Source organism: Neotamlana sedimentorum (assembly GCF_000943565.1).
Taxonomy (GTDB): domain Bacteria; phylum Bacteroidota; class Bacteroidia; order Flavobacteriales; family Flavobacteriaceae; genus Neotamlana; species Neotamlana sedimentorum.
Genome location: NZ_JTDW01000004.1, coordinates 173,015 through 230,685 on the forward strand (window position 1 = coordinate 173,015; position 57,671 = coordinate 230,685).

General features: G+C 30.6%; 55 protein-coding genes and 2 pseudogenes (2 of these 57 running past the window's edge). 40 read left to right on the forward strand and 17 right to left on the reverse strand.

Annotated elements, in window-relative coordinates; translation table 11 throughout:
- From PW52_RS05675 to PW52_RS05705, 7 genes are all read left to right on the forward strand, one after another.
- Positions 1 to 734 carry the 3' portion of an AraC family transcriptional regulator gene (locus tag PW52_RS05675; RefSeq protein ID WP_044631965.1) on the forward strand. It extends 127 nt beyond the left edge of the window, so the window shows 734 of its 861 coding nt (coding positions 128-861); its start codon lies beyond the left edge, outside the window; its stop codon occupies positions 732 to 734.
- Positions 735 to 860: 126 nt separating this feature from the next.
- Positions 861 to 1,823 carry a hypothetical protein gene (locus tag PW52_RS05680; protein WP_044631966.1) on the forward strand — a complete coding sequence of 321 codons (963 nt, stop codon included), beginning with the start codon at positions 861 to 863 and terminating at the stop codon, positions 1,821 to 1,823.
- Between the two features lie 248 nt (positions 1,824 to 2,071).
- A complete protein-coding gene (locus PW52_RS05685) occupies positions 2,072 to 2,863 on the forward strand; it encodes an SDR family NAD(P)-dependent oxidoreductase (RefSeq protein ID WP_044631967.1) in 792 nt (263 codons plus the stop codon).
- A gap of 80 nt (positions 2,864 to 2,943) precedes the next feature.
- The gene (locus PW52_RS05690) at positions 2,944 to 3,564 is read left to right on the forward strand and encodes a MarC family protein (RefSeq protein ID WP_044632241.1); all 621 of its coding nucleotides are present in this window, start codon (positions 2,944 to 2,946) and stop codon (positions 3,562 to 3,564) included.
- Positions 3,565 to 3,638: 74 nt separating this feature from the next.
- Entirely contained in the window at positions 3,639 to 4,232 is a 594-nt protein-coding gene (locus tag PW52_RS05695) for an NAD(P)H-dependent oxidoreductase (protein ID WP_044631968.1), read from the forward strand.
- A gap of 3 nt (positions 4,233 to 4,235) precedes the next feature.
- The gene (locus PW52_RS05700; protein ID WP_044631969.1) at positions 4,236 to 6,125 is read left to right on the forward strand and encodes a monovalent cation:proton antiporter-2 (CPA2) family protein; all 1,890 of its coding nucleotides are present in this window, start codon (positions 4,236 to 4,238) and stop codon (positions 6,123 to 6,125) included.
- Entirely contained in the window at positions 6,115 to 7,260 is a 1,146-nt protein-coding gene (locus PW52_RS05705; protein ID WP_205618120.1) for an MBL fold metallo-hydrolase, read from the forward strand. Before PW52_RS05700 ends, PW52_RS05705 begins: the two co-directional genes overlap by 11 nt.
- A gap of 6 nt (positions 7,261 to 7,266) precedes the next feature.
- On the opposite strand, the gene PW52_RS05710 is transcribed toward PW52_RS05705, so the two are convergent.
- Together PW52_RS05710 and PW52_RS05715 are read right to left on the reverse strand one after the other, a co-directional pair.
- The gene (locus PW52_RS05710) at positions 7,267 to 7,662 is read right to left on the reverse strand and encodes a hypothetical protein (protein WP_131453978.1); all 396 of its coding nucleotides are present in this window, start codon (positions 7,660 to 7,662) and stop codon (positions 7,267 to 7,269) included.
- A gap of 428 nt (positions 7,663 to 8,090) precedes the next feature.
- Positions 8,091 to 8,989, reverse strand: a pseudogene (locus PW52_RS05715) (EamA family transporter).
- A gap of 137 nt (positions 8,990 to 9,126) precedes the next feature.
- Between PW52_RS05715 and PW52_RS05720 the strand changes: the two are divergent.
- The 3 genes from PW52_RS05720 (at position 9,127) to PW52_RS05730 (ending at position 13,865) form a co-directional block, all read left to right on the forward strand.
- Positions 9,127 to 10,608 (forward strand): phage tail sheath family protein, encoded by a 1,482-nt coding sequence (locus PW52_RS05720; protein WP_044631971.1) that lies wholly within the window; start codon positions 9,127 to 9,129, stop codon positions 10,606 to 10,608.
- Positions 10,609 to 10,821: 213 nt separating this feature from the next.
- On the forward strand, positions 10,822 to 11,478 hold the full coding sequence (locus PW52_RS05725; RefSeq protein ID WP_044631972.1) for a hypothetical protein: 657 nt from the start codon (positions 10,822 to 10,824) through the stop codon (positions 11,476 to 11,478).
- 32 nt (positions 11,479 to 11,510) lie between these two features.
- Positions 11,511 to 13,865 carry an APC family permease gene (locus tag PW52_RS05730; protein ID WP_044631973.1) on the forward strand — a complete coding sequence of 785 codons (2,355 nt, stop codon included), beginning with the start codon at positions 11,511 to 11,513 and terminating at the stop codon, positions 13,863 to 13,865.
- A gap of 66 nt (positions 13,866 to 13,931) precedes the next feature.
- Here the strand turns inward: PW52_RS05730 and PW52_RS05735 are convergent, their stop codons facing one another.
- The 3 genes from PW52_RS05735 to PW52_RS05745 form a co-directional block, all read right to left on the reverse strand.
- Positions 13,932 to 15,977, reverse strand: a complete 2,046-nt coding sequence (locus tag PW52_RS05735; protein ID WP_044631974.1) for a tetratricopeptide repeat-containing sensor histidine kinase — start codon at positions 15,975 to 15,977, stop codon at positions 13,932 to 13,934.
- 153 nt (positions 15,978 to 16,130) lie between these two features.
- Entirely contained in the window at positions 16,131 to 16,802 is a 672-nt protein-coding gene (locus PW52_RS05740) for a LytR/AlgR family response regulator transcription factor (protein WP_044631975.1), read from the reverse strand.
- Positions 16,799 to 17,614 carry a sensor histidine kinase gene (locus PW52_RS05745; RefSeq protein ID WP_240475151.1) on the reverse strand — a complete coding sequence of 272 codons (816 nt, stop codon included), beginning with the start codon at positions 17,612 to 17,614 and terminating at the stop codon, positions 16,799 to 16,801. Before PW52_RS05745 ends, PW52_RS05740 begins: the two co-directional genes overlap by 4 nt.
- Before the next feature lie 413 nt (positions 17,615 to 18,027).
- Between PW52_RS05745 and PW52_RS05750 the strand changes: the two genes are divergently transcribed.
- Both PW52_RS05750 and PW52_RS05755 read left to right on the forward strand, forming a co-directional pair.
- Complete coding sequence (locus PW52_RS05750; protein ID WP_082050848.1) at positions 18,028 to 18,351, forward strand: EF-hand domain-containing protein; 324 nt, start codon at positions 18,028 to 18,030, stop codon at positions 18,349 to 18,351.
- Between the two features lie 49 nt (positions 18,352 to 18,400).
- A complete protein-coding gene (locus tag PW52_RS05755) occupies positions 18,401 to 19,660 on the forward strand; it encodes an aryl-sulfate sulfotransferase (protein WP_117584365.1) in 1,260 nt (419 codons plus the stop codon).
- 456 nt (positions 19,661 to 20,116) lie between these two features.
- On the opposite strand, the gene PW52_RS05760 is transcribed toward PW52_RS05755, so the two are convergent.
- The 5 genes from PW52_RS05760 to PW52_RS05780 all read right to left on the reverse strand — a co-directional run bounded on the left by PW52_RS05760 (position 20,117) and on the right by PW52_RS05780 (position 26,994).
- The gene (locus PW52_RS05760) at positions 20,117 to 21,583 is read right to left on the reverse strand and encodes a vanadium-dependent haloperoxidase (RefSeq protein WP_131453979.1); all 1,467 of its coding nucleotides are present in this window, start codon (positions 21,581 to 21,583) and stop codon (positions 20,117 to 20,119) included.
- A 213-nt stretch (positions 21,584 to 21,796) separates the two neighbouring features.
- Positions 21,797 to 24,253, reverse strand: coding sequence for a TonB-dependent receptor plug domain-containing protein (locus PW52_RS05765; protein WP_044631978.1), 2,457 nt, complete (start codon positions 24,251 to 24,253; stop codon positions 21,797 to 21,799).
- A 5-nt stretch (positions 24,254 to 24,258) separates the two neighbouring features.
- Positions 24,259 to 25,179, reverse strand: coding sequence for a FecR family protein (locus PW52_RS05770; protein WP_052823397.1), 921 nt, complete (start codon positions 25,177 to 25,179; stop codon positions 24,259 to 24,261).
- 52 nt (positions 25,180 to 25,231) lie between these two features.
- A complete protein-coding gene (locus tag PW52_RS05775; RefSeq protein ID WP_044631979.1) occupies positions 25,232 to 25,753 on the reverse strand; it encodes an RNA polymerase sigma factor in 522 nt (173 codons plus the stop codon).
- A gap of 77 nt (positions 25,754 to 25,830) precedes the next feature.
- Positions 25,831 to 26,994 carry a cytochrome-c peroxidase gene (locus PW52_RS05780; protein ID WP_044631980.1) on the reverse strand — a complete coding sequence of 388 codons (1,164 nt, stop codon included), beginning with the start codon at positions 26,992 to 26,994 and terminating at the stop codon, positions 25,831 to 25,833.
- Between the two features lie 380 nt (positions 26,995 to 27,374).
- Here PW52_RS05780 and PW52_RS05785 point away from each other — a divergent pair, with 380 nt between their 5' ends.
- The 4 genes from PW52_RS05785 to PW52_RS05800 all read left to right on the forward strand — a co-directional run bounded on the left by PW52_RS05785 (position 27,375) and on the right by PW52_RS05800 (position 33,209).
- Positions 27,375 to 28,625: a putative phage abortive infection protein gene (locus tag PW52_RS05785; RefSeq protein ID WP_044631981.1), complete on the forward strand. Its 1,251-nt coding sequence runs from the start codon at positions 27,375 to 27,377 to the stop codon at positions 28,623 to 28,625.
- Positions 28,626 to 28,631: 6 nt separating this feature from the next.
- Positions 28,632 to 30,989 (forward strand): DUF262 domain-containing protein, encoded by a 2,358-nt coding sequence (locus PW52_RS05790; protein WP_052823398.1) that lies wholly within the window; start codon positions 28,632 to 28,634, stop codon positions 30,987 to 30,989.
- Positions 30,990 to 31,674: 685 nt separating this feature from the next.
- On the forward strand, positions 31,675 to 31,968 hold the full coding sequence (locus tag PW52_RS05795; protein ID WP_044631982.1) for a DUF3817 domain-containing protein: 294 nt from the start codon (positions 31,675 to 31,677) through the stop codon (positions 31,966 to 31,968).
- On the forward strand, positions 31,968 to 33,209 hold the full coding sequence (locus PW52_RS05800; RefSeq protein ID WP_044631983.1) for a mechanosensitive ion channel family protein: 1,242 nt from the start codon (positions 31,968 to 31,970) through the stop codon (positions 33,207 to 33,209). Before PW52_RS05795 ends, PW52_RS05800 begins: the two co-directional genes overlap by 1 nt.
- A 77-nt stretch (positions 33,210 to 33,286) precedes the next feature.
- Here PW52_RS05800 and PW52_RS05805 read toward each other — a convergent pair whose 3' ends face one another.
- A complete protein-coding gene (locus tag PW52_RS05805) occupies positions 33,287 to 34,135 on the reverse strand; it encodes a DUF2911 domain-containing protein (RefSeq protein WP_044631984.1) in 849 nt (282 codons plus the stop codon).
- 187 nt (positions 34,136 to 34,322) lie between these two features.
- Between PW52_RS05805 and PW52_RS05810 the strand changes: the two genes are divergently transcribed.
- The 18 genes and pseudogenes from PW52_RS05810 (at position 34,323) to PW52_RS05890 (ending at position 47,589) form a co-directional block, all read left to right on the forward strand.
- Positions 34,323 to 34,982, forward strand: coding sequence for a TetR family transcriptional regulator C-terminal domain-containing protein (locus PW52_RS05810; protein WP_044631985.1), 660 nt, complete (start codon positions 34,323 to 34,325; stop codon positions 34,980 to 34,982).
- Between the two features lie 6 nt (positions 34,983 to 34,988).
- A complete protein-coding gene (locus PW52_RS05815) occupies positions 34,989 to 36,299 on the forward strand; it encodes an ABC1 kinase family protein (protein ID WP_044631986.1) in 1,311 nt (436 codons plus the stop codon).
- Positions 36,299 to 36,916, forward strand: a complete 618-nt coding sequence (locus PW52_RS05820; RefSeq protein WP_044631987.1) for a flavin reductase family protein — start codon at positions 36,299 to 36,301, stop codon at positions 36,914 to 36,916. The genes PW52_RS05815 and PW52_RS05820 overlap by 1 nt, the downstream gene beginning before the upstream one ends.
- Before the next feature lie 5 nt (positions 36,917 to 36,921).
- On the forward strand, positions 36,922 to 38,346 hold the full coding sequence (locus tag PW52_RS05825; RefSeq protein WP_044631988.1) for an SDR family oxidoreductase: 1,425 nt from the start codon (positions 36,922 to 36,924) through the stop codon (positions 38,344 to 38,346).
- A 4-nt stretch (positions 38,347 to 38,350) separates the two neighbouring features.
- Positions 38,351 to 38,488, forward strand: a complete 138-nt coding sequence (locus PW52_RS17350; protein ID WP_205618126.1) for a DUF2256 domain-containing protein — start codon at positions 38,351 to 38,353, stop codon at positions 38,486 to 38,488.
- A pseudogene (locus PW52_RS05830) lies at positions 38,461 to 39,473 on the forward strand (deoxyribodipyrimidine photo-lyase). Before PW52_RS17350 ends, PW52_RS05830 begins: the two are co-directional and overlap by 28 nt.
- A gap of 48 nt (positions 39,474 to 39,521) precedes the next feature.
- A complete protein-coding gene (locus PW52_RS05835; protein ID WP_044631989.1) occupies positions 39,522 to 41,054 on the forward strand; it encodes a cryptochrome/photolyase family protein in 1,533 nt (510 codons plus the stop codon).
- A complete protein-coding gene (locus tag PW52_RS05840) occupies positions 41,054 to 42,538 on the forward strand; it encodes a cryptochrome/deoxyribodipyrimidine photo-lyase family protein (protein WP_044631990.1) in 1,485 nt (494 codons plus the stop codon). The genes PW52_RS05835 and PW52_RS05840 overlap by 1 nt, the downstream gene beginning before the upstream one ends.
- Before the next feature lie 99 nt (positions 42,539 to 42,637).
- On the forward strand, positions 42,638 to 43,066 hold the full coding sequence (locus tag PW52_RS05845) for a hypothetical protein (RefSeq protein ID WP_044631991.1): 429 nt from the start codon (positions 42,638 to 42,640) through the stop codon (positions 43,064 to 43,066).
- Entirely contained in the window at positions 43,063 to 43,335 is a 273-nt protein-coding gene (locus PW52_RS05850) for a TIGR03643 family protein (RefSeq protein WP_044631992.1), read from the forward strand. The genes PW52_RS05845 and PW52_RS05850 overlap by 4 nt, the downstream gene beginning before the upstream one ends.
- An 18-nt stretch (positions 43,336 to 43,353) precedes the next feature.
- Positions 43,354 to 43,578, forward strand: a complete 225-nt coding sequence (locus PW52_RS05855) for a hypothetical protein (RefSeq protein ID WP_044631993.1) — start codon at positions 43,354 to 43,356, stop codon at positions 43,576 to 43,578.
- 158 nt (positions 43,579 to 43,736) lie between these two features.
- The gene (locus tag PW52_RS05860; protein ID WP_044631994.1) at positions 43,737 to 43,952 is read left to right on the forward strand and encodes a hypothetical protein; all 216 of its coding nucleotides are present in this window, start codon (positions 43,737 to 43,739) and stop codon (positions 43,950 to 43,952) included.
- Positions 43,953 to 43,974: 22 nt separating this feature from the next.
- Positions 43,975 to 44,658 (forward strand): SDR family NAD(P)-dependent oxidoreductase, encoded by a 684-nt coding sequence (locus tag PW52_RS05865; RefSeq protein WP_044631995.1) that lies wholly within the window; start codon positions 43,975 to 43,977, stop codon positions 44,656 to 44,658.
- Positions 44,655 to 45,182, forward strand: coding sequence for a glutathione peroxidase (locus tag PW52_RS05870; RefSeq protein WP_044631996.1), 528 nt, complete (start codon positions 44,655 to 44,657; stop codon positions 45,180 to 45,182). The genes PW52_RS05865 and PW52_RS05870 overlap by 4 nt, the downstream gene beginning before the upstream one ends.
- A gap of 2 nt (positions 45,183 to 45,184) precedes the next feature.
- Positions 45,185 to 45,355: a Lacal_2735 family protein gene (locus PW52_RS17430; RefSeq protein WP_044631997.1), complete on the forward strand. Its 171-nt coding sequence runs from the start codon at positions 45,185 to 45,187 to the stop codon at positions 45,353 to 45,355.
- Between the two features lie 8 nt (positions 45,356 to 45,363).
- Positions 45,364 to 45,819 carry a TspO/MBR family protein gene (locus tag PW52_RS05880; RefSeq protein ID WP_117584366.1) on the forward strand — a complete coding sequence of 152 codons (456 nt, stop codon included), beginning with the start codon at positions 45,364 to 45,366 and terminating at the stop codon, positions 45,817 to 45,819.
- A 3-nt stretch (positions 45,820 to 45,822) separates the two neighbouring features.
- Positions 45,823 to 46,284 (forward strand): SRPBCC family protein, encoded by a 462-nt coding sequence (locus PW52_RS05885; RefSeq protein ID WP_044631999.1) that lies wholly within the window; start codon positions 45,823 to 45,825, stop codon positions 46,282 to 46,284.
- Positions 46,285 to 47,589: a cryptochrome/photolyase family protein gene (locus tag PW52_RS05890; protein WP_044632000.1), complete on the forward strand. Its 1,305-nt coding sequence runs from the start codon at positions 46,285 to 46,287 to the stop codon at positions 47,587 to 47,589. It begins immediately after the preceding gene.
- A gap of 16 nt (positions 47,590 to 47,605) precedes the next feature.
- On the opposite strand, the gene PW52_RS05895 is transcribed toward PW52_RS05890, so the two are convergent.
- Genes PW52_RS05895 through PW52_RS05905 form a run of 4 tightly spaced genes read right to left on the reverse strand, consistent with a single transcriptional unit; the run spans position 47,606 to position 50,060 of the window.
- A complete protein-coding gene (locus tag PW52_RS05895) occupies positions 47,606 to 47,926 on the reverse strand; it encodes a Dabb family protein (protein ID WP_052823401.1) in 321 nt (106 codons plus the stop codon).
- Positions 47,927 to 47,964: 38 nt separating this feature from the next.
- Positions 47,965 to 48,915 (reverse strand): phosphoribosylaminoimidazolesuccinocarboxamide synthase, encoded by a 951-nt coding sequence (locus tag PW52_RS05900; protein WP_044632002.1) that lies wholly within the window; start codon positions 48,913 to 48,915, stop codon positions 47,965 to 47,967.
- On the reverse strand, positions 48,908 to 49,057 hold the full coding sequence (locus PW52_RS17520; RefSeq protein ID WP_165586762.1) for a hypothetical protein: 150 nt from the start codon (positions 49,055 to 49,057) through the stop codon (positions 48,908 to 48,910). Before PW52_RS17520 ends, PW52_RS05900 begins: the two co-directional genes overlap by 8 nt.
- A 49-nt stretch (positions 49,058 to 49,106) precedes the next feature.
- Positions 49,107 to 50,060 carry a PhoH family protein gene (locus tag PW52_RS05905; protein ID WP_044632003.1) on the reverse strand — a complete coding sequence of 318 codons (954 nt, stop codon included), beginning with the start codon at positions 50,058 to 50,060 and terminating at the stop codon, positions 49,107 to 49,109.
- A 156-nt stretch (positions 50,061 to 50,216) separates the two neighbouring features.
- On the opposite strand from PW52_RS05905, the gene PW52_RS05910 reads away from it, so the two are divergent.
- From PW52_RS05910 to dnaN, 6 genes are all read left to right on the forward strand, one after another.
- The gene (locus PW52_RS05910) at positions 50,217 to 51,110 is read left to right on the forward strand and encodes an SAM hydrolase/SAM-dependent halogenase family protein (protein WP_044632004.1); all 894 of its coding nucleotides are present in this window, start codon (positions 50,217 to 50,219) and stop codon (positions 51,108 to 51,110) included.
- 15 nt (positions 51,111 to 51,125) lie between these two features.
- Positions 51,126 to 51,422, forward strand: coding sequence for a putative quinol monooxygenase (locus PW52_RS05915; RefSeq protein ID WP_044632005.1), 297 nt, complete (start codon positions 51,126 to 51,128; stop codon positions 51,420 to 51,422).
- A 53-nt stretch (positions 51,423 to 51,475) separates the two neighbouring features.
- Positions 51,476 to 52,195 (forward strand): gliding motility-associated ABC transporter permease subunit GldF, encoded by a 720-nt coding sequence (gene gldF / locus PW52_RS05920; RefSeq protein ID WP_044632006.1) that lies wholly within the window; start codon positions 51,476 to 51,478, stop codon positions 52,193 to 52,195.
- Positions 52,192 to 52,677, forward strand: a complete 486-nt coding sequence (locus tag PW52_RS05925) for a hypothetical protein (protein ID WP_044632007.1) — start codon at positions 52,192 to 52,194, stop codon at positions 52,675 to 52,677. The genes gldF and PW52_RS05925 overlap by 4 nt, the downstream gene beginning before the upstream one ends.
- A complete protein-coding gene (gene gldG / locus PW52_RS05930; protein WP_044632008.1) occupies positions 52,670 to 54,337 on the forward strand; it encodes a gliding motility-associated ABC transporter substrate-binding protein GldG in 1,668 nt (555 codons plus the stop codon). The genes PW52_RS05925 and gldG overlap by 8 nt, the downstream gene beginning before the upstream one ends.
- Positions 54,338 to 54,421: 84 nt before the next feature.
- Positions 54,422 to 55,540: a DNA polymerase III subunit beta gene (dnaN, locus tag PW52_RS05935; RefSeq protein ID WP_044632009.1), complete on the forward strand. Its 1,119-nt coding sequence runs from the start codon at positions 54,422 to 54,424 to the stop codon at positions 55,538 to 55,540.
- Between the two features lie 74 nt (positions 55,541 to 55,614).
- Here dnaN and PW52_RS05940 read toward each other — a convergent pair whose 3' ends face one another.
- Positions 55,615 to 56,157 carry a hypothetical protein gene (locus PW52_RS05940; protein WP_044632010.1) on the reverse strand — a complete coding sequence of 181 codons (543 nt, stop codon included), beginning with the start codon at positions 56,155 to 56,157 and terminating at the stop codon, positions 55,615 to 55,617.
- Positions 56,158 to 56,234: 77 nt separating this feature from the next.
- A protein-coding gene (locus PW52_RS05945) for a T9SS type A sorting domain-containing protein (RefSeq protein WP_044632011.1) crosses the window boundary here: on the reverse strand, positions 56,235 to 57,671 show its 3' portion. 1,101 nt of this gene lie beyond the right edge of the window; the window shows 1,437 of its 2,538 coding nt (coding positions 1,102-2,538); its start codon lies off the right edge, out of view; its stop codon occupies positions 56,235 to 56,237.

Here is a 57,671-nt window from a genome sequence, read left to right on the forward strand (position 1 = left end):
TTAAAATTAATGGAAAAACAGTTAACTATACATCAAATAGTGTTTTTGTATTCATTCCTGATGATATTTATATTGTTGAAACAGAAACTGCTACAAGTACCATTGCCATTAAATTTTTAAAGAGTTTTTTCAGAAACACCAATTCGAAAAACCAAGAATTACCAGTAAACGATTGGTTTCGTAAAATTGAAGAAATTTTGAATAGCAAAAGTCACGAATTACGAGAAATGCAGTTTGAAACAATATCAGACAGGTCGCATTTAGTGTCTTTAGTAAATATGGTAGCTTCAGAATATCTAAATACTCAAACTCACGATATTTTCATTATTCAAAATTCGTTATCTGTAATACTACATTTAATTGCGCGTAATATTCAATATTTGAATACTTTAGAAGTAAAAGAAACTAAATCTTCTAAAATTCAGCAAATCATCAATTATATTCATTCCAATATTTATAATACTGAATTATTGACGACCAAAAGTTTAGCAAATGAGTTTCATATGGCAGATAATTACATTAGTGAATATTTTAAAAAACATACCGATATTCCTCTTAAAAAATACATCATCAACTACAAATTAAAATTGGTAGAAACACGCTTAAAGTACACAGATGCGCATGATTCTGAAATTGCTTTAGAACTTGGTTTTACCGATTCTAGTCATTTAAATAAAACTTTTAAAGCTTATAAAGGCGTTAGTTTAAGTGCTTTTAAAGCTGGTTTAGTCTAGGTTTTTACTACAAACCTTATTTTTTACTAAAACAACCATTTTTACTACCAAAAACGAAGAGGTGTTTGCTTGTAATTTTGTCTTAAATAACAAGTACAGCAACAGTTGTATTATAAAACATAAATCATGAAAACAATAACAAATACAAATGCACTTGCCGAAGCTCGTGCTCTAGAAGTGCCATCAAGAGAACTATCATTAAGACGCGATCCATCGGTTTCAAAATTTTGGAACGATAACCGTAAATTATTAGAGGCTGCTTGGGCAGAATGGGAATTAGAAAATAAAGACAATCTGTTATTGCCAGACGAATCTTTATTAGATCCAAAATTAAGAAAAGCCATTAATGAGGCTTGGGAAAACCCAAAAAAAGAAAAAGCTGTGGCCGATTTATGGGAAGAAATAATTCCTGGAGTTTACGAAACACAGTTTTTCGATTTAGAACGTTTAGCAGATTTTAGAAAGTATTTAGAAGATGCCGTAAATTCCGGAATACCAAAACGTGCACCTTACGGTATACAGTTAAATCGTTATGGAATGATGCTAGATCCAAGATCTGAAGGACATTTGGCTGCACCAAGCTTTCAAGCATTTTATAATGCTATTATGGACCGTTATATGCGTCCGATTTCTCGACTTTTATTAGGAACTTACGGTTATGATAATCAGACTTTCGGGTTTTCAATACAGTACAATCCAGATAAAGACAAAGATTTACATGCGCATACCGATGCTTCATCAGCAACCTTAAATATCAATACCAATTTACCTGATGAAGCATTTACAGGATCAGTTGTCGATTTCTATGATAAAGCTTCAGGAAAAACCGTGCAAACTAAATTTGAGCCCGGTAAAGCCATTATTCACAGAGGAAATGTGCCACACGCAACACATCCAATAACAAGTGGTCAACGCAGTAACTTAGTGGTTTGGTTATATGGTGATCAGATGCAAATTCCTCGTGGCAGTAGCAGTAGTTACGGAAATATCAGTAGCAATTCTATAAAAGATATGGCATTAGAAAGTGTTACAGCACGCCAACGTTGGAGTTTGCCTGATGGACCAAAAGATACTTTTGCTCCGTTTTAAACTTGTCGATACAAATTTCACTCATTTCAATCGTGAAATTTACTCGAATTGACGATTCATTAAAATTATAAGAAATTAAAAGAAACGTCGGTTCGAGTGATTTTTATTCAGAAGACATTTTGAAGAAAAATAGTATCGAGAACTAATTAAAAATAAAACGAAATGTCACCTTGAGCGCAGTCGAAAGGTCTCAATAATTCTCGACTGTGCTCGAACTGACATATTTCAACTAAAAAACACATAAATAAATGAAAAACATATTAATAACAGGAAGTACGGACGGAATCGGTAAATTAACCGCATTAAAACTGGCTAAAGATGGACATCAAATTTATCTTCACGGTAGAAGTGAAGCCAAACTAAAAGCGGTAATTAACGAGATAAAAGCAGCATCAAACAATAAAAATATCACGGGTTTTGTTGCCGATTTTTCAGATATAAATGCCGTTAAAAAGTTGGCAGAGCAAATTAAAAAAGAAGTTTCTACATTAGATATTCTTATAAATAACGCTGGCGTTTTTAAAAGTCCAACGGATAAAACTATTGACGGATTAGATTTGAGAATGGCAGTAAATTATTTAGCACCTTTCGTTTTAACAGAAAGTTTAGTGCCTATTTTAAATACAGGTTTAGAAACAAGAATCATCAATTTAAGTTCTGCGGCACAAGCTACGGTACAAAAAGGAGTGTTAACCGGTGATGCTACGGTAAATGCTAGCGAAAGCTATGCACAGAGTAAGTTGGCGTTAACTATGTGGTCGTTCAACTTTGCTAAAAATCATCCAAATATAGTAACGATAGCTGTAAATCCTGGTTCTTTATTAAATACTAAAATGGCCAAAGAGGCATATGGACAGCATTGGTCACCAGCCGAAAAAGGTGTTAATATTTTATATTCATTAGCTGTAGATGCTATGCATATAAGTCATTCTGGTCACTATTTCGATAATGATAAAGGCAGCTATAATAAAGCTCATCCCGATGTTTATAACATGGCTAAAATTAAACAACTGTTGTCAGATACGAATGCACTAATTTGATAATCTAATAATCATAAAAAAACAAAATTACTTGCACATGATGAAGTTATTCAATTTCTTGCATGATTAATTTTATTAAAATGGATAATCTAATAACTTTTTCAATAGCAGTATTTACAGCTTTTTTTGCTATAACGAATCCTATATCAAATATGACAGTATTCTTGTCGTTAACTCAAGGTGCAAACAAAGCAACCAAGCATGATATAAATAAACGATCAAATCTGATTGCTTTTATTATTGTAGCGACTTTCGTGTTACTCGGTAAATACATTTTTGAACTGTTTAATATTAGTATTCCTGCGTTTAAAATAACAGGGGGAATACTAATTTTTTATATCGGTTTTGAAATGTTACAGTCGAAGAAATCTAATGTGAAAAATATAAAGGATGTACATATTGACGAAAATATAGCCATATCACCTTTAGCCATTCCTATTTTAGCTGGACCTGGAACTATTGTAACGGCTATGAATTTTGTTGCCAGTGCTGAAACCGCTCATATAATTTTAGTCATACTTATTTTTGGCTCTATGAGTTTGTTAACTTTTATTACTTTTAGATTAAGTGATTTAATTGTTAAGGTGGTAGGTAATAATGTGATTTCTGTAATTGGTAAAATAATGGGATTAATTATTGCCATTATAGGTACAGGAATGATTATTCAAGGCATAAAAATTTCATTTAATTTAATGACCTAATCTGTAATAATTGTAGACAACAGAAGGGAATTGTTGACAGTATAATCTGTTAAATGTTTATATTCAAATATATTATGAAAAAAGTACTTATTCTTTTTGCACATCCAAAATTTGAAAAATCTAGAGTAAATGCTGCATTAATAGAGCGCTTAAAAGATAAGGCACATGTAACATTTCACGATTTATACGAGCAATATCCCAACTTTCATATTAATGTACAACATGAACAAGAATTACTACTTCAACATGATGTTGTTATTTGGCATCATCCGTTGTATTGGTATAGTAGTCCTGCAATTTTAAAACAGTGGAAAGACCTAGTTTTAGAGTTTAATTGGGCATACGGACCAAACGGAAAAGTACTGCATAATAAAACGGTTTTTAATGTGATAACCACTGGTGGCTCGCGAGAAGTATATTGCAATGAAGGCTATAACACGTATACCATTAATGAATTTTTAAGACCATTTGAGCAAACTGCTAAGTTATGTGGAATGAATTATTTGCCACCTTTTGCTGTTATGGGAACACATCATTTGTCTGATGATGGTTTATTGAATTATGCTAACCAGTACGAGCAATTAATCGATTTACTTCAAGGCGATTTTAATGCAATGCAGTTATCAAATTGCTTTTTTCTTAACGATTTAAAAATTTTAACCGTTTAATTTATGTCTGGAAGTTTATTGTTTGAAGCCATTGTTTTTTTAGCAGGAGCCATTATTTGTGTGTCTTTAGCAAAACGCCTGGGCTTAAGTTCGGTTATTGGTTATTTATTAGCAGGTGTTTTAATTGGGCCTTATGTATTCGGGTTTATAGGAAAAGAAGGAGAAGATATTCTACATTTTGCAGAGTTTGGTGTGGTCGTGATGCTGTTTTTAATTGGACTTGAAATAGAACCCAAAAACTTCTGGAATATGCGAAAATCTATCCTTGGAATGGGTGGGATTCAAGTTGCATTAACCGTTGGTTTAACGTATATATTTTTCACGTTTTTAGGTTATGATTGGCAAGTTGCCTTAGCAATTGGTATGGCTGTAGCCTTATCATCAACAGCAATTGCGTTACAAACGATTAAAGAAAAAGGCTTAATGAACACAACGTTTGGTTCCAGTTCGTTTTCTATATTATTATTTCAAGATATCATCGTGATATTTATGATTGGCTTTTTGCCTTTACTGAGTAATTCATCTGAAGAAACTACAAGTACTGAAGCGCATTCAACTGAAACTTTAATTGAGAGTTTACCCATTGGCTTACAAACTTTAGCTATTATTTTATCAGTTGTAGCCATTGTATTAGCTGGTCGTTATGTGGTTGTACCTATGCTTCGAAAAGTAGCAAAAACAGGTGTTAGAGAATTATTGATTGCAGCTGCGTTTTTAATCGTATTCGGTATTTCATACTTAATGGAATTTGTGGGGTTAAGTCCCGCTTTAGGTGCCTTTTTAGGCGGGGTTGTTTTATCTACTAGTGAGTTTAAACACGAACTGGAAAGCACGCTTGAACCTTTTAAAAATTTATTACTCGGACTCTTTTTTATGGCTGTAGGCGCATCCATCAACTTTGTGGTTATTGCCAACAGTCCGTTAACTATTGGTGGTATTTTACTCGCTATTATTGTTATTAAAGCGGTTGTGCTGTTCATTACAGGGCGTATATTCAAACTAAAATTAGACCAAAATGTCTTGTTAACTTTTAGTTTAGCTCAAGTTGGTGAATTTGCTTTCGTATTGTTATCGTTCGCCTTTCAAATAAATATTTTAGAGCAAGAACAAATGGATATGATGCTGGTTGTAACCGCAGTTTCTATGTCGTTTACTCCAATTTTGGCTGTTATAAATGAGCGCATCATTCTTCCAAAAACTGGAACTAAAGAGTCTATTAAACGTCCTATGGATCATATTGCAAAATCGCAAAAAGTAATTTTGGTTGGTTTTGGTCATTTTGGGAGTACTGTTGGTCGTTTTTTACGATCTCATGGTGTTGAAGCTACCATTTTAGATTTCGATTCTAACCGTGTTGATTTTCTTCGAAGAATGGGGTTCGAAGTGTATTATGGCGATGCTACACGCGAAGATTTATTAGAATCTGCAGGAATTGCAGACACAAAATTGTTAATATGTGCCACCAATAAAGTTTCTGTAGCAAAAGCCATTAGTAAAATTGTGAAGGAAAAATATCCACACGTTGAGATGTTGGTTCGTACTAAAAACCGTTACGATGCTTATGAGTTATTGAATCTTGATGTCACTAATATTTACCGTGAAACTTTAGATACGTCTTTAGCATTAGCGAGTGATGCACTTAATAAATTAGGCTTTAGAAAGTATACTTTAAACCGTCAAGTACAGAATTTTATAAAGTACGATGAAGCCAGTTTAAGACGATTGGCTGCTGAACCTAAACGCGACGAAGACTATGTGTTTATGGCAAGAAAAGAAATAGAACAGCAAGAAAAATTACTAGAAAATGATTTTAAACGAGGCATTGTAGCTTACGATATTCATTGGGATAGTGAACATATTAGAAAGCAATTAGAAAAATCTAATGAAGCATAAACTTTTAAAAATATTAAAACGAATGGTTTTAAGCATTGTCATAATTATTGTCGTAATCGCGGTGATTGCCGTGTTATTTATTCAATTTAGTCCGCAATTTGGAGGTAAAGCCTCAGAAGAAGCCATTGCAACTTATAAAACATCGAAAAATTATAAAGACGGATTATTTAAAAATACCAACGATGTTAAACTCGATATGAGTTTAAAAGATATGGGAAAAGCCTTAAGCGGATTTTTTAAGAGTTCGCCAAACACAAAACCAGAGCATGATTTACCAACCTCTACTTTAGATTCCTTAAGCATTATAAATTATACAGGCGAAACACGACTGGTTTGGTTTGGGCATTCTACATTTTTATTACAAACCGAGGGAAAAATAATTTTAATCGACCCAATGCTTGGAAGTGTACCTGCACCGCATCCTGCTTTAGGAAGTAAGCGTTTTAGTGAAACATTACCAATTACTATTGAAAAGTTACCTAAAATTGATGCTGTTATTATTTCGCACGATCATTACGATCATTTAGATTACGAATCGATTAAAGCTTTAAAAGATAAAGTTGAACATTTTTTCACACCACTAGGGGTTGGTGCACATTTACAAAAATGGAAGGTATCTAAAACTAAAATTACCGAATTAGACTGGTGGCAAGAAACCACATTTAAAAATTTAAAATTGGCTTGTACACCAGCGCAACATTTTTCGGGACGTGGTTTAATCGATCGCGCTAAAACCTTGTGGTCTTCTTGGGTAATACAAACAGAATCGGATAATATTTTCTTTAGTGGAGATAGTGGTTATGCCAACCATTTTAAAACCATAGGTGAGAAGTACGGCCCGTTTGACTTCGCCATGATAGAATGTGGGCAATACAACAAAATGTGGCCAGAAATACATATGTTTCCAGAAGAAACAGTACAAGCCGGAATAGATTTAAATGCTAAAAACATTATGCCAATTCATTGGGGTGCATTTAAACTCGCAATGCATACTTGGACAGACCCTTTGGAGCGTTTTATTACAGAATCAGAAAAACTAAAGGTTAATTATACCATACCTATAATAGGTGAGTTTGTTCACTTAAAAATTAAGAAACAAAATAACGAAACAGGCTTTTGGTTTCGGAAATATTAAAAAATGTTAGTTTTCTATAATTTTATGGTCAATTATTGTGGCTTCTAATAAAAACTTCATCAATAAATAAATAGAGCCAATATGACAAACAATAATTAGAGCAGTGAGAATTCTTTCAAAATATATAAACTCATTTATAATACTAAAAATGAGTTGAAAGAAATAAGCAATTACAGAAATAAGTAATACCACAGCGTTATTATACATACTTTTTAAATAAATAATACCCGCCGAAATAAAATAAATTATAAAACCGATAGTAGCTAAACTTGTTAATATTAAAGGAGCATTAGTTAATTCTAAAGATAAAACTTTTAATAGAGAAAAAATTAAATAGACAACTAATCCTAAACTTAAAATAACAGATACAGACAAGAGTGATCTTAATTTGTTTTTATGCAAATAATTACGAATAGTTAAAATGTAACAAATTATGCATAAGTTAGTTAATATAGATATATAAATATAGTACGCTTGAAAATCTTTAAATATTAACACATCTGAAACTAGAGTTAGAACAATTGCCAGTATAAAAAACAAGTTTATTTTTTTCTTAGATATCAAGATATATTTTAGGGTAATACTAAAAATTACAACTGGGACACTATAAATTAGATAAGATTTCTTTGAAAAAAAGCAGAAAAGAATTGAAATTAAAAAAAAGAGAACTATTAAAACATCCAAAAATTTAATTTTAGACACCTTAAAAAATTTAATTAATTTTCCTTTCGAAATCAATATAAAACAAAGTTTTTTCTTTCATTAAAGATATAGAATTTCTTGTTTATATTAAATTCATTAAAGCTTAAATATTATAAAGTGAAAATCCTTTAAGAATATAAAATAAGAAAAACGCCAAGCATAATACCAAAAAGAGGAATCAGTTTTTTACGTTTGTTTTGTTCTTTAAAAATAATACCACCAGCAACTACCGCTATAATTATTTGACTTCGTTTTATTGCAGAGAGCAGCATAATTAACGCATCAGGATCTTGTAGGGCTTTAAAGTAAAAATAATCGGCTGTTTGCAATAAAACACCAACAGCAATAATAGACCATCTGAATTTAAAAGCGCTACGTTTTTCTGGATAAGGAAACCAAGTTATACATAAAATAATTATTAAAATTACAATGGTGTATAAGCAAAACCAAAATTGCAATGTTTGCGGATTTAAACTTAAATTCTGAATTAAAAATTTATCGTATAAACCACTGCTTGCTCCTAAAAATGTAGCACCAATAATGGCAAATATCCACTTATTTCGTTTAAAAATAATGCCCTCTTTTTTCCCAATTCTAGAGTATAAAATCACAGAAAAAATAATTAAGAAAAAACCAAACCACTGGAAAGCATTTGGAGCTTCTTTATAAATTACTATAGCTCCAATAAATGTAAAAAAAGGGCCAGCAGAACGTATTGGAGTTACTATAGTTATTGGCAAATGTTTTAGCGCCTGATAAGCCAGTAGCCATGAACCGGCCATTATTATTGATTTTATAAAAATAAAACCATGATCTTTCCAGCTTATACTCTGGAAATTATATCCATTACTAATAGCATAGTTTGGATACAAAAGAGACAACAAATAAAATGCAGCAATAAATATAAAACCGCTACTAACTGTACGTAATAATATAGGAAAGGCTTCGTTGCCTTGTACAGCATGCTTTTTGCACAAGTTATGCACACCTAAAAAATAGCCGCTAAAAGACCTAAGTACATCCACATAATGGGCGCGAATATACTTTTAAATTATATTTATACTAGCACCTATTTTATAAAGTTTTAATTAATAATTAAAATAAAATACTTAACAATATTAACTAACTAATTTAAAATGTGTATTTTAAACATATTTATATAGTATGGCAGCAAAATATAAAACTCCAGGAATTTATATTAACGAAATAAACAACCTTCCTAATGGTATTGCTCAGGTTGAAACTGCTATTCCTGCTTTTATTGGATATACAGAAAAGGCAGAATTTAATGATAATTCATTAATTAATAAACCAACTAAAATTAGTTCGCTTACGGAATATATTAATTGTTTTGGAAGAGGGTTTTTAGCAAAATGTAATCTTTTATCAAATAAAATAGCAAATAACGGGCAAGAAGCAGTAAAAATAAACGGTAATAATTATATAATTGATTTTGCTAATCATCAAAAAGCATATATGTATGCAAGCTTAAAGTTATTCTTTAATAATGGTGGAGTTGCTTGTTATGTGGTTTCTATTGAAACGTATCAAAATAAAGATAACATTGTTCTAGATAATGAAAAGTTTGTAAGAGGTTTAAATCTCCTAGAAACTCAAATAGAACCTAGTCTTGTCGTAATTCCAGATGCTGTTAATTTATCTAAAATTGGCTGCTATCATTTGTATCAAAAAGTACTACAACATTGTTCAAATATGAAAAATAGGGTAGCGGTTCTTGATGTTTTTGATGGTTTTAAACCTATTTCATCTCAAGTTATTACAGAGTTTAGGCAGCATATTGGTAGCTTACATTTAAATTATGGTGTAGCGTATTATCCGTGGCTCGAAACATCAATTAATTCAAAAAACGACATCACTTTTAAAAATATCAATCTTAATTTATCCGAACTTTCAAACTTACTTCCCGAAGAAGCCGCAAAAATATTAATTGAAGAATTTATAAATGAGAGTCAACCAATTAATGGTGAGGAAAATTTACATGAAGCGCTTTTAATTTTAAGCCCAAGTTATGTTTTATTAATTGAAGCTGTAAAAAAAGTACTGAATATTTTACCGCCATCGGGTGCTATGGCAGGTATTTACGCCATGGTCGATCAAAATAAAGGTGTTTGGAAAGCTCCTGCGAATGTGTCGCTAAATTCAGTTATTAAACCAACAATCCCAATTAGTAATTCTCAACAAGAAATTTTAAATGTTGATGCGACTTCTGGTAAATCAATAAATGCCATTCGTAGTTTTGTTGGAAAAGGCACCTTGGTTTGGGGCGCTAGAACTTTAAATGGAAATAGCAATGAATATCGTTATATTAACGTAGTACGAACATTAATTATGGTGGAACAGTCTGTAAAAAATGGCTTAGAACCTTTTGTTTTCGAACCTAACGATGCTAATACTTGGAAAAATATTAAAAGTAAAATTGAAAATTTTCTATTAAAATTATGGAGACAAGGTGCTTTAGCTGGATCTAAACCAAGTGATGCATTTTTTGTAAACATTGGTTTAGGAGTCACCATGACAGCAAATGATGTTATACAAGGTAAACTAATAATTGAATTAGGACTTGCCATTCAAAGACCCGCCGAATTTGTAATACTTCATCTGCAACAACAATTACAAAATTCATAGACTCTTAAAAAACTGTTCTTTAATAGAAATTTGTCATAAAATATTTTTTAAATTCATGTAATTATTTGATTTTGAGAAGTTAATAATTTTTATTTTTAGTCTTTTTATAGCTTTTATTAGTGAAATACCTTGTATTGGGTATGGTGTTGATTTCAGGTTTCATTTAGTTTAGTGATATAAATTTATAGTATTAATCACTAAAACTAAATAATAATGGAAAATGAAAATATTTTTATTAAATTAAAAACATTAATAATCCCAATTATAGTAACATTTGCTATTGGAATTATTATTGGTTATTTTTTAGATAAAAGGGGTGAAAAACTGGCGAAATTTTCACTTGTTAGCGGTAAGCATAAATTATCTATTGAATTGGATCAGGAAAGAATAAGTGATGAAGATTTATTAAATCAGTTATTTTCTAAAGAATGGAGTAAAAATGCCACAAAGGCTTGGTTAAAAGAAAATAAAGAAATTTATTTCTACAAAGATTTGGAATTAACCTCTAGTATAAAGAAATTAAATCCGGAAAATGACTTCGAAATTTCTAATGGTTTTCAAGATTTAAGTATTAAACGGTTGGGGCCTTGGAGCTATATGTCTGATACGATTAATGTTGGTTTTCCTGCCATAGCACCAAAAGAAGGACTAGCATTTGGTTGTGAAACGGGGAAGTATTTTAGGAATAAGGTTAAACTATATTCCTTAAATGGAAAAAATGAAGTTATAGTAGATGTAACGAACCGTTATGAATGTCCAGATGGAATTAAGGCTCCAGATATTCAAATTAGTAAAGAAGATAGATTAAAACTTTTTGGAGATACACCAGTTAATAAAACTGAAAAAGTTTATGCTTTGATATTGCCTTAATATGAAATATATAACCATCTAAACAATAAACTATGAAACTTTCACATTGGCTAAAACAATTACTGTCGGTGGTATTAAAAAACTTCATCGCTTTATTATTTGTTATTGTTGTTTATATTGTATTTAGAGTAGATCATTTAAAAGATCTTGTTGTGGTAATTATTCAACATAAATACCATGTGTTTATTATGATTGCCTTTTATGCATCTATATTAGTTCTAGCTTTTTTGATTAGTTATGGTAATTTAATTGAAGTAGAAAAATTAAAAGAACTTCGAATTAAGAATATATATAGAAAAGAGTTTGGGTTTTGGAAAAATATATCAAATATCATCCAACACTTAAATATTAAAGATTCAAAAGAAAAAGAGCTAGTAAATTCTAAAACAAAAGTAGCTAACTTAGAAAATATAGAGGAAACTCCTAAAGCATATATTAATAGAGTTTATCCTAAAATGCTAGCAACATATATGATTTTAGGTATAACGTTTTCTGTAAATTCAACGTATTACGATATTTTCCAAACCCATATAGCCTTCAAAGGGCTTTTTTGGTTGCTTACATTATTTTTACTTTTTTTAACTAACCCGAACTTTTCAAATTTTCTAAAAACAAAGCTTAAATGGAATTCTAAAAACGGTACATTTCCTTTAATTACTGTTCTAGTATTATTTTTGGTTATCATATTTTTAGGTATTAATAGTAAACACGGTACCCAATCTGATATCCGAAACCTCTTTTTGTCTTTATTCTGTTTAACTTGTATTTTCTTTTTTTTAAGTATTACGTATAACAAAAAATTACTAAGTTTTAAAGCTAAAGTAATAATGCCTATTGGATATATTTTAACATTAGGTAGCTTCGTTACATATTTTGTAATGTTTATTGGCCCTGCATTAAATAAATTAAAAATATTTACACCTATTGTAATTATTCTAATATGTTTAATAGGGTTGTATATTATTTTTATGTCTCTTTATTACCTAGGAAGATATAAACAATGGCCGGTATTAACTGTAACTTTTTTTACAGCTATTTTATTAACCATTTTAGTTGCACGAAGCAAATCGTTTAAGCACTATGAAGTGGTTACAGTTGATGCAAATAAAGATTTACATCCAGATAACCGACTATCTTTAAATGAATATATTAAACAATTTATTGCAGAGCGTAAAAATGCTATTTTAAACTTAAAGAAAGGAAAACAATTTCCAATTATTTTAGTTTCGGCAGAAGGGGGTGGCTCAAGAGCAGGACTTTGGTCTTTACTTGTGCATAGTTATTTATACGAAAAAAATAAAGATTATTTTAAAAAGCACTTATTTTCTATAACTGGAGCTTCAGGCGGTAGTGTAGGTAATAATATTTTTTACGCAGTAGCAAGTGAAAATGAAACCAATAATGGTTCCATTTCATTTAAAAATGAATCAAACAAAAAGTCTTTTATTTATAAAGGGAGTGACTTTTTTAAGGAAGATTATATCTCATCGTCTATTGCAGGCCTTTTGGGAAGAGATTTACTTGCAAGTATATTTCATTTAAATTGTTATCAAGATCGGGGAGAAATAACTCAAGTTGAATGGGAACAGCAATTTGATTCTGTATTTAATGCAAAAGGATTATTACAGAAACCGTACCTTGATGTTATGCCTAAAAAAGGAGCCAAGTTTACGCCTCCTATTTTAGTTACAACGACAACGCAAGTGCAAAAAGGACGTTTGTATGTAATTAGTCCAGTAAAGTTTGATAAACCACATGGCTTTTATGATTTATTAGAGGAATATGCTTACAATATTACTGATAAACAAGCTATAAAACGTTCGACAGCGATGTTATTAACAGCTAGGTTTCCATATATTAGTCCAAACGCCAGAATATCTGGAATTGGTCAATTTGGTGATGGTGGTTATTACGACAACATTGGAGGTACAGTAACGAAGTATTTAGAAGAAGCTTTAATTAAAGCGTTACAATCGGATACGTTGCTAACAAATAAATGGAAAATTAAACATTTAGTAATTTACAATAATACTAAAGAGACCAATGACAAATGTACGTGCAGTAAACAAAAAAATAATGATTCAATAAACTACTACAGCCAACTTTTCACTCCTGCCAAAATGGTGTTGAGTAGTGTTTTTGCTCATGCCGATGAGTTTATTAAAGCATCTGCTAACGACGTTTTAATAGAGTCGAAACGGACGCTTATTCCCATAGACCTGTACGAACAGAGAACGACAGATGAACTGCCTTGTGACAGCCTCTTTAGGCCGCTAATTCCACTTAGTCGCTATTTAAGTAATGATGCAGTTAAATCTCTTGAAAACCGTTTAGAAAACAAAATAGAAGTAGCCAACAGATTAGATAAACTTTTAGAATATAAATAATTTAATCATCTCTAGTTTAGAAGATACGATTTTTATAAAAGCCTTGGTACTTGGTTAAATTACAGTTTAATTTACCTTTTCCTTTGGCAAAGTAAAGTAAAAAGATGTGCCTACATTTTGAGTGCTTTTTGCCCAAATAGAACCACCATTTTTTAAAATTAATTCATGACATATAGATAGTCCTAAACCAGTTCCTTTTTCTTTCTGTGTACCGTAAGTGGATTTAATATGCTTGTTTTTAAATAGCATATTTAAATTAGTTTCACTCATGCCAATTCCATTATCTTTAACTTCTATTTGTAGTTTATTCAATTTTTCTTCCATAAATAACTCGATAGTTCCTTTTGTTTTGGTAAATTTTATGGCATTTGTAATTAAATTTCTAAACACAATATGTAATAAGTTTTTATCACTAAAAGTAATAATGTTATCTGGAAAATGGTTAATAATTTTAATTTCCTTTTTATCTGCTAATGGTTTTAAAAATGATATAGTACTCTCAATTATACTATTTAAATCAACATTTTCTTGTTTTAAATTAAGACCTTGCATTTGGGTTTTTGCCCAGATAAGAAGATTATTTAACATTTCTGACAAACTCTGAGTTTCTTTTAAAACATACGTAAAAAATTCCTTCGTTTCATTTTTATCAAGAGGTTCTTCTATTGATATTTTTATTAATTCATATAACGAGTTTATAGGGCCTTTTAAATCGTGTGCAATAATAGAAAATAGTTTATCTTTAGTATCATTTAATTCACTTAATTCAGATTCCCTAACTAGTAAAGCTTCTTGTTTTATTTTAAGTTTTTTATTAAATTTTTTCTGTAGTCGATTTGTTTTAAAAATAGAAAATAATGTAAGTAAAAGTATAAGTAATGCTGCAACGGTTAAATAATTAAAATATTTGTGTTTAGTTAAGGTTTTGTTTTGTTCTTGAATTAATTGTTTTTTCTGGTTTTCAAATTCTATTTTGGTTCGTAAAAGTCCCAATCCTTTTTTAAATTTTTCTTCAGTTTCCTTTTTATATAAGCTTAAGTATTTTTGTTGATGCTTATAAGCTAACTCGTAGTTGTTTAGTTTTTGGTAAACTTGATATAATGTCTCATGCGATTCTTTTATGCACAAAGCAATATTTAATTCCTTCGAAATCGCCAAAGCCTTATCTCCATAGTTTTTGGCGTTTTCTAAGTTATTAATTCCTAAATACGACTTAGCTAAACTACTATAAGCTAATGCTTTGCCGTATTTAAAGTCAATTTCTTCACAAACAGCTTCAGATTTTTTTAACCAATGAATAGCATTTTTAAAGTTTTTCTTTTTAATCTCAATAAATCCTTTTTGCTCATAAGCATGAGATAGCCAATCTTTTATGTTTTCTTTTTCAAAATATTTAGTACTTATTTCAACAATGTCTTCGGCTTCCTTTAAATTTCCAATTTTAGAATATTCTTGAGCCATATTAAGAAGTGTATATGCTAAAACTTCCTCTTCCTTAATATTACTGCTCATATCACGTGCTATATTAAGAAACGATTCTGCAGTTTCAAAATCACCATTCTCACTATAAATATTCGAAATATTTATGTTAAGACTTATTATCATGTCTATTTTATTAATGGTTTTAGCCACATTCAGTGCTTCTAAAAACATAGGTAAGGCCTTTTCTGCCTCGCCCTGGATCCAAAAATCGAGTCCCATATTGTTAAGAGCTCGCAGTTTTGGTTCGTTTAAACCATATTTTTCGGCAAGTTCAAGAGCTTTAGTATTATATTGGAAGGCGGTTTCTGTTTCACCTTTTTCAAAATAAAAATAGCCATAAGTAGAAAGAGCAATACTTTCTCCTACTTTATAATTATATTCCTTACTCAATTTTGTAGCCTCCTTTAAAAGAATTACCATACTGTCTGGATTGGTTCTTACTTTTTTTTTCGCTAACTCGAGTATAAGGTCTATATATTTCGTGTTTTTTGTAGAAAAGTTTGTACTATTCTGTAAGGTTTCAATTTCATTTAAGATACTTGCTTCTGTTTGGGAGTACACACTATCAATACAAGCAAATGATAAGAAAAATAAAATAGAAAAATATATTTTTAATATAATATTTTCCATAGTAAAAAAAACAGCAATTATGATCTATTCAAAATTAGATAATTAAGTTTTAATTTACACGAAAAATGATGTTTTTTTTCAATATATCGGTGTTAAATGTTTTTAATCGATAAAAACCATAAATTAACACTGAATTTTATTACAAAAAAATAATTAAAATAATTTCTTTTTAACAGCTTCATAGTAGCTGTCGCTTACTGGTATATTATGACTGCAAACTTGTAAGTTTCTACCTTTTAACGCAGAAACCTTTTGCTTGTTTACAATGTAAGAGCGATGCACACGCATAAAAATAGAAGTTGGTAATTTTTTCTGAAGCGTTTTTAAAGTTTGGTGACTCATAATCTTTTTGCTTTCTGTATAAAAATTCACGTATTCACTATCGCTTTCTATATAAAGAATATCATCAAAGTGTAATTTATGTAAATCGTAACCAGATTTAACCGTTATGGTATTTTCAATTAAAATAGTTTCTTTATTGTATTTATTAATGGCTTGCAAAAAGCGCTCAAAAGTTATAGGCTTTAATAAATAATCGAGCACATTTAAATCGTAACCTTCTAAGGCATATTCAGAATAGGCTGTAGTAAAAATTACTTTTAAATTTGCATCAATCATTTTGGCAAAATCGGTGCCTTTTAATTGTGGCATTTGTATATCTAAAAAAACAAGATGTACTTGTCCTTTTTTTAGGGTCTGTATGGCATCGATAGGATTTTCAAAATCATCAACCAATTCTAAAAAATCAACTTTATCGATGTACGATTTTATTAAGGTTCTTGCTAATTCCTCATCGTCAATAACCACACATTTTATATTATTCATACCAAATTTAATTGCAAATTAATCTTAAAACTAGTTTCGTTTTCAACTATTTTTAAGCTGTGTTTATTAGGATACAAGATAGCCAATCTTTTCTTTACATTTTCCAATCCAATACCGCCAACAGCATCTTTTACTACCTTATTTTGTGGTTTGCTATTTTCAACTTCAAAATTAATTTCGGTACTGGTTGCATTAATATTTATGTTAATAAAAGCATGGTCGCGATCATCAATATTACTGTGTTTTAAAGCGTTTTCAATAAATGGAATAAAAAGCATTGGAGCCACCAGAATAGCGTTGCTTTCTATATTTAATGTTGTAGAAATAGGATAGGTTTTACTACTTTTTAATGCGAAAAGCTTCAGGTAATTTTCAATGTATTCAACTTCTTTTTTTATTGGCACTGTTTCCTGCTCGCAGTCGTACAACACATAACGAAGCATATCGGATAAATTAATAATACTTTTTTGTGTTTTACCAGCATCTATACCAGCTAATGTGTAAATATTGTTAAGAGAATTAAACAAAAAGTGAGGATTAATTTGCGATTTAAGTAATTTAAGTTCGTTTTGCAAATTTACATTTAGAGCTTTTATAGTTTCGGCTTCTTTTTTCTTTAAATGATTAAAAACTTCGAGCGCTAAAGCTATACTGTAAGCAATGCCCATAATAAGCAGATTAAACAAATAATGAGACGGTGGTTGTCTGGGGCCAGATTCGTGTGGCGGTGCAGGAGCGGGCATGTTATTAATAGGATGATGCGGCTCCATTGGCATTCTAAAAATATCGGTTATAATAAAAGCCAATACCATAATTAAAAAAACCGAAATAAGACTAAATACTACATACTTTTTTGTGAACAAAAGTTTGGGAGCAAGTACGTAAATAAGCAAATAAATAAGAACAACTTGACAAATAAATACTGTCAAATTCTCATTAAATAAAGCGGAGTCTAGGCTTTGGTTAAACCAAATTACTAGGCCTATAAATAGCCACAAAGCCACCTGTACAATTAGTCTGTTAAATCTATTCATACTACAAAGTAACGGAAAATAAAATCCATGAGTTGCCCATTTTAAGCCAAAACTAAAAGTGAAACAAAGCGCTTACAGAACAAAACAAGCCGTTTACTGAAAACTTACATCTGTTCGTAGAAAACAACATTATTGCATTTAACTTTTATAGACATTTACACTCTAAGAGTAAATTTAAAATACAAAAAATTATGAATTTGAAAAACCTAAAACTACTTACTTTAATAGTAACTGTGGCCTTGTTTGCATCTTGTAAATCGTCATCGGAAACAGAAAATCAAAGCAGAAATAACCAACGTCAACGTGGTGGACAACCAAATGCAGAGCAATTAATATCTGAAATGGATGCCGATAAAGATGGTAAACTTTCGGAAGCTGAAGTAAAAGGACCGTTAAAAAATGATTTTTCTAAAATAGATACCGATGAAGACGGTTATTTATCGAAAGTAGAAATTGAAAACGCGCCTAAACCAGAACGACAAGGTGGAGGAGAAGGAAGACCTTCAAGAGGTTAGTATAAATAAAATGAAAAATTAATCACTTAAAATTTAACAACCTACAAATATGAAAAACTTAATATTAAAATATAAAGCGAACTATTTAAGCGCTTTTTTATTGGCATCTTTAGCCTTTTTAACAGCATGTTCAAATGATGATAGCGATGATACTACCGAGGAAAGTACCACCGATGGCATCGACACAGATTCTTATATTCTTGTTGTCGATACAGGAGTAAATGGTGTTTTTTTAATAGACCATGATGGTGATGAATTAGTAGAATGGGATTTAGATGGCGAGGAATTAGGTGATGAAGCCGAACTTTTAGACGATGGTAGTTTAATTGTTGAATTAAAAACGTCTAATTCTACAATTTCCTTTGGAGGTTATGGCGGTAAGTTTAAAAAAATAAATGCCGATAAAACTGTAGATTGGGAAATTTCATATTCCGATACAGATTATAGAGCACATCACGATTTCGAATACCTTTCTAACGGTAATATCTTATTTTTAGTTTGGGAAAGAGTGACTGCAACTGAAGCAGAAACTATGGGCTTTGAAGCAAACAGGGCTATTTATCCAGAAGCTATTGTAGAGTTAAATCCGCTTACCGAAGAAATTATTTGGGAATGGCATGCAAAAGATCATTTAGTGCAAGAATACGATAGTACAAAAGAAAACTACGGTGTTGTTGTAGATAACCCAAATAAAATAAATGTTAACTATAACAGCAGTCAAACCGATGGTGACATTATGCATGCTAACGGCTTAACATTAGATGAAACAAGCGATTTAATTTATGTTACCGTAAATTATTATAGCGAAGTTTGGGTAATTGACCACAGCACAACTACTGCAGAAGCAGCAACAAGCACTGGTGGAAATTATAATTTAGGTGGTGATTTGATTTACCGCTTTGGAAATCCGTTAACGTATAACAATACGGGCGAAGTAACACTAAACCGTGTTCATTATCCTAATTTATTAGATACTGGAAATATGTTAGTGTACTCGAATAATATTTACAACGGACAATCGGCAGTAATTGAATATGAGTTAAATCCGCCTTACGAATTAGTTGCAGGTCAAGATAACGAACCAACGGTTACTTGGGAGTTTACCGATAGCAACTTATATAGTTTAACAACAAGTAGCGCCGGCCGAATGAGCAACGGAAATACCTTAATTGGTGTAGGAACAGCAGGAACTATTTGGGAAGTAAGCGAAAGTGGCGAAGTGTTATGGAAAAACACAAACTTTAATGCCATTTGGAGAACGTATCCCGTAGATGTTGATTCGCCAGCAGTAACAGCCCTAGGTCTTTAACCATAAAGTTAGTTGTAATTCTAAATAATGAATTACGTTTTTTTATTAGTCTCAAAAGCTTCGCAATGTATTGCGGAGCTTTTTTTATTGATGTTATTTAATGAAATTGAAAATAGAAATAATCGAGGTTTAAACTATTCTATAAATTCCTTTTTATTCTCTAAATATTTATCCTACTAGTTACCAACGCTCTATTTTTAAATGAAAATTAAATACAACAGTACTTCTTTTAAATTTAAAATGATTTATACGGCATTTAAAAATATATGGGAATAACTTAAAGCGTTTTCAATTCAACTTAATTAAGAATAAAATAGGGGAGTAATCTTCTAGATTTTAAAACGATTAAATTATAAATAATTCAAGTTATCTACAAACAACATTTCAATAAATTACTATAAAAATAAGCCATAATAAATACACTATTATGGCTTAAATTATTAGACTTTATTACTATCAATTATTGTTATTATTATTGTTCCCGTTGTTATTGTTGTTTCCGCCTTGTAAGTTAATAGCGTTAACTGCAACGGAAACCTCATAACCTAAACGTAAACCTTCAATAGCATCTTGCTCAATATGTACTCCTAAAGACACACGCGAATATGCGTTTTCTGTAGCCATTTCAGAAAAAGAAGAAAATGTTCTGGCGGTACCATTAAAACTTAAATTTGTAAAATCGCTATAAGTATTATCGGTAAAATTGATGTTATCAGTATTAAAAAAATCTATAAAAATACCAGCTGCAGCGCCTGCAAAGGTTGCGTGACCAGAAGGATAACTTGGAAAAGCAGGGTTTACACCATCAATAAATTTCGATAAATTAGTGGTGTAATCTTCATCAATATATTCTCGAATAAAATTACTCGGTCGCTCAATGTTGTAGGTGTATTTATCGTCCCAAGCAGAAACGGCCGCATCATTTAATGCCAAACCTAAACGCAATAAAAGCTCTAAAGATTCATCGTAATCTAAATCGTATTGTTCTATTAATTGATTTGCGATAGAAAAATGTCTACCTGGTGGACTAATCATTAAACCTTCTACATCATCTGCCCAAAATTCGGCAATCCATAATTGTTCGGTATCGGTTGTAGCTGCTGCAATGGTAGCTTGGTAAACATCATTCATTTGCTGATAATAGTTACTGTTTGGGTTAGCGCTGTGTTGTAAAACACTGTTAAAATTAGTGCTGCTAGTTTGGTTTGGCGAAATAGCAAACGTTCTTACTTCTCTCCAATATGGAAACCACGCATTTTCACCTTCACCAGCTTCCCAAAGTCCCACGCCAACTGGAGCAATATAGCTGTTTGGTGTTTGGTTAACAATTTGTTCTTCGGCATCGTTATCGGTTTCGGCATAAGCAATAACACGTTCTGCAACATGGGTTCCCCAAAGTTGGGAGTTTTCAATTTCATCATCGGTTAAACCAACGGTTAAAGTCTCTTCCATATCATCTTGAAAATTCGAAATACTCTGTCTTGTGCCGGCTTCCAAACTATGCATAAAATGATCTATTGCAATAGCATAAGCCGTGTTTAAAGCTAAATTTAGATTGACATTATTTTCTAAATTATTATTGTTGATGTTAAAATTGTTAAATCTATTGGTGTTAGAATTGTAATTATCCATAAATGGAACTGCGGTTTCATATCCTGTTAAATGAATATATGCTAACGATCGTGTAACGGTATTGGGCCTCATACCAACAGTGTATTGATCTAAAGACACCCAAAGGTCGCTCCATTGTACAATTAAATTTGTGGTGTTATTGGTAACATCGGCTTCTACAATGCCCGCTTCAATACTATCGCTGTTAATATCTTGAATAATGTCTTCGGATAAATCGTCATTATTACAAGCTTGAAACAAAATTATGTTTATAGCTAGAATAAAAATCCATTTTAAGTTTGTTCTTTTCATAATGTTGGGTTTAAAATTTAAGTTGATCTCTTTTAATTTTTGTGTTAATACAACATGCAATTACAGCTTAAAAAATGGCTATAAATTGCTTGTTTGTATGTATTACGAGAATGCTTAAGTTTTACCCAACCCTTTTTTTAAATAAAAATAAAAAGTAAAAATAAAGTGACTTAAAACACTTTATAACAGTTAGTTATGAATTAGTTTTAAAATTTAGAAAAACAAATTTAATTGTAGATTTGGTGAAAACTGACTTGCTTTCCTGAAGTTATTATCGGAAGTATTTTGAAAAACATTTACAATATTATCCTGATTGTAAACATTTAAAATAGATAAGCCTAAAACAGATTTAATTCCTTTTGATGGCTTGAACGTATATGAAGCAGAAAAATCGAGTTGATGTAAAGCATCAAATCTATCGCTATAATCGATGTTAGCGTTATTGCTATCGGTTTCGTCGGGATAAATAATGGGTATTCCAGAAAAGCAGCCCCATGTTAATGCAAATTTCCATTGATTTAAAGTGAGCAATCCCGTTAAATTTATAATGTGAGTTTGGTCGTAAAACGCTGTGGTGCTAACGCCATTAAAATCTGTTTCGGTACGACTAAGCGCATAACTTACCCAAGTTTCGAAGTTGCTCCAACGGCGTTTAACAAATAAATTGGCTCCCTTACTGGTAAGATTGCCTTGTTCGTTATCGGTTTTATTGGTTATATCTGTTGTTTTTTTATGATACAATTCTAAATCGAATAACCACTTTGAGTTTTCAAAAACACCACCAACCATGGCTTGTGTGCCTTTTAACGGATTGATGTCTTCTTTAGGCAAGTACCAAAGCTGATTGGTTATATTAAAATCGTCGAAATCGTTTGTAAACTTCTTTTGTATAAACTGATTAGAAGTACCAAATGAAGATTTTAAATACCAACGATTATCAATTTTATAACTCGCTAAAATCCTCGGGTTTACATACAGTTTCTTTAAAGGAACGTAGTAATTATTATGAATGCCTAAGGTTAAAATTAATTTCTCTTTCCAATTTTTTTGTACAGACAAATAATTTGAATGTACCGTAGCATTTTGTTGGCGCTCTGTATTTATTTCGTTTTCTTCTTCGAGCTCGTTGCTAATAATATCGTGCGCTGTTAAGGTATAACCGGCATCGAATTGTAAATTATCGTTGTGTTTATAAGTGGCTTCAGTAATTAATCGAGTATCTTTTATGGTGTTATCATATTTTTGATAGCTAGAACGTTGCTCTAAAACAAAGCCTTCACTTTCGCTATAAATATTCATTTTCGATTTGCTCAATCTCACTTCTGTAGTCCATTTTTCAGAAAAATGAGCTTTCCATTTTCCTGTAATCCCCCAATTATCTAATTCTAAATCTCGATAATCTATTTGGTTGTTAGAATTATTGCTTTGTATTTCAGCATATAAATCGTTCTGAATATTTATAAAACTTAATGTTGCATTATGTTTGTCGTTAATTTTATAGTTTAATTTGGCATTGATATCAGAAAATCCCATGTCGAAATTATCAGAACTATTAATTTCATCGGATTCTGGCTCTAATTTACTACCCTGAAAAATAAGCTCGGAAATAGCAGTTAATTTAGGTGTGTTAAACTGCGGATAACTGGTTCTAAAAGCAACGAGTAAAGATAATTTGTCCTTTATTAGTTTAGTGTTAATTGTAGCCCCAGCGAAAATGGTATTTAAGGCCACTTCGTAGCTGTTTTTTTCTGGAATTTTAGCATCTGTTGTCATGTTTATTAGTCCGCCAACACGACCGCCCCATTTAACAGGTAACATATTACGCTGCACTTCAATATTCGAAATAATTGAAGCGTTGTAAGGCGAAATAGCACCAAAAAAATGTCCAGAATGATAAATTGGTATATCGTCTATTTGCACTAAATTTTGATCGTAAGTACTGCCTCTAAAATTTAAATTTCCAGATTTTCCACTCGGTGAATGTATTCCAGGAACATTGTTTAATACATTAAAAATATCGCCATCGGTTTCACCAGCCAACAAACCTAAAAGCTCTGTATTAATTTGTAAACTGTGGTCTCTAATTCTAGAATCGATACCACTAGTTAAATAACTTTTTAGCAAAACTTGACTTAAGCTAATTTGCTGTTTGTAAAGTTTTAAGCTATTAGTTTTTTGTAAATCTTTTGCTTGTAAATGGACTGTTTTATAAAAATTGGAATAAAAATGAATAGAATCTAAAGGAAAAACATCGTTTATTGTGAAAACACCTTGTTCTTCGTGTACTACTTTATGAGCTTCATTATTTATTTGATATTGTAAAGACATTGCGCTTTCGTTGGTTTCAACATCAATAGCTTTAAAAATCAAAGCATCTCTATTCGGAATTATAGTATAGAATTTACCATCGATACTCGTAATGCTTATAGGAATTTTTTGCTGAATTACTTCAAGACAATTAGAAATGCTATCGCAGTTAATGTTTTTATTGATTAAAAGGGCATCAAAAAAAGTGTGATTGTATGAAAAATGCACATCGAACTTACGTTCTAACTCCGAAAGTTTATCTGATAACTTTACTGTATTTCCTGTTTGCGAAACGCTAAAATTGAAAACGCAAAAACAAAAAAATACTAGTAGATATTTGTTAAAATTGAAATTCCGGATCATACAAACTAGTCTACAATTATCGTTTTTCCACTTATTGTATAGTTAATTTCCATAGAAGAAAACAAGGTTTGTAAAGCGGTATTTAAATCGTTATGAGGCACTGTGCCAGTAAACTGTAAATTATGATATGTTTCTGGAAGTTCAATGTTTATGTCGTAATACTTTTCTAAATCGGTAGCAACTTGCAATAAATTAGTCTCGAAATATTTACTGAAACCATCGAGCCATTCCGGACTTTTAGCATTGTGCGTTGTATGCACCAATTTATTGGCTTTGGCTATGGCTGCATGACCTTTAGTTAAAATTTCGGCATCGTTATTATATGTAACTTTAACTTTTCCTTCGTAACATTTAACTTCAAAAATAGTGTTGTTAGTATTCACATTAAATTGAGTGCCTAACACTTGTATGCTTCCAGAATTAGTTATCACATTAAAACGTTCACCTTTAGTAACATCAAAAAATGCTTGTCCGTTTAATTCAATATTTCGGTTATGCTCCCAATCCTTTTCTTTAAATGAAATACTTGATAAAGCATCCATTTTAACTACAGAACCATCGGGTAAATTAATGGTTTTAGTTTCTGCAACAGCAGTTTTAATCGTAGTTTCAGCATTAATAAAGTAATTAAACGTAACAAATCCGGCAGTTAATAACACAACAATAGCTGCGGCTATTTTTAACCATGATGCAGATTTACTTTGTTTTGTTGGAGCAGGGGAGATTACCAGTTTTTTACGCTTGTTAAGATCGGCTAAACCTTTTTCAACATCAAACTTTTCAACTTGCCATGTGTCAATATCATCAAGAACAACTTTAAGATCGTTTAATTCACCGTTAGATTCTAGCTCCATTTTCTCGCTGTCTTCTAAACGATTATCAAGCCACCTTGCCAGTACATTATTCTTACTAAATTTATCGTCCACCGTTACTTTTTTTATCTAAATTATATAGGCTTAACAAGCTGTTTTTGCCCGATTAAATGTTTCGTTTTTGCAGTTCGGTTATTTCTTTTAACTTCATTAATGCTTTTGAAATTCGATTTTCAACTGCAGTCTGGCTAATTTGTAACTTATTAGCTATGTCTTTATAAGTGAGCTTTTCAATTCTGTTTAGTAAAAACGCCTCACGTTGTTTTTCTGGTAATGCAGAAATGGCTGCTTCTATTTTTTGTTTAAATTCTTTGGTTCTTAAATGAAAATAAGGATCTTCAATATCTGATGTTTCAATATAATTTTTCTCAAATTTCAAAGCCACTTTTTGTTGTCTTAACGAATCTATAAACATGTTTTTAGCTATGGTGTAAAGAAATCCAGCTGCTTTTTCGTAAATAATACTGTTACATTTAGCCCATAATTTTATAAACGACTCTTGTACAACATCTTCTGCTTGTTTTAAATTACCAAACTTAAAATATAAATGATTCCTTAAACTCTCGGCATGTTTTCGGTACAAATTATTATAAACATCTTCATCGCAAACAGAGAAGGATTGATCCATTATGACTTATTATTTAATTGTAAATATAAAATAAATTTAGCGGAGCATTTTTATTTTATAAAAACATTAAACAATGGCTATTCTATAAAAAACGGGTCGGAAAATTTTTCATCGTTTGTAAACACTTCGTCTGTTAGCGTAATTAAAAAATCAACAAGGGCTTGCTTATCGGCATCCGATAAATTTAAACGGCGCACGTTGTTGCCTTGTGTTAAACGGTTATCGAGGTTCGGGTTATTTTGCACACCACTGTTATAATGCTCGATTACTTCTTCAAGGGTTTCAAATCGGCCATCATGCATATAAGGTCCCGTTAATTCAATATTTCGTAAAGAAGGCACTTTAAATTCGCCCAAGTCGTTATTATTTCCTGTAATTCCGCCAACGCCTTCATCGGTAATAGTAGCGTCTAAACCGTTGTTTCTGGCTTGATCGCCAACAAAAACATTGGTTGCATGACAATCGAAACACCTCGTTTGGTTACTTAAAAACAACTGTTTACCGCGGTTTTCGGAAGCTGTAAAATTGGCAAAATTATTATTTATGTTGTTGCTTTGTGCCATGCCTTCATCGAATTTAGATTGGTAGGACACCATAGATCGAATAAACTGAGACACCGCTAAAGCAATACGATTGCTTGTTATATCACTATCACCAAAAGCATTTTCAAATAACACTTCATAATAATCTATCTGTGCTAATTTGGTTTCAAGCTCTGGTAATGTCATGCCCATTTCGACTAAATCCTGAATAGGAATTAAAATTTGTTCTTCCAACGAATCTGCCCTTTCATCCCAAAAAAACCGACCATTTTCATAAAACCTCGCATTGGCTAAACCCATGGAGTTTCGCGACGTAAAATCGCCATCGAAACCTGTACTTAACGGATTAGGATCGGAAAAACCATTTTCTTGAATATGGCACGAGGCGCAAGAAATACTGTTGTTTACCGATAAGTTTTTGTCGTAAAACAATACACGTCCAAGCGTTGCTCCATTGTTGCTAATTTGGTTGTTGTTAGGCGTGTTGTCTTCGTTTTGCACATCATTATCTAAAAAATAGTTTGGTAATGCAATATTTGCATAATTGAATGGCGTAGTAGGTAAATTTAGTTCCGATATATCTGGAGTAGTGGTGCCTATGTCTTCAAATTCATCCATTGTAATATCGCTGTATTCATCTTCGCTACAGGACATAATTGCTAGTACAAATAATAAAATTAAGGGCAAATGGTTTTTCATTTTAAATAGTGTTTTGATTAAATAATTACATCGTTGATTTCACCAATTTGGTGGCGATTTTTATTTAATACGTTACGCTACTTGTTTTACCCAACCCTTGGTTTTATTTTTTTTATTGAATGATTTGTGAAAGTAAAGTCTGCAATTATGTCCAACTACAGTTTATTGAAAAAATTTATTCTAAAATGTTTCTTCTACGATGTTAATGAAATCGAGTTTGGGAGATTCATGAACTTCTCTAAAACAATAATAATCTTGTCAATAAACACTTTTTATGCGACGACGTAGGAGGGAAGTGATTTCTATGGAATGGAATTAAATATATTATTATAAATTATTTACCAAAATTATTATGCTATATTTATTGTTTAAATTTTCTAATGGAAACCACACCTAAACAAGATAAAAATAAAACTTTAAAAATAATTATAATACCAAGTATTATAGCTTTAATTTTTGCTATATCACTTTTTCTTTGGAAACGTAACTTTTTTGATTTTGACTCCACTGTAGACGCAGGAATGCTGGGTACTTTAGGTGATTTTATAGGTGGAGTAATTGGTTCTATTTGGGCATTGGTTGGAGTTGTTTTATTCTATTTAGCTTTAAAAGAGCAGAGAAGAGATATTGCAACAAATCAAAAAGCATTGGCTAAACAAATTGAAGCACTAGAAATACAAACTAATGAATTTAAATTACAAAAAGATGAATTAATTGAATCGCGAAAAGTATTTATTGAACAGTCAAAAACATTAAAAAAACAACAATTTGAATCTACATTTTTTTCAATGTTAAAAATGTATAGTGACAACATCAGAATTCTTAATTCAAGATATTCTAACGGAGAAGATTATTTTATTGAATTTATAAAAAAATTATCATCCAAAGTAAAAATATCTAATGAACCATTAATCAATCATAAAGAAACATTAAAAGCATATAATGAACTTTTTTTTAATTGTAAGGATGATATTTCGCATTATTTTAGAATAGTATATAGACTAGTGAAATTTATAGATAATAGTACTATGTCTGAAGATGATAAAAAGATGTATTCTAAAATATTACGTTCTCAATTTTCTGAAAAAGAATTGCTTATGCTTTATTATAACTCATACACAGTTTTTGGAACTAAATTTTACCCATTAATTTTAAAGTATAATTTATTGAAACATTTGCCAAGTGATTCTAAAATTGAATTTAAAAATTTGGTTTGTAGTAAAGTTAAGATGGATTTTAATAGACTTTTATTCATACAAGAGCTATCTAATTATTTAAAATCATATTTTAAAGAATTTAAACAATTAATGAAACAAGAGGTAATAAATGAAGAAGATTTTCCTTTTGAAAGATCTGTAAAAACAGAGGATTCTTCAATGATCATTCACGTTATAGCAGATGAATTAACAGAAATTAAAATATCATTTTTTAATATAAAAAATGATATTATTAAAGATAAATATGATTTAGATTTGAATAAATTTCAGGAATATGTTCTACACCATTTATATCATAAATTTGTTTTCACGACTTATAATGATTCAGAAGAATTAAATTTTAATATTTCTGAAAATTTAGATTCGAACAATGTCAAATATTTAATTACAAGTAATAAAGGAGTTTCTCTATAAATAATTATGGAAAAGAAATCAATAACATCACAATTGTCTCAGAAAGAATTTGAAAGTATTTTTAAAAATAATATGAAAATCTCTTCATATTCCATGTCTATAAAAACACTTTTTAGTGATAGAATGCAAAAAAAAATTGATTATAATCCATATTATCAGAGAAATTATGTTTGGGATAGAGCTAAAGCTACTTTTTTTATAGAAAGTATATTGTTAGGTACAGATATTCCTCCTTTAATCTTTTTTAATTCTGGTGGGAAAATAGAAGTTATTGATGGTAGGCAGAGATTTGAAACTATGAAAAAATTTAAAGAAGGAGACTTGGCTTTGAATATAAAAGGTCTTTTAGAATTACCTCAATTAAAAAACAACACCTTTAACAAACTTGATGATGATATACAAGGAATATTTGAAGATGTTAAAATAAGAATTTTTGAATTTGAAGTAATTAATGAACCTAAATTATCCGAGTATCTTGAAGATAAAATTAAAAAAGAAATATTTAGAAGGTATAATTCAGGTATTACAGCTTTAAATACTTCTGAAATAGACAATGCCGTTTATGATGATGACAAAATCACAATTGAATTCAAAAAAATTCTTAAAGAAAATAAAGGATTGACTGCAAGAATCACTGAAACTTTTCTTGGTAACAAATTTAAAGATAAAAATATTGATTTTTCTAAAATTTTACAGTTATTGAGAAAACATTTTGTTCTAACAAGTTTTCCAATTTCTCATTACGCAAGAACGAATAATAGACAGAATACACTTAAGCTTTTGTATGATGTTGTTCAAGAAAATAAAATAGTAGATTCATCTTTAATATTGGATTTCTTTGAAAATGTTAAACTAGTATTAACTTTAAAAGATTTTTTTCAAAAAAATGAATTAGAAGGGAATAAAACCTTATATGAATGTATATTATGGGCAATTTGTATTCTTAAAATTGAAGTTGTACCTCAATTAAAGGAATTTACAGAAGAAGAGAAAAAGAAACTTCTAAACCATTATATAAACAATAAAGAAACTTACAACACTGATTTTTATCATTATTACAAAGAAATAATTAATCGTTTTACAGATACTGCAAATATTTTTAAAAGTATTTTTTCTTATGATTTTAAAGATTATATCAGAGATGAAAATTTTAATGCTAGAGTTAAATCTCTAAAGCAAAGTGAAAATCAAGCAAAATTAAAATTAGATGAACTTTCTACTTTAAGAGTAAATAAACCTGATCCTTCATTTATACCAGTAGAGGAGTTGATTAACGATTTACAAACCAAAAGATATCTAGTAAGGCCGACTTATCAAAGGCAAGAAAGGATAAATGAATATAAGGCCTCTGCAATTATAGAAAGTATAATATTAGGTATTTATTTACCACCAATTTTTATTTACAAAAACAAAAATGGTGTTAAAGAAATAATTGATGGACAGCAAAGAATACTTTCCATCTTAGGATTTCTTGGGAAACAATATCTAAATGAAAATAACAAATTAGTTTTCTCAAAAAATAATAATTATAAACTTAGAGGATTAAAAGTTATTAAAGAGATTAATGGGGCTAGATATAGAGATTTAGATGAAAATGAATATCAAGAGAAGATTTTAGATTTTAAATTGCAATTAATTGAGATAGATAGTGCCATTAACGAGAATTTTCAACCTGTTGATTTATTTATTCGATTAAATAATAAACCATATCCCATTAAAGAAAATTCATTTGAAATGTGGAATTCCTTTGCTGATAAAGAAACTATTAAACTAATTCGAGAAATAACTCAAAAATACGTTTCCTGGTTTTACATAAAGAGTACTGATAAAAAGTATTTTATAGATAGAATGGAGAATGCTGAATTGATAACAATATTGTCCTATATAAATTATAATAATAAATATAGAAAAGATTATAAAAGTGTTGGATATTATAACAGAAAAGACAAAATAACAGGAAGAATTGGGGATAAAAAAGATGTGTCAAGTATCATTGAAAGGTTATCCGTAAACGCTCTCATGAAAGATAATTTTATTCAATGTGTAAATGAAATTGAGATATTTATAAATTTATTATCAAAAATTTTAGGAGAAAAGGATTTAAAAGAGAAATTGAATTCTTTATTTAATGTTGGTAAAGCAAAAAGGTCAAAAATCGATTTCTATCTACTTTATGATTTATTGCAAAATATACCTATTGATAAATATAAGCTTGTGGATTTAAAAGATTTAGATAAAGATATTTTACTTTTATCTTCTATACTTAAGAATACAGAACAGAATCTAATTAATGATGATTACAAAACGAATTTTTTATCTGTAAAAGAAAAATTAGTTTCAAAATATCAAACATTAGTTAATTAGTTAAATCTAGATTAACTTAATCTCATAAAATTTTGGTCAAAACAATAGGAGAAATTAGCGTCCATATTTTAGGCTATACAAATGCAAATATCCAGTGGATGATTATAATTGGATACAACACTTTACTAAAATCACGTTTCAAATCGTATTTAGCTAAAAATGTACACTGTACATTTTCTTAACGCCAAATAGTCTAAAATATAGTGAATGAGCCGTTAATTGTTTCCAAAAGTTTATGCAGTCTTGATTTTTTTGTTTAGCTAACGCATTCTTATTGTTTTAAGTGTTCGTGAATCTCCTAAAGTCGATTTCTTTTGAGAATCGCGTATAAAAAAATATTACCTATAAATACTCAATTACGAGAATTTTGCTAACATCTAAATCTAAAAACTTTCTGGAATATTTTACATAATAGATAATTATAGCTACACAATAATAAATACAACTACGAAGCCACAATTAGCTTGACATAATTACTATCGATATAAGTCTAAGACGTTATATCTGTAATTATGTCAAATATCGCCCAAAAGCGCTATTTCGCTAATTGTTATAAAATGTAATATAATTTATATTATGTAAAATAGAATATTTTAAAGCCCACTATTCCTTAATAAAAAGAAATTATAATTAAACTATATGGAAAACCATAAACTAAATGTAATTTTGCTTTAAAATTACAAACATGTTTTCATTTAAAAATATATTTCGTTTAGTGGCCTTTTTAGAAGGCGTTTCATATATCTTACTATTATTTATTGCAACTCCAATAAAATACATGTCTGGAAATCCAGAATACGTAAAACTTCTAGGTATGCCACACGGTATTTTATTTATGCTTTATGTGGTTTTCGCTTTTATGCTTAAAAAAGATTACAACTGGACGAACAAACAATTTTTTATTGTACTTATTGCTTCGGTAATTCCTTTCGGAACCTTTTACATTGACCATAAATACTTAAAACCAGCATCAAATTAATGACTAATATTAGACATTTTTTTTACGACATTCTTGTATCTAACGGCCTTTCTGAAACGGCTGCTACTTACTTGAACATGCTTATTTTACTAGTCATTCTTATAGTTGTTGTTGCCATAATCGATTATATTTTAAAACGCATTTTAATAGTATCTTTTAATCAGTTTGCTACACAAACTAAAACCAACTTCGACGATTTACTTATATCAAACAAAGTGCCTAGAAATGTGGCGCATGTTATTCCGTTAATTATAACCATTCAGTATTTTCCTGTGGTGTTTTCAGACTTTCAAAATTTTGAAGTTCCCGTTGAAAAAGCACTTAAAGTTTTTGGTATAGTATTGGTTTTGTGGATTGTACGAAGCCTTTTGAACTCTATAAAAGATTATTTAAAAACCTTACCGCGATTTAAAGACAAACCTATAGCAAGTTACATACAAGTATTCATGATTTTTGCTTGGTTAGCTGGTATTATGTCTGCCATTGCTATTGTTACAGGTATTCCGTTTCTACAGTTTTTAACTGGTTTAGGTGCTATTTCGGCAGTGATATTATTGGTCTTTAAAGATACTATTTTAGGTTTTGTAGCTAGCATTCAGGTATCTATAAACGATATGGTGCGTATTGGCGATTGGATTACATTTGAAAAATATGGTGCCGATGGCGATGTTATAGAAATTACTTTGGCAACTGTAAAAGTTCAAAATTTCGATAAAACCATTACCACTATTCCTACCTATGCCCTAATTTCAGATTCGTTTAAAAACTGGCGAGGCATGACGAGTTCTGGTGGTCGACGTATTAAACGTGCGGTTATTATAAAACAAACCAGCATTAAGTTTTTAGAGGATGCCGATGTTGAAGCACTTAAAAAAATACAACTAATTACCGATTATTTGGTGCAGCGTCAAGAGGATATCAATCAGTTTAATAGCTCTAAAAATATTGATAAATCGGTTTTAATTAACGGACGAAATCTAACAAACTTAGGTGTTTTTAGAAAATATATTGATGCTTACTTAAATCAGCATTCTGCAATTAATAAAGATATGACCATTATGGTGCGTCAATTAGCGCCAACACCTCAAGGTATTCCGTTAGAAATTTATGCGTTTAGTTCCGATAAGCGTTGGGCAAATTACGAGTATATTATGGCCGATATTTTCGATCATTTATTAGCAGCACTACCCTATTTTAAATTAGAAGTTTTTGAATTGCCTTCGAATAATTTTATAAAATAAAACCCAGCAATGAATAAAAAAAGGCTGTTTGTATTTACTTTCTACAAACAGCCTTTTATATTTTAAAATAAAATAAATTATTTAGCGCCCCACTCTTTTAAAGAGGCTTCATTCATTTTTACATAGTCTGCATTTCCAGCTTTTTTTGCACCTTCTAACGATAATTTAGCAGCTTCAATAGCCCCTTTTTTATCACCAGCTTTAGCATAAATTAAAGCTTTACGTCTTAAAAACCAAAATGGTGTTTTGTCACCCGTTTTTTCAACAGCTTTATCAATCCACTCTTTAGCTTTACTAATATCTTTCCCTTCATTTAAATAATATTGCGCAGCTAATTGGTAATCGTTCGCAGATGGTCCTGCCATAACAGCTTCAATACTCTTTTCTACAGCAGCATCTGTAGGCACTCCAAGCGGAACAGAAACATAGGTTTTTTCCCAAATAAATTCTAAAGTTGCACTGCTATTGCGTAAGCTATTTAAATCGATAGTAAATGATTCAACATTAAAAGGCACTGGATATACTTTCCCTGTTACAGTTAAGGCTACTTTACTTTCATCTAATTCTGCTGGTGCACCGCCTGCATCATATTCTGTATAGAAAATAATGTCCCACGATTCTTTTCCTGGAACAGATAAAATAGCATAAGTACCTGCTTTTAAAGGTTTGTCTGCTATAGTTACATCTGTACTAAATGTAATTTTGGTTCTTGCATTGGCTCCTGTGCGCCATAATTTTCCAAAAGGAACAACATCTCCAAAAATAACACGATCCTTTACTCCTGGTCTAGAATACTCGATAGAAACATCGGTTAATCCTACTTTTTGCTCTAGTTTGCTAAACGGACTAGGCGCTGGCGTTTTAATTTGTGCACTTGCCGAAAAAACCATCGCGAAAATGGCTAAGGCTAATAATAACTTTTTCATTTTTAGTTTGTTAATTAATGTTTATAATTTTTATAAAATTAAGGATAGAAATTAGGTGTAAATGTTAATAAAACTATAAAATAACTCTAGATTTTCTAACCTAAGTAATAAACTTCATGAATAATTTTGTTTAACTTTAACACAAATAAATTAAACAATTTAATATATTTGTATAAAATACAAGGTTATGGCAAAAAAGAAAACGGTAAATAAAAATGATATCATATCACTTTATATGGATTATGTTTTAGAATATAATGAAAACCCTAAAACAGTTTATGCCTTTTGTAAAGCCAATAATTTTAATGAAGCTGATTTTTACAACTACTTTGCTTCATTTGAAGCTATTGAAAAAGGCGTTTTTGAAGCTTTTTACACCAACACAATAAATGTTCTAGATAAAAGTGATGATTACAAAACTTTTGATGCAAGAAATAAACTATTAAGTTTCTATTTCACGTTTTTCGAAATATTAACTAGCAATCGCAGTTACGTAGTTTATGTTTTAAACAATTACAAGAATAAAATGAAAGGCTTAAAAAAGCTAATGCCTTTAAAAAAACATTTTACGCACTACATACAAAACCTAAATATTGAAACTTTAGACCTCAAGCAGGAAAAACTTGAAAAATTAAAAAACAAAACCTTAGAGGAATCTGCTTGGGTACAACTTATTTTAACCATAGAGTTTTGGTTAAACGATACTTCTTCAGCTTTTGAAAAAACAGATATTTTTATTGAAAAGTCTGTTAACACTAGCTTTGATCTATTAAACGTTTCGCCCTTAAAAAGCGTAGTAGATTTTGGTAAATTCTTGTATAAAGAAAAATTTCAATTTCACAACTAAAGCCTTATGAATACCATAGATAAAATACCTACTTCAAAAATACAACGTGCCACAAAATTGGTTTCTACGGGAGCAAAAGTTGGCGTTAATTATTTAAAATATTACGGAGATAAAATAGTATCATCTGAAGCCGACGCTAAAGAGCGACTTAATAAAAATAATGCTTCAGATATTTATGATGGCTTAAAAGAGTTAAAAGGTAGTGCATTAAAAGTGGCACAAATGCTTAGTATGGAAAAAAGTATTTTGCCACAGGCCTATGTTGAAAAATTTTCGTTATCACAATTTTCTGTACCTCCATTATCTCCTCCTCTAGTTATAAAAACATTCAAAAAATATTTTGGCAAATCGCCAGACGAATTATACGATACTTTTAATGCAACTTCTGTAAACGCCGCCAGTATTGGCCAAGTGCATACTGCGGTTAAAGATGGGAAAAAACTTGCTGTGAAAATTCAATATCCAGGAGTTGCAGAAAGTATTGCTACAGATTTGGCTATGGTAAAACCCATTGCCATGAGCATGTTTAATATTAAAGGTAAAGACTCCGATAAATATTTTAAAGAAGTTGAAAATAAATTAGTTGAAGAAACTAATTACGTTCTTGAAATTAAACAAAGTCAGGAAATGGCTTCTTCTTGTGCTAATATTCCAAACTTAAAATTCCCTGATTATTATCCAGAATTATCTACAGACCGAATAATTACAATGGACTATATGGAGGGTGAGCATTTATCTGAATTTACAGCCAAAAACACCAATAAAGACCTATCAAACACTATAGGGCAAGCTTTATGGGATTTTTACATGTTTCAAATTCACAAGCTTAAAAAAGTACATGCCGATCCTCATCCTGGAAATTTTTTAATTTCAAAAAACGGTGAATTAATCGCTCTAGACTTTGGTTGTATTAAACATATTCCGCTAGATTTTTATGTGCCATACTTTGAACTAGCAAAAAAAGAAAACATTGAAAACAAAGCACTTTTTCAAGAAAAACTTTACGAATTGGAAATCATAAAATATGAAGATAGCCTAGAAGAAAAACAGTTTTTCACAGCCATGTTTCATGAAATGCTAAGTTTATTTACACAGCCTTTTCAAGTAGAATATTTTGATTTTTCTGATGCTAATTTCTTTGGTAAAATAGCTGAATTAGGCGAAAAATACTCTAAAAACACCGAGTTGCGCAAAATGAATGGTAATCGTGGTTCAAAACACTTTATTTATATTAACCGTACATTTTTTGGACTGTATAATTTAATGTTCGATTTAAAAGCTGAAAACATTAAGATTAATAATTATTTGAGTTTGTAATGATTCATTATAAAAAAACAGACATAGAAAAATTACCTCATATTTATAAAATAAACCTTATAAATAGTTGTTCTGGATATAAATCTGCTAATTTAATAGGCACAAAATCTTCAGAAAACAATAATAATGTTGCTGTTTTTAGCTCTGTAACTCACTTAGGTTCTGCTCCTGCCCTTTTAGGTTTTTTTTTACGTCCAACAACGGTTCCTAGAGACACCTATGCAAATATTAAAGAAACTGGGGTTTACACCATAAATCATATTTATAAAGATATTATAGAAGATGCACACCATACTTCTGCTAAATATGATGCTTCAATTTCAGAATTCGATATTACTGCTTTACAACCTGAAGAAAAAAATAAATTTCACGCCCCTTTTGTAAAAGGTTCACCCGTACAAATAGGTATGAAATTTGTTGAAGAATATCACATAAAAGCAAATGATACTTTACTTATAGTTGGTGAAATTATAGATTTATATATTAATGATAATTTACAAGAAATTGATGGCTTTATAAACCTTAGCAAAGGTGAAGTTGCAGCTATTAACGCTCTTGATGGTTACGCTGTTGCAGATAAAAACAAACGCTTTTCTTACCAACGCCCAAAACACTAATACTCATGAAAATACTTGTTACTGGTGCAACGGGCTATATTGGCAAACGATTAATTCCTTTTTTAGTTAATAAAGGGCATCATGTAATTTGTGTTGTTAGAGATAAACTACGCGCAGAAAAGTATTTTTTTGAAGAAGATTTAATATCTGTTGTTGAAGCAGATTTTTTAAAACCTGAAACTTTAGCAAACATTCCTGAAGACATTGATGTGGCATACTATTTAATACACTCCATGTCTAATTCTTCCAAAAATTTTCAATCTTTAGAAGAAAAATGTGCTGTTAATTTTAAAAACCGTTTAGAGCAAACAAATACAAAACAAGTTATTTATTTAAGCGGCATAACAAACGAAGAACAACTCTCTAAACATCTTTTATCAAGAAAGAATGTTGAAGAAATATTACAATCCGAAGTATATGCTTTAACCATTTTTAAAGCTGGAATAATTGTGGGCAGCGGTAGTTCGTCATTCGAAATTATTAGAGATTTAGTAGAAAAACTACCGTTTATGATTGCCCCAAAATGGTTAAATACCAAAACACAGCCCATTGCTGTACGAGATGTTCTAAATTTTCTGTTTAAAGCAGCTGGAAAACGTAGTTTATTCAATAAATCGTACGATATTTTTGGTCCCGAAATATTAACATACAAACAAATGTTACTTCAATTTGCAGAAGTTAGGCAATTAAAAAGATATATTTTAACGGTCCCAGTTATGACTGCTAAATTATCATCATATTGGCTGTATTTTGTGACTTCAACATCTTACAAATTAGCCTCTTCGTTAGTGGATAGTATGGGTGTGCAAATTATTGGCAAACCAAGCGACATAAATAGCTTAATGAATATTTCGCCAATAGCATATAAAGCAGCCGTAAGACTAGCTTTCGAAAAAATTGAACAAAACGGTATTATTTCCAGCTGGAAAGATTCCCTTGTAAGTAGCGGAAGGCTGCGTAGTAATCTTCATAAATATGTTAATGTACCTAGCTATGGGTGTTTTAAAGACTTTAAAAAACGATCTATTAAAAACACAGAACAAACATTAAATAAAATTTGGAGTATTGGTGGCGAAAACGGTTGGTATTATGGTAATTTTTTATGGCGTATTCGAGGTTATATCGATAAGCTTTTTGGAGGTATTGGCTTAAGAAGAGGCCGAACAAACCCCGATCAATTGGATGCAGGTGATGCGCTTGATTTTTGGCGTGTAATTTATGCAGATAAATCCAAACAAAAACTTTTACTATATGCCGAAATGCGACTACCAGGAGAAGCTTGGTTAGAGTTTAAAATTGAAAATAACATATTAAAACAAACAGCTACTTTTAGGCCTCGTGGCATTTGGGGCAGATTATATTGGTACAGCGTTTTACCATTTCATGGATTTATTTTTAATGGCATGATTAACAAACTCGCTAATGCCTAGAAACATTAAAAAACAACACTTACCAACCAAAATTTGTCCAGTGTGTAAGTTGCCTTTTTCATGGCGTAAGAAATGGCAATTAAACTGGGAAAATATAAAATATTGCAGTGAAAAATGCAGAAAGAACAAAACACTAGCCTAGTTTGGTTTACTAATAATTTAAGAACACACGATAACTCAACTTTAACCAAAGCCATAGCAAACAGCAACCAAGTTATTGGGTTATATTGCTTTAATCCTAATCAGTTTAAAACTGATGAATTTGGTTTTAAAAAAACTGAAAAATTTAGAGCCAAATTTTTAATTGACACGATTACCGATTTAAAACAGAAACTTAGCCAATTAAATATTCCCCTTTTTATTTACAACAAAAAACCAGAAGATATTATACCTCAACTGGTTACTAAAAACAACATTAACAATATTTATTTACAGGAAGAGTGGACGTATGAAGAAGTTGAAACCTTTAACAAAGTAAAAACACAACTGCCAAAACGTGTAAAGTTTACAACAAGCTACAATCAGTTTTTATTCCACCCAGAAGATATTCCCTTTCCAATTAACCAACTTCCTAAAATATTTACTGAGTTTAGAAAAACTTGCGAAAAATTTGTTCACGTAAGGCCAGAAATTATAGCTCCAACTAATCAAGCAAAAAATTTGCTTATAAATAACGAAACCATAATTCCAACGCTGTCAGATTTAGGTTTCGAAGATTTTGAACAACACACAAATACAGCATTTCCCTTTAAAGGAGGAGAAACCGAAGCTTTAAACCGATTACAAGACTATTTTTTCAATACCAAAAAATTAGGTTTTTATAAAAAAACGCGTAATGGTTTATTAGGAATGAACTTAAAAAAACCGGTTGGATGAGTAATCGTGGGCGCCAAAACGTAGCAAGTTATTTTGCAAAGTCTATGAAACTCGATTGGCGCATTGGCGCAGCGTATTTTGAAAGCCTTTTATTAGACTACGATGTGCACAGCAACTATGGTAACTGGATGTACGTTGCAGGTGTTGGCAACGACCCAAGAGACAGAAAGTTTAACGTAAAACTTCAAGCAGAACGTTACGACAGCAGCGGGAAATACCAACGTTTGTGGTTGCAAGACACTTTATTTTAAAACAACTTTACGTCAGTCTCAGCGCATTCTAAGACAAAAAAAGAATTCATGAAAACATTAAGGCTTATACTCGGCGATCAATTAAACAGTAAACATAGTTGGTACAAAACCAACAATAAAAACGTAATATACTGTATGTTCGAAATGCGTCAAGAAACAGATTATGTTACACATCATATTCAAAAAATAATAGGATTTTTTGCCGCAATGCGCGAGTTTTCAAATCATTTAAAAAACAATCACTTTAATGTAGATTATTTCACACTAAACAATAAAAACAATACCCAAAACCTAATTTCAAACCTAAAATTACTAATCAACAAATACAATATTGAAAAGTTTGAATATCAATTACCCGATGAGTACCGATTAGACCAACAATTATCAAGCTTTTGTGAAAATTTAGAAATTGAATTTAAAACCTTTACAACCGAACATTTTTATACTAGCCGCAATGATTTAAAAGATTTTTTTAAAGGAAAAAAGCAATATTTAATGGAGAATTTTTACCGCAATATGCGTAAAAAACACAACATTTTAATGGTTGGAAATCAACCAGAGGGTGGCAAATGGAACTATGATAAAAGTAACCGAAACAAATGGAATGGTGAACATAACATACCCAATTATAAATATTTTAAAAATGATGTTTCAGAAATTGTTGAACTAATAAAAAACAGCAATATTAAAACTATTGGCAACTTTAACACCAAAACCTTTAATTACCCTGTTACCAGACAGCAAGCACTTGAACAATTAAAATACTTTTGCGAAGAACTATTAATTCATTTTGGCGACTACCAAGATGCGATGCATACCAACGAAATATACTTATTTCACTCCCGACTATCGTTTGCAATAAACCTTAAACTAATTTCCGGAAAAAATGTAGTTAATACGGTAATAAACTATTGGAAAAAACATAGCGAAGAAATACATATTAGCCAAGTTGAAGGCTTTATACGCCAAATAATTGGCTGGCGCGAGTATATGCGAGGTATGTATTGGGCATTAATGCCAGATTACAAAAATGAGAATCACCTAAAAAACACCAATAAACTTCCCGAGTTCTATTGGACGGGCAACACAAAAATGAATTGCCTAAAAAATGCGATTGCAAACAGTTTAGACAATAGTTATGCACACCATATACAACGCTTAATGATAACCGGTAATTTTGCGTTGTTAGCACAAATTAATCCAGATGATTTAGATGCATGGTATTTAGGAATTTATATTGATGCATTAGAATGGGTACAACTCCCAAATACAAGAGGCATGAGTCAATACGCAGATGGTGGTAAAATAGCTACAAAACCCTACGTATCAAGCGGAAGCTATATAAATAAAATGAGTAACTACTGCAGTAATTGCCACTACAGTAATAAAGAAAAACTAGGCGAAAAAGCATGCCCGTTTAATAGTTTATACTGGAACTTTTTAGATGATAAACGAAGTATTTTAGGTAATAATCGCCGTATGGGAATGATGTATAGTTTGTTGGACAAAATGAACAAAGATCAACTAGAAAAAATAAAAAAACGAGCCCAAAGCATTATAAAACACCCAGATCATTTTTAATGAAACAAAACCTAAGCATAGTTTGGTTTAAGCGCGATCTTCGTTTACAAGATAACGAAGCCATAACCAACGCCATAAACACAAACCAAAACGTGCTTTTACTTTATACTTTAGAAAACTTTTTATTACAAGATAAACACTACAGTAAGCGCCATTGGGATTTTATAAAACAATCGCTACAAGATATTAATAACAAACTTAATTCATATAATTCTAAAGTTTTAATAGTTAATAATTCTATAGATAACACAATACAGCAACTTCAAGAAAAATTTAATATCACATATATATTTTCGCATATAGAAACTGGTATTCTTTCAACTTATAAAAGAGATATCGCTTTCGCGGAATTTTGCCAAACACAAAATATAAAATGGCTAGAAAATAAAAACAACGGCGTAAAACGAGCTATAAGCAACCGCAATAATTGGTTTGAAGATTGGAATACATTTATGATGCAACCAGAATTTAAATTTCAACCAAAAACCAATCAATTATTAAGTATAGCTTCAGTTGAAACTTTAGAACAAAAATTTAAAACCGTACAAACAGAAACAATTCACAATAAAAATCTACAAAAAGGAGGCACCACAACAGGTTTAAAATATATGGAGTCTTTCTTCAACAAAAGATATAAAAACTACATGTTTCACATATCTAAACCCCTACAAGCACGAACTGGCTGTAGCAGATTATCGCCATATATTGCTTGGGGCAACTTATCTGTAAAACAAGTATTAAAAGCAGCCAACTTAAAAAAAGAACAAGAAAAAAATAAACGACATTTAAATGCTTTTATATCTCGATTGCGCTGGCAAGCTCACTTTATTCAAAAATTTGAAATGGAGCATAGCATGGAGTTTAAAAGTATTAATAAAGGATATCATCGATTAATTAAACCTGTAAATATAGAATTTCAAAATGCTTGGAAAACAGGTAAAACAGGTTTTCCTTTGGTAGATGCTTGTATGCGCTGTTTAAACACAACTGGATATTTAAATTTTAGAATGCGTGCACTAGTAGTTTCGTTCTTTACTCATAATTTATGGCAGCCTTGGCAAGATTTAAGTGAGCACTTAGCTAGTTTATTTCTAGATTTCGAACCAGGTATTCATTATCCTCAAATACAAATGCAAGCCGGTGAAACTGGAATTAATATGCTACGCATATACAACCCCGTAAAAAATAGCATAGAACATGACCCTCAAGCAGAATTTATAAAAAAATGGGTGCCAGAATTACAACATCTAGAAACACCTATTATACACAACCCAAGCCAAATAACATATTTTGATTCACAAATTAGTGGTTTTAAATTAGGTTACCACTACCCTAACCCAATTGTTAACGAAAACCAATCTAGAAAAAAAGCAAGTCAAATTTTATGGAATTTAAAAGACGATACACTTGTGAAAAAAGAAAGTTTGAGAATACTAAAAAGGCACACCATAAAGAATAGAAATAGATTATTAAGAAATGAATAGATTTACCTTATGCATCATAAGCAAATAATATGTTAGTTTTGTTTAACTTTTAGCTATAAATATTAAACATTTACTATATTTGATAAGAGTTATTACGATATGATTTTAGACACAACATACAATAACAAGGAAAACACAATTTTAATTGAAAACTTAGTAGGCAGATCGTTTACATTGTTTGAAGCTTTTAAAATTAAAGGCATAGGCTCTAAAAGAATGATTATTGAAGATGTTAGTGAAAACTTGAAACTGTACTTAAACAGAGTTTCAGATATTAATTATGCTAATATCGAGTTACGCACAAAAGGGGTTTTAATTTATATAAACAAGGGGTTGCAAAATTTCACATGGGCAATCCCTTATTACCAATTAGTTATTTACAAAACCAAAACCACTAGTATTCATGCCCAGGGTAATTATATACGCTTCAAAATGAATAAAACTTTAAAGGAAAACAAAACGTTTTTTAAAAAACTAATAAATGAAAAATTAAAGTATAACCAAAAATATAGCACACCTACTTTATGAACTTTTCAATTAATGAAATAGACAGGATTGTAGAGATGGCATGGGAAGACCGTACGACTTTTGAAGCAATAAAATTTCAATTTGGCATATCTGAACAAGAAGTTATTAACCTAATGCGTAAACAAATGAAACCTAAAAGTTTTAAAATGTGGCGTAAACGAGTTAGTGGAAGAAAAACTAAACATGAAAAACTAAGAACATTTGTTAGTGGACGCTTTAAATGTAGTAGACAGAAGCTAATAACAAGTAATAAAATTTCGAAACGTTAAACAAAAATTATATTAATTATGGATCTAATAGAAAGAGCTTTAGAATTTGAAAAAAGAAAGATGAAATCTTTATCTACCAGCGATCGTGTAAAAATTTCAAGAGAAGCAAAAGCATTAATACTAGACTTAAATCAAATTTATAAAAAGAAAAAAGACGATAAAATTATGGATATCATGAAACGTCTTACGGCAATAAAAAGAAAAGTTGAAAAACGACTAAAAGGAGCTCCACTTACAGCATAAGTTTGCATATGCGTGCAAAAAAGATGTTTTTTAATAGTAATTATTAAAATTCTGCCAATATTTTCATATTAAAATTTGTAATTTCATACAATTTAGTATATTGCGAAATTGTTAAAATTTATTGATTTTAAAAATCAATATGCGAAATTAGAGAAAATATGGAGATTATTGATCGTGCTTTAGAATTCGAACAACGCAAACACACTTTTAAAACAACAAGTGAGCGTATTGAATCGTCTAGAGAAGTTAAAAACTTAATTTTAGATTTAAACACTATTTATAAAAAGGAAAAAGATCCAAAAATTATGGATTTGATGAAGCGTTTAACTGAAATTAAACAAAAAATTGAAAAAAGGCTAAAGGGCAGGCCTTAAAAAATAAATGCCCTGAAACCTTATGAAAACATTTGTTATTATTGGAGGTAGTAAGGGCATTGGTTTTGCTTTACTTAATAAACTTTTAAATCACTCAAAAGTTATTAATATAAGTAGAACTGCACCAAATACTTCGCATGAAAATTTAACTCACATCTCCTGTGATGTTATACAAGACGAATTACCAGAAATAAATAATTTAGATGGTTTAATTTATTGTCCTGGCAGTATAAATTTAAAACCTATTTCTCGTTTAAGCTTAAACGATTTTAAAAACGATTTTGAAATTAATGTTTTAGGTGCTGTTAAAGCAATACAAGCATATTTACCGCTTTTAAAAACAGGAACAAATCCGTCAATTTTATTATTTAGTACTGTTGCCAACAAATTAGGAATGCCTTTTCATGCCAGTATAGCAACCGCCAAATCTGTTATTGAAGGCTTAGTTAAGTCTTTAGGCGCAGAATTAGCTCCTACAGTAAGAGTTAACGCCATTGCACCAACAGTTACAAATACAGAACTCGCAAGCAAGCTTTTACGTAATGAGAAAATGATTGAAAACATTACGGAAAGGCACCCATTAAAAAAATATTTAGATCCAACCGAAGTTGCTGAAATGGGAGAATTTCTGTTATCTACAAAAGCAGCATCTATTTCAGGACAAATATTTCAAATGGATTGTGGAATTGTAAGTTTCAAGTTATGATTTGTTTAAAAACCCTGTTCTGTTCAAAAAACATCAGTCCAAATTATAATATAAATTCGCTTTATAACATTAGCATTAAATCCATATCAAACGAAGATATAGACTTATCACAATTTAAAGGTAAATTTATACTATTTGTAAACGTAGCATCTAAATGTGGCTTTACACCGCAGTATAAAGAGCTTGAACAGTTATACAATACATATAAAAACAAATTAATTATAATAGGTTGCCCCTGTAATCAATTTGGTAGTCAAGAGCCAGGTAAATCGCAAGACATAAAAACCTTTTGCCAAGTAAATTATGGCGTATCATTTATAATTACTGAAAAAATAGATGTAAAAGGTACTAAACAGCATCCTTTGTATAATTGGTTAACAAAAAAATCAAATAACAACAAAATTAACAGTTCGGTTAAATGGAATTTTCAAAAATATTTAGTTAGTCCACAAGGCGAACTTATCGACTATTTTTCTTCCATTACCAGTCCTTTAAGCAAAAAAATAATTAAACAATTAAACTAATTATGCTTAAACTATTTAAAAAGAAGACGGAAATAGAAAGGTTACAGGAAAAGTATAAAAAATTAATGCAAGAAAGCCATAAACTTTCTACTATTAACCGATCTAAAAGTGATGATAAATTTGCTGAAGCAGACGTGATATCAAAACAAATAGATGCACTACAAACTAAATAATTAAAAAATTGAAAAAATTAATATTAATTTTCTTAATTATAAATTTTACCGCACTAGGTATTGGTAGCTGGTTAATGAAAAACGGGCCACAAACAGATTGGTACCTAAACCTTAATAAAGCACCTTGGACGCCTCCAGGTTGGGTATTTGGTGCTGCATGGACATTAATAATGATTTGTTTTTCTATATACATGTCTTACCTATACAAACAAATACCAACAACAACTATATTAGGGTTATTTACCTTTCAATTCCTGTTAAATGTAGGTTGGAATTTTATTTTTTTCAATAAACATTTAATTCTCATTGGTTTAATATGTATTATTCTTTTAACTTTTTTAATCGGATTTTTTCTTACAAAATATTATCCAGTTTTAAAGCAAAAAAGCTTACTAATACTCCCCTATTTTGTATGGTTAATTATTGCCACATCATTAAATGCCTACATTGTTATAAATAATTAAAACATGAAAATATACACCCTACATAAAAAGCAAAACTTACCAATTTCTGTAAATACAGCATGGGATTTTTTATCAGATCCTAAAAATTTAAAAGTAATAACTCCAGACTACATGGGGTTTAATATTTTGTCTGGTGCAGATAGACCAATGTTTGCAGGACAAATAATTCAATACATAGTTACACCTGTGTTCGGTATAAATACAAAATGGGTTACAGAAATAACTCATGTAATTGATAAACACTATTTTGTAGATGAACAGCGCTTTGGCCCTTACCAATTGTGGCATCACAAACATTTTATTAAAGAAATAGAAGGCGGTGTAGAAATGGAAGATATAATTGACTATAAAATTCCTTTTGGGCTTTTAGGCCAGTTAGCACATCCTATATTAGTAAAGCCAAAACTTGAAGAAATTTTTAATTATCGCAAAGAAAAATTAGAAAAACTTTTTGGATCTTATTAAATGAATAAAGAAATAAACATATTTTGGTTTCGTCGCGATTTACGTTTAGATGACAACATTGGGTTTTATGAAGCTTTAAATGGAGACTACCCAGTACTTCCCATTTTTATTTTCGACAAGGAAATTCTAGAAAAATTACCAAAAAATGACGCTCGGGTAAATTTTATATTTAACACCCTTCAAAGCATGCGAAAAACACTGCAAAAGGAGCACAACAGCAGTTTAGCGATATACTCAGGTACACCCATTGAGGTTTACAAAGAAATTATAAATGAATATAATGTAAATACTGTTTACACAAACCACGACTATGAACCTTATGCATTACAAAGAGATGAAGAAATTAAAAAGCTTTTAAACGATAATAACATCTCGTTTAAAACATTCAAAGATCAGGTTATTTTTGAAAAAAATGAGATTGTGAAGGCAGATGGCAATCCGTATGTAGTATATACACCATATATGAAACTTTGGAAAAAAACCTTTGATAGTAATAGCTTAAACATTTTTTCCACAAACTCAGTTTTACACAATTTAATAGAACACACACGATTACCCAATGTAACATTACAAGATATTGGCTTTATAACCTCCGACCAAAATATTTCAGATTACGATGTTACACCAACTTTAATAGCAAATTACGAAGACACTAGAAACTTTCCTGCAAAAAATGGTACATCACATTTAGGTCCGCATTTACGTTTTGGTACAGTAAGTGTTCGAAAAATGGTAAAAAAGGCTATTGTAGAAAAAAACGAAATATTTTGGCAAGAGCTTATATGGCGAGAATTTTTTATGCAAATATTATGGCATTTCCCGGAAACTGTAACCAAAGCTTTTAAACCAAAATACGATAACATTAAATGGCGAAATAACGAAAGTGAATTTAAAGCATGGTGCGAAGGTAAAACTGGGTACCCTTTAGTTGATGCTGGCATGCGGGAGCTTAATAAAACAGGTTACATGCACAACCGTGTACGCATGCTCGTTGGTAGCTTTTTATGTAAACACTTATTAATAGATTGGCGTTGGGGTGAAGCCTATTTTGCAGAAAAATTACATGATTATGAATTAGCAAGTAATATAGGTAATTGGCAATGGGTTTCTGGTTCTGGAGTAGATGCAGCACCTTATTTCAGAATTTTTAATCCAACTACTCAAATTCAAAAATTTGATAAAAATCATGGGTATATAAAAAAATGGGTTCCAGAATATCAAGAACTAACTTACCCTAAACCAATAGTAGAACACAAAGCCGCTCGTGAACGCTGTTTACAAACCTATAAATCAGCTTTAAATTAAACGGCTAAAATTTTATTTATAATATATTTATAGAATCGTAAACTACTACCTTCGTCCATAGTTTACTACATTCTTCAAGAAATTTGTGATGATTTGACTCGTTTTGATACTTATCGTGATCTTCTTTATTATTAAAACTTAAACTTAAACTATACGTATAACTACTATCTATAACTTCTCGATTGGTTTGAGCAGGAATACCTATATGCTTGGTTTTAATAAATTTTGAATTTTTAATAAAATAGAATAAAGACGTTTCGAACACATCTCTGTCTTTCTTATTATCAGGATTTTTTAACCAAAAAAAAACGGTATGTTTAAATTCTTTTTGTTCCATCTTAGTAAAATCATTAATGTATAAACTTATATAATGCCTTATGTTTTTAAATAAGACAAAACATTAGCCTCTATCCTATTTTGAATATTGCTAACTTCACCTTTTACAAAGGTTTCACCTGTAATATTTTCGTAAAGTTCGATGTAACGTTCACTAACAGTCTTAATGTATTCGTCGCTCATTTGTGGTACAGTTTGTCCTTCTAAACCTTGAAAGTTATTCGAAATTAACCATTGTCGCACAAACTCTTTACTTAACTGTTTTTGAGATTCTCCTTTATCCTGACGCTCTTGGTAACCTTCGGCATAAAAATATCGTGAGGAATCTGGCGTATGAATTTCATCGATTAAAACAATTTTACCATCTTTAGTTTTACCAAACTCATATTTGGTATCTACTAAAATTAGTCCGCGTTGTGCAGCAATTTCGGTTCCTCGTTTAAATAATTTTCGTGTATAATCTTCTAAAACAATATAATCTTCTTCTGAAACGATACCGCGTTTTAAAATCTCTTCACGAGAAATATCTTCGTCATGATCACCCATTTCTGCTTTTGTGGCGGGTGTAATTATTGGTTCTGGAAAAGCGTCGTTTTCTTTCATATCTTCTGGCATTGGTACCCCGCACAATAAACGTTTTCCTGCTTTGTATTCGCGGGCTGCATGACCACTCATATAACCACGAATAACCATTTCTACTTTAAAAGGCTCACATAAATGACCAACTGCAACATTAGGATCGGGTGTAGCTACTAACCAATTTGGTACCAAATCTTCGGTGTCTTTCATCATTTTTGTGGCAATTTGGTTTAAAATTTGCCCTTTAAATGGTATTCCTTTGGGCATTACTACATCGAACGCCGAAAGTCTATCGGTAGCAATCATTACTAATTGCTCGTCGTTTATATTATATACTTCTCTTACTTTTCCTTTATATACACTTTTTTGGTTTGGAAAGTTAAAATTTGTATCTGTTATTGTGTTACTCATTATTTTGGCTTTTAGCCTTTAGCTCTCTGCTATTGGCACTCAATATTTTTGGTTTTGTTTCTGCTCTTAAAATTAATTGTAAAAATACATTTTTTGTTCGTTTACCCATAGCCCCGATTGAAGCGTCATCCTTTTTTGCCATTAAAAGCAAAAAAGATATAGCAGAAAGCGGGATTAGCTTCAAATAAAAATTAGTCTCTATTTTCTATATTTTTGTAGGCTTCAATTACTTTTTTAACTAGTGAATGACGAATTACATCTTTATCATCTAAAAATATCATACCTACACCTTCTACATTTTTAAGAATTAACAAAGCCTCTTTTAAGCCAGAAATAGTGCGTCGTGGCAAATCTATTTGTCCTGGATCGCCTGTTAAAAGGAATTTTGCATTTTTTCCCATTCGTGTTAAAAACATCTTCATTTGCGCATGAGTGGTATTTTGGCCTTCATCTAAAATTACGAAAGCATTATCAAGCGTTCGGCCTCGCATAAAGGCTAAAGGTGCGATTTGAATGGTACCATTTTCAATATAATGTGCCAGTTTTTCTGGTGCGATCATATCGCGTAATGCATCGTAAAGTGGCTGCATATAAGGATCTAGTTTTTCCTTTAAATCCCCAGGTAAAAAACCTAAATTTTCTCCAGCTTCAACCGCTGGTCTAGTTAAAATAATACGCTTAACTTCTTTGTTTTTCAATGCTTGAACAGCTAAAGCTACACCTGTATAAGTTTTACCTGTTCCTGCAGGTCCAATAGCAAAAACCATGTCATTTTTTCTCATACTTTCAACCAACCTGCGTTGATTTGCCGTTTGTGCCTTTATTAATCGGCCACCTACACCATGAACAATTACTTCTCCGCTTTGTTTTGAAGTTGTATAATCATCGCTACTTTGGCTGGTTAAAACACGTTCAATCGTGTTTTCATCAATCTTGTTGTATTTACCAAAGTGTTTTAGCAACATGGTAATACGCCTATCGAATTCTTCGAGTAATTCTTCGTCGCCAAAGGCTTTAATTTTGTTTCCTCGAGCTACAATCTTAAGTTTTGGAAAGTACTTTTTTAATAATTCGATATTAGCATTTTGAGCTCCGAAAAACTCTTTTGGGCTAATTTCTTCAAGTTCAATGATAATTTCGTTCAAAAGTGTAATTTTAGGTTTTAAATTTGTTCTGATTATTTGAAAATAATATTAAAATCAGACCAAATGATTTATTAGTTTTGTAAAACTAAATGATAGATCTCAAAAATACATAAATTTGAGAGACACTTTACTAAAAACATATCAACAATTTTAAATATGCCAATTATAACATTAACCACCGATTTTGGTGCTAAAGATTACTTTACTGGTGCGACAAAAGGCGCAATTTACAGTGAGTTACCAGATGTTAAAATTGTTGATATCTCACACCAAGTATCTCCATTTAATATTCCAGAAGCGGCCTATATAATACAGAATGCTTACAGTAGTTTTCCAAAAGGAACTATTCATATTATTGGTATAGATTCTGAATTGAATGAAGAAAACAAGCACATTGCTATAAAACTAGACGATCACTTTTTTATATGTGCAAATAATGGCATTATGAGTATGATTTGTACCGAAATAGCACCTGAAAAAATTGTTGAAATTAACATTCATGATAAATTAACTACAAGTTTTCCCGTACTTGACGTTTTTGTAAAAGTAGCTTGTCATATTGCACGTGGTGGCACTCTTGATGTTATTGGAAAATCCATCAATGAAATAAAACCAATAAAAAATATTGTGCCTTATGTTAATGACGACAAAACTCAAATTATTGGTAGTGTAATTTATGTTGATAATTATGGGAATGTTGTAACTAATATTAAACGAAGTTTTTTTGAAACTATTCAAAAAGGAAGAGATTTCGAAATTTCAGCAAGGCATTATAAATTTAAAAAGATTTATAATAAATATAGCGATATAGTAAATTTTGAAATTTCAGAGAATAAACGTAACGATGAGGGTAAACGACTTGTAGTTTTTAATTCTGGAGATTTTTTAGAGATTGCGGTATATAAAAGTAATCCGGCAACCATTGGAGGAGCATCTACGTTGTTAGGTTTGGAACCTCTAAATACTATTAGCGTTCATTTCATACCTAATAAAGTATTAACAACCCCAGAGAATATGCCGCCAAGTTTAAATAATTCAAATAAATACTAATTTAACCTAAAAAGCATGCTAGTTCGTATAGTTAAAATGGGGTTTTACAAACAGAATATAGATGTTTTTCTGGAAGATTTTAACAACCATAAACAAGACATTAGAAATTTTGAAGGGTGTTCTTTTCTAGAACTTTATCGGGATGTAAATGACCCTACTGTATTTTTTACCTATAGCTATTGGGAAAATGATGAAGCTTTGGAAAAGTATCGAAAATCAGATTTATTTAGCGAAGTTTGGGGTAAAACAAAACCTTTATTTAGTAAACCACCCAAAGCATGGAGTGTTGAAAAACTAATAAGTTTGAAATAGCAAAGCGCTAGGTAATATAAAACAAAATGGTAAATTTGTTGTAAAGTAATTTCATGCTAGCAATTTTAAAAAAGGAAATAAACACATTTTTCGCTTCACCAATGGGATATTTGGTAATTGCGATCTTTTTAGTTTTAAACGGTCTATTTTTATGGCTTTTTAAAGGTGAATTTAATATTTTGGACTATGGTTTTGCCGATTTATCTTCTTTTTTTTTATTAGCACCATGGATATTTATTTTCCTAATTCCGGCAATAACCATGCGAAGTTTTTCTGAAGAGAAAAAACAAGGGACTATGGAACTTTTACTTACAAAACCAATTGCAACTACGAGTATTGTCTTAGGTAAATATTTTGGTGCTTTTATTTTAATCATGATTGCTTTAATACCATCTCTTATTTATGTTTGTACCATTTATCAATTAGGAAATCCAATTGGAAATTTAGACGTTGGTAGTACTTTGGGGTCCTATTTTGGTTTACTTTTTTTAATTGCTTCTTATACTGCTATTGGAGTGTTTAGTTCTTCGTTATCCGATAATCAAATTGTATCGTTTATAACAGCGGTTTTTATTTGTTTTTTGTTTTATATTGGTTTTGAAGGTATTGCTGATTTTGCTTCAAGTAATACTTTAGATCAATTTGGTATGAGTATTCACTATAAAAGTATGAGTAGAGGCGTTTTAGATACTAGAGATTTAATATATTTTTTAAGCATAACACTTTTGTTTTTATTATTAACGAAACTAAATATTAGCAAAGAGCAAAAATGATTATAACACCTTTATTTGTATTTTTTTTAGTTATTGTTTTTGCCTTGGTCTGGTTGTTTATTAACACTATTGATAACCGAAAATGGCTAACATTTATAGTAAGTTTAGTACTAACACCTATTGTATATTTTTATATATTTTATCCGTTTATTAATATTTTTGTTAGCTATCATCATGAAAAATATTTTAATGCTAACGCTTGGGAAAACAAACCTGCATTACGCTACGAAATGAGTAATTATATAGTTAACGACAGCATTTTTATTGGAAAAAGCAAAACTGATGTTGAGCAAGCATTGGGTAAAGCAGAATGGTTTAGTTGGGACGATTATATAAAAGCAAATTCACCAGAAATGTGGAACTACAATCTTGGTTTTAAACCCGGAGCATTAAACCAAATGCAAGAATGTTTAGAGTTGGTATTTAAAAATAATAGAGTGGTTAGTGTAAAACAATATCAATTAGAACAATCTTTTGAATAAAAACATAAAACACATAGCATTATTAATATTTGTACTTTTTGCCATTAATTTTATTGCAAACAAAGCTTACAAACGTTTTGACTTAACTACAGATAAACGTTATACATTAAGCGAAGCGGCAGAAAATATTGTAAACAATATTGAATCGCCTTTAGTTATTGATGTTTTTTTAGAAGGAAACGATTTTCCGTCAGAATTTAGAAGATTACAACGCGAAACCACTGAATTATTAGAAGAGTTTAAAGCTAAAAATAAAAATATTGTTTTCAATTTCATTAATCCACTAGAAAATGAAGACACTCGAGATAGAAATATTGAACAACTTACACAACGCGGTTTAACACCAATGCAGCTTACCGTTCAAGAAAATGGCAAGTCATCGCAAGCCATAATTTTTCCTTGGGCATTAGCCAGTTATAATGAACAAACAGTTATTATTCCGTTGGTAAAAAATAAAATAGGTGCTTCGCAACAGGAATTAGTTACCAATTCGGTACAACATTTAGAATACGCTTTCGCGGATGCTTTTAGCAAACTTACACAAGCTAAAAGCAAAAAAATCGCCATATTAAAAGGTAACAAACAACTAGAGGATAAATACATTGCCGATTTTGTAAAAACCATTGGTGAATATTATTTAATTGCACCATTTACATTAGATAGCGTAGCTACAAACCCTAAAAAAACACTACAAGATTTAAGCCAGTTTGATTTAATAATATCTGCAAAACCATTAGAGCCTTTTGCAGAAGAAGAAAAATTTGTCCTAGACCAATACACTATGAATGGTGGCAAAAGTCTGTGGTTAATTGACGCTGTAGCTATGGAAAAAGATAGTTTGTACAATGATGCAGGACGTAATTTTGCTGTAGGACGCGATTTAAAGCTAACCGATTATTTCTTTAATTACGGAGTTCGTATAAACCCTGTAATTACTAGTACGATGTACTCTGCTCCTATTACACTAGCCATGGGAACTGGTAGTAATTCACAATTTCAGCATTTACGTTGGCCGTATTCACCTTTGGCTGGAAGTAACAATACTCATGCTATTACTAACAACCTAGATTTAGTAAAGTTTGACTTTGCCAACCAAATTGATACCTTAAAAAACAGCATAAAAAAAACTATTTTACTTGAAACAACTCCACTAACCCGTTTAGAAGGAATTCCAAGAGAAATAAGTTTAAACATTGTTACACAAGAGCAAGACCCTTCAACATTTAACAAAGGTAAACAGAATTTAGCTGTATTGTTAGAAGGTGAGTTTACCTCAGCCTACAATAATAGAGTTAAACCATTTTCACTTTCACAAATAAAAAATAAAAGTGTACCGACTAAAATGGTTGTAATTGCAGATGGAAATATTATTAAAAATGATGTTTCTAGAAATATACCGCAAGAATTAGGTTTCGATAAATGGACGGGAAAACTTTACGGTAACAAAGAATTTTTACTAAATACAGTAAATTACCTACTAGACGATAACGGACTTATAAACATTCGTACTAAAGAAATATCGGTTGCATTTTTAAATCAAGAAAAAATTGCTGAACAAAAAACAATGTGGCAGCTAATAAACATAGTGCTTCCGCTACTTTTATTGGCAATTTTTGGTATACTTTTTACTTATATTAGAAAGCGTAAATACAGCGCTTAAATGTTAATAAGTTTGTTTCATAATATACACACTTTGAAATATATTTGTAAATAGTACATTTTACAATTAAAACTAAGCTATTACATGAAATTTATTGTATCGAGCACATATTTATTAAAACAATTACAAGTTCTTGGAGGTGTAATTAACAACTCTAACACCTTACCTATTTTAGATAATTTTTTATTTGAATTAGATGGAAACAAATTAACCGTTTCGGCTAGCGATTTAGAAACTACAATGTCTTCAATTTTAGACGTAGAAAGCGATAGCGAAGGAAGTGTTGCAATACCAGCCCGTTTACTTTTAGATACATTAAAAACATTTCCGGAGCAACCTTTAACATTTGTTGCCGATGAAAATAATACTGTAGAAATAAGCTCGAACCATGGTAAATATGCTTTAGCTTACGCCGATGGAAATGAATTCCCTAAGGCTGTAGCGCTAGAAGACCCAAGTAAAACTGTAGTAAGCGGAGATATTTTAGCAACCGCCATAAGTAAAACTATTTTTGCTGCCGGAAACGATGATTTACGCCCTGTAATGAGCGGTGTGTTTTTTCAGTTTACTTCAGAAGGTTTAACTTTTGTAGCAACAGACGCTCACAAACTTGTAAAATATACTAGAGAAGATATTAAAGCAAACGAAGTTGCAGAATTTATTATGCCTAAAAAACCTTTAAACTTATTAAAAGGAATTTTAGCAACTAATGAAGATGAAGTAACCATAGAATATAACGACTCTAACGCTAAGTTTACTTTTGAAAACTCCGAGTTAATTTGTCGTTTAATTGATGGTAAATACCCTAACTACGAAGCGGTAATACCGAAAGAAAACCCGAATAAATTAGTAATAGACAGAAATCAGTTTTTAAACTCAGTAAAACGTGTTAGTATTTTCTCTAATAAAACAACACACCAAATTCGTTTAAAAATTGCGGGAGCAGAATTAAATATTTCTGCAGAAGATATAGATTACAGTAATAAAGCCGAAGAGCGCTTAACTTGTGATTATCAAGGTGACGATATGCAAATTGGTTTTAATTCGCGCTTTTTAACTGAAATGCTTAACAACCTAAACTCAGACAATGTACAATTAGAAATGAGTATGCCTAACAGAGCTGGTATTTTAACACCTGTTGATGGTTTAGATGAAGGCGAGCAAGTTACTATGCTTGTAATGCCTGTTATGCTTAATAGCTAGTAAAAATTTAATTATTTATATAAAAAAAAGCGCTTATAAAATTTATAAGCGCTTTTTTATTTTAACAGATTTATTTAATCATCTTCAACATTAAAGTATAAAAAGCTACCTGTATAACTTCCTGTTATTTGTGTACCATCATTTCGGTTAAAGATAAATGATAAACTAATGATATCTACAGAATAATCAATTACAGTTATACTACCAGATATAACCTCTAAATCTGAATTGCTACCGCTTTTGTAAAATTGACTAAAACCATTTTCAAATTCAGAATTAATAATATCTCCATCAACAATAAATTCAAGACTTGAAATATCGTCTAGGTCATACGTTTCTCCTGGTGAAAGGTCGGAATGACTAATTTTTGCTGAAAAATAGTCGACATTATTTAGCGTTGTTCCTGAAAAAGAAGCATTAATTTCTGCTTCAGTTTTATTGGTTAAACTTAAAAAAACCGAATTAAATGATGGCTCTACTACTGCCATTTTCATCTCAAAAGAAGAATCGCCTACTAGAATAAAATTACTTTCTGAAGTATTTGAATCATCACTAGATGAACAAGCGTTTAATAAAATTGTTAAGAATACGAATGAGATTTTTTTTAAATGTTTCATGTGATTTTTTTAATTACTTGGTTAAAAAAAGCGCCCACAAAAGTGAGCGCCAAATAAAGCTGATGTTACACACCAACTCAGTTCTTAAGGAACTTCTGATTAATAGTATTGTTTGAGGTCTTGATGTGAATCATGTACAAACCTGAAGGTAATACAGATACATCAATGTCATTTTCTATATTGTTAGATTGTTTAAGCAATTGTCCGTTAATATTATAAATAGACACACTTTCTACTTGCCCATTCGATTTTACGAACATTCGGTCTTTTACAGGATTAGGATATAATTTTACTGAGTTTGTATTTAAAGAAATATCATCAACTGCCAATGTAGAATTGTATTCATAAACACCTAAATCTATAGTAGTGTTAAAAATTCTTGTATTACCTGATAAATCTAAATCACCAAATAAAGCTACATCGTAGTAAGCGTTATCTCCTTGATCAACAATATAATTAGAAGCAGATGTTGGTTTGTATTCGCTATCTAAATTTAAATCATCAGTTGCAGGATCTAAAGTTGTTACATTTGTTGCACTAAATGTTCCGTAAGTTCCAGCGTTTGATGATAAATTTGCAACAGTATTTGCTATAACAACATCATAATTTGTTTCAGCTCCGTTGGAAATATCTCTGGTTGCTGCTGCTCCATTAACTGTATTCTCCCAAAAAATAGAATTATAAACATTTAAATTAACACTTCCGTTTCCTGATGCCGTAATGGAATTTCCATAGGTACTATTATAGTCGTTATTAACAAACGTACTATTATTAATTACAACATCTAAAGTGTTTCCGTTATTCCAATCTGATCTGTAAATATCTAAGGCCGTAACATTAATATCGTTATCTGCCACTAAAACGTTAGCCCAACGTGTAAAAATATAGCCGTTTGTACTATCAGATTGCACATAAACCAATCCCCTATTAACAATGGTGTTATTTATAAACTTGGTGTTTTCAATAAGCAACCCTCCGTTTAATGTTCTCATTTTAAGCAAATAACCATTAGAATAATTACTTCTGAATACCGAATTTTTAATTTTTAAATTATTAATACTTGAACTATTAGGAATAAAGATTACTCCGTTTTCTTCAACACCACCAGATGTAGATGTATCGTAAATATTTTCAAAAATAATTCCATCAAAAGTCACATCACTAGCTGTTACTTCAAATAAACGCTCTGCATTATCTGTTTTGTTTGAAGAAAAATCACCTGAAATATCATCACCATTAATATCGCCTGTAAAAATGGTTGCATTTGTAGTATGAATAGCTGTTAAAACTCTATCCGCTATAGTAGTTTCGATTCCTGCAAAACCTCCAATAATATCTACTTCGTTTGTACTAACAGCTATTGGTGTGTTTTTATCTGCCAAAGTATAGGTTCCTTTTGCTACCCAAACAGCATCATTTAAATTGGTAAGTGCTAAAGCGTCTGTTACGTTTGTAAAAGCATCTGTCCATGAGCTACCATCGTTGGCGCCTGTTGCATTTGCATCTACATAATA

Bases quoted from the DNA above. Each gene is read 5' to 3' on its own strand.
- PW52_RS05890 (WP_044632000.1), top strand. From the start codon at position 46,285: ATGAATAAAGAAATAAACATATTTTGGTTTCGTCGCGATTTACGTTTA.
- PW52_RS05825 (WP_044631988.1), top strand. From the start codon at position 36,922: ATGAAAATACTTGTTACTGGTGCAACGGGCTATATTGGCAAACGATTA.
- PW52_RS05755 (WP_117584365.1), top strand. From the start codon at position 18,401: ATGAAAAACTTAATATTAAAATATAAAGCGAACTATTTAAGCGCTTTT.
- PW52_RS05915 (WP_044632005.1), top strand. From the start codon at position 51,126: ATGCTAGTTCGTATAGTTAAAATGGGGTTTTACAAACAGAATATAGAT.
- PW52_RS05790 (WP_052823398.1), top strand. From the start codon at position 28,632: ATGGAAAAGAAATCAATAACATCACAATTGTCTCAGAAAGAATTTGAA.
- PW52_RS05730 (WP_044631973.1), top strand. From the start codon at position 11,511: ATGAAACTTTCACATTGGCTAAAACAATTACTGTCGGTGGTATTAAAA.
- PW52_RS05815 (WP_044631986.1), top strand. From the start codon at position 34,989: ATGAATACCATAGATAAAATACCTACTTCAAAAATACAACGTGCCACA.
- PW52_RS05765 (WP_044631978.1), bottom strand. From the start codon at position 24,253: ATGATCCGGAATTTCAATTTTAACAAATATCTACTAGTATTTTTTTGT.
- PW52_RS05865 (WP_044631995.1), top strand. From the start codon at position 43,975: ATGAAAACATTTGTTATTATTGGAGGTAGTAAGGGCATTGGTTTTGCT.
- PW52_RS05695 (WP_044631968.1), top strand. From the start codon at position 3,639: ATGAAAAAAGTACTTATTCTTTTTGCACATCCAAAATTTGAAAAATCT.
- PW52_RS05810 (WP_044631985.1), top strand. From the start codon at position 34,323: ATGGCAAAAAAGAAAACGGTAAATAAAAATGATATCATATCACTTTAT.
- PW52_RS05735 (WP_044631974.1), bottom strand. From the start codon at position 15,977: ATGGAAAATATTATATTAAAAATATATTTTTCTATTTTATTTTTCTTA.
- PW52_RS05910 (WP_044632004.1), top strand. From the start codon at position 50,217: ATGCCAATTATAACATTAACCACCGATTTTGGTGCTAAAGATTACTTT.
- PW52_RS05860 (WP_044631994.1), top strand. From the start codon at position 43,737: ATGGAGATTATTGATCGTGCTTTAGAATTCGAACAACGCAAACACACT.
- PW52_RS05850 (WP_044631992.1), top strand. From the start codon at position 43,063: ATGAACTTTTCAATTAATGAAATAGACAGGATTGTAGAGATGGCATGG.
- PW52_RS05800 (WP_044631983.1), top strand. From the start codon at position 31,968: ATGACTAATATTAGACATTTTTTTTACGACATTCTTGTATCTAACGGC.
- PW52_RS05725 (WP_044631972.1), top strand. From the start codon at position 10,822: ATGGAAAATGAAAATATTTTTATTAAATTAAAAACATTAATAATCCCA.
- PW52_RS05780 (WP_044631980.1), bottom strand. From the start codon at position 26,994: ATGAAAAACCATTTGCCCTTAATTTTATTATTTGTACTAGCAATTATG.
- PW52_RS05705 (WP_205618120.1), top strand. From the start codon at position 6,115: ATGAAGCATAAACTTTTAAAAATATTAAAACGAATGGTTTTAAGCATT.
- PW52_RS05820 (WP_044631987.1), top strand. From the start codon at position 36,299: ATGATTCATTATAAAAAAACAGACATAGAAAAATTACCTCATATTTAT.
- PW52_RS17430 (WP_044631997.1), top strand. From the start codon at position 45,185: ATGCTTAAACTATTTAAAAAGAAGACGGAAATAGAAAGGTTACAGGAA.
- PW52_RS05925 (WP_044632007.1), top strand. From the start codon at position 52,192: ATGATTATAACACCTTTATTTGTATTTTTTTTAGTTATTGTTTTTGCC.
- PW52_RS05845 (WP_044631991.1), top strand. From the start codon at position 42,638: ATGATTTTAGACACAACATACAATAACAAGGAAAACACAATTTTAATT.
- PW52_RS05680 (WP_044631966.1), top strand. From the start codon at position 861: ATGAAAACAATAACAAATACAAATGCACTTGCCGAAGCTCGTGCTCTA.
- PW52_RS05740 (WP_044631975.1), bottom strand. From the start codon at position 16,802: ATGAATAATATAAAATGTGTGGTTATTGACGATGAGGAATTAGCAAGA.
- PW52_RS05785 (WP_044631981.1), top strand. From the start codon at position 27,375: ATGGAAACCACACCTAAACAAGATAAAAATAAAACTTTAAAAATAATT.
- PW52_RS05805 (WP_044631984.1), bottom strand. From the start codon at position 34,135: ATGAAAAAGTTATTATTAGCCTTAGCCATTTTCGCGATGGTTTTTTCG.
- PW52_RS05690 (WP_044632241.1), top strand. From the start codon at position 2,944: ATGGATAATCTAATAACTTTTTCAATAGCAGTATTTACAGCTTTTTTT.
- PW52_RS05775 (WP_044631979.1), bottom strand. From the start codon at position 25,753: ATGGATCAATCCTTCTCTGTTTGCGATGAAGATGTTTATAATAATTTG.
- dnaN (WP_044632009.1), top strand. From the start codon at position 54,422: ATGAAATTTATTGTATCGAGCACATATTTATTAAAACAATTACAAGTT.
- PW52_RS05745 (WP_240475151.1), bottom strand. From the start codon at position 17,614: ATGGTATTGGCTTTTATTATAACCGATATTTTTAGAATGCCAATGGAG.
- gldF (WP_044632006.1), top strand. From the start codon at position 51,476: ATGCTAGCAATTTTAAAAAAGGAAATAAACACATTTTTCGCTTCACCA.
- PW52_RS05835 (WP_044631989.1), top strand. From the start codon at position 39,522: ATGAAAACATTAAGGCTTATACTCGGCGATCAATTAAACAGTAAACAT.
- PW52_RS05855 (WP_044631993.1), top strand. From the start codon at position 43,354: ATGGATCTAATAGAAAGAGCTTTAGAATTTGAAAAAAGAAAGATGAAA.
- PW52_RS05885 (WP_044631999.1), top strand. From the start codon at position 45,823: ATGAAAATATACACCCTACATAAAAAGCAAAACTTACCAATTTCTGTA.
- PW52_RS05685 (WP_044631967.1), top strand. From the start codon at position 2,072: ATGAAAAACATATTAATAACAGGAAGTACGGACGGAATCGGTAAATTA.
- PW52_RS05840 (WP_044631990.1), top strand. From the start codon at position 41,054: ATGAAACAAAACCTAAGCATAGTTTGGTTTAAGCGCGATCTTCGTTTA.
- PW52_RS05870 (WP_044631996.1), top strand. From the start codon at position 44,655: ATGATTTGTTTAAAAACCCTGTTCTGTTCAAAAAACATCAGTCCAAAT.
- PW52_RS17520 (WP_165586762.1), bottom strand. From the start codon at position 49,057: ATGGCAAAAAAGGATGACGCTTCAATCGGGGCTATGGGTAAACGAACA.
- PW52_RS05750 (WP_082050848.1), top strand. From the start codon at position 18,028: ATGAATTTGAAAAACCTAAAACTACTTACTTTAATAGTAACTGTGGCC.
- PW52_RS05700 (WP_044631969.1), top strand. From the start codon at position 4,236: ATGTCTGGAAGTTTATTGTTTGAAGCCATTGTTTTTTTAGCAGGAGCC.
- PW52_RS05940 (WP_044632010.1), bottom strand. From the start codon at position 56,157: ATGAAACATTTAAAAAAAATCTCATTCGTATTCTTAACAATTTTATTA.
- PW52_RS05895 (WP_052823401.1), bottom strand. From the start codon at position 47,926: ATGGAACAAAAAGAATTTAAACATACCGTTTTTTTTTGGTTAAAAAAT.
- PW52_RS05720 (WP_044631971.1), top strand. From the start codon at position 9,127: ATGGCAGCAAAATATAAAACTCCAGGAATTTATATTAACGAAATAAAC.
- PW52_RS05900 (WP_044632002.1), bottom strand. From the start codon at position 48,915: ATGAGTAACACAATAACAGATACAAATTTTAACTTTCCAAACCAAAAA.
- PW52_RS05795 (WP_044631982.1), top strand. From the start codon at position 31,675: ATGTTTTCATTTAAAAATATATTTCGTTTAGTGGCCTTTTTAGAAGGC.
- PW52_RS05760 (WP_131453979.1), bottom strand. From the start codon at position 21,583: ATGAAAAGAACAAACTTAAAATGGATTTTTATTCTAGCTATAAACATA.